A 55787-nucleotide genomic window follows, 5' to 3' on the forward strand; every position below is an offset into this window, starting at 1 on the left:
ATGGGTAGGAGTTCAGCGAACGCGGCGGCAGCACCAGCCGCATCACCAGCTCGCCCGCGGCAGTAGGCGAGGTTGTGGCGGGCAATCAGGGTGTCGGGATGTTCGGGGCCGAGCACCCGCTCCCGGATGGGCAGGAGTTCGGCGAATGCGGCGGCAGCACCAGCCGCATCACCAGCTTCTCCGCGCCAATAGGCGAGTTCGTGGCGGGTGGTGAGGGTGTCGGGATGTTCGGGGCCGAGCACCCGCTCCTGAATGGGTAGGAGTTCAGCGAACGCGGCGGCAGCACCAGCCGCATCACCAGCTCGCCCGCGGCAGTAGGCGAGATTGCTGCGGGTGGTCAGTGTGTCGGGATGTTCGGGGCCGAGCACCCGCTCCCGGATGGGTAGAAGTTCAGCGAACGCGGCGGCAGCACCAGCCGCATCACCAGCTTCCCCGCGCCAGCGGGCGAGGTTGTTGCGGGTGATCAGCGTGTCGGGATGGTCAGCACCCAACAGGTTGCTGATCGGCTCCAGATACTGCTGCCACCGATCCCGCGAAGCCGTTGGCGATACCTCGGACGACACAGCAACCAAGGCGTCGACGGCGCCTGACGCATCCCCGGCGGCCAGTTCGTGGCCTGCCCAGGCGTCCTCGGCGTAGCGGCGGGTCGGCTCGTCCCAGCCCTTCCGATGCAACGTTCTCAGCGCGGCGGCGATGATCCGGTGCGGGTTGTCGACCGGACTCATGTCTGGTTCGCCGAAGTGAGTGCTCGGGCGATTTCGAGGTGTGCGTAGCCGACGTGTTCGTCGGGGAAGCCGGCACGGCCGCGGATGATCAGCGGGCCGAGGGTGGCGATGATGGTGCCGAGGTCGGCGTCGGTGATGTCGTGGTCGAGTTCGACGAGTGCCTGTTTCAGAACCACGAGCGGGAGGACCGGACCGATGCCGGTGACGCCGAGCAGTTGGGCGATGTCTTCGGTGATCGTGCGCAGCACCGGGTTAGCAAGTCGTCCGAGACCCTGGTTGAAGAAGGCGCGGGCGGCGGTGGCGAGGTCATACGTCCCCGGATCGTCGGTCAGCTGTTCGAGCAGCCGCACCGTCAGCCAGCCGCTGTCGATGATCTCGGTCGTGTTCTGGGCGATGACGTCCGCGAGCCAGGGAGCACGGTCGGCGTCGGGCAGGTCTCCCCAGGTCGGTGGTTCGATCCGGGTGACCAAGCCATGTTCGGTGAGCCGCTCGGGCAGAGCGCGGTCGGTTTCGCGGACGCCGACGATCACCCGCAGTCGATTGAGCCGGTCGTCGGCGGTGAGTGTGGTGACCAGGTCGAGGAACGGCGATTCCTGGTCGGAGTGGACCTGGTCGAGCCCATCGAGAACGATCTGTACCGGTTCCTTGGTCGGGTCGAGGCTGCGGGCCAGCGGAAGGACCAGTTCGCGGTCGAGCAGGCTGGTGGTTCCAGGCAAGACCTTGGCTTTGATCTCCTCATCGACCTGCCGTCGGGCCTGGGCGAAGGCAGAGGCGAACGCCGGCGTCTGATCATCGCCATCGTCGCCGCCCTTTGCGAGCTGATCGGCGATCTCGACGATGACAGCGTCCGGGGTGGTGATCCGGCTCAGGAAGGCGGCCGCACTGATGTTACTGGCGATCGCCTGGCCGCGTCGGTCAAGCTGGGGGCTGATCAGCGTGGCCAGCAAGGTGGTCTTTCCTGAACCCGCAGGCCTAGTGACCACCCGCAGCCTTCTGTAGATGTGCTCCTTCACCCGTTGCAGCGCGATCTGCTGACTGCGGCTGAGCGAGACCTGTCCAGCGACCTGATCGAGCAGCCCGGCATCGGGACGGTCGAGCAGTGCATGCCAGGCCCTGGTGCGATTGCGCAACAGCCACAATGCCCGATCATGGCTGCCGACGAGATTGATGCGGCCGTTCATATACGACAGATGCGCCGGTGACTGTGCGGCACACGCGGTGGCGAGCAGCGGGTAAACATCGGCTGGGTGGATCGTTTCGCCCGCATGCGTGATCCCGGTCGTCAGGGCATCGGTGATGGTCTTGGTGAAGCAGCCGTAGTAGGCGTTCCCCTCGTCGGACGCGACCAGCACCTCGAGACGACTGCCCCGCGGGTTGCTCAAGTCGAGCGCCGCCTGGATGGGGACGCCACCGGCTGAGCAGGCATCCACCAGGAGGATCAGGCCGTTCAATCCAACGGCGTCACTGCTGCCGAGCACCTCGGACAGGAACGGCACGAGATGGAGGCTCGTCTCCGATGGCGCCTCACGCGATGAATCGCTGTACTGCAGATAGAAGGCAGGCGGTTGGTAGTGGCGCTCGCGGACGACCCCGTGACCGAGGAACGACAACAGGAGCGTCTGCTGTCCGCGTGCTGCCTCGGCCACTGCGGCGAGAATCGTGTCCTTGGCCTCTCTTGAGGTCGGGTTGAGCACCGGTCCCTCGACGGTCCATTCGTCCTTCAGTGCTTTGGCCAGGCCAGCGGCGATCTCGGGCACGAAATCGAGCCGCTCGTCTTCTGATGCTCCGTGTTCGGATGCGATGACCAGGGCCCGACGCATAATCACCACCGTTGATGCAAGGATGAACCGACAAGCGAAAGCTACCGTTTCGGCGACGGTCATGGAGGGATGATGGCGCGGGTTGTTCTGGTCCACGGGATCGCCCAGTCGTTGAAGAGCGCCGACACCCTCGAATCCACCTGGCTGCCGGCGTTGGCGGGCGGCATCCGCAATGCCGGCTACTCGGAGTTGGCGGACCGGCTGTGGCGCGACCAGCGTCCAGGCGATCTGACTGCCCGGATGGCGTTCTACGGCGACCTGTACCGCACCCCGGGCGCTCAGGGGCCGGGGGACCTCCAAGCGACCGATCCAGAAGCCATCGAACTCGAGCAGCAACTCGCTCTCGCCTGGCTGACTGCCGCCGCCGAGCGGGCTCCGGACGCCAACGATCGTCGCGCGGCGCAGCAGGCCATCGCACAGCTCACCCCGACCTCAGGGGCACAGGGGCTCGGGGCCGTCGGATCGGTAGCACTCGACCGGCTGGCGCGCATCCGCTGGCTCGCCCCGGTCGGATTCGGATTCGCCGCTGCCTTCGTAAAGCAGGCGCTGCGCGAGGTCAGCCTGTATCTCACCGATCCGACCATTCGCGTCACCGCCCAGAACCGGGTGCTGGGACAGATCGATGAGGAGACCCAACTCGTGATCGCCCATTCCCTGGGCTCGGTCGTCGCCTACGAAGCCCTGCATCGCACCGACCAGAAGGTGGCGTTGATCACCATCGGATCACCCCTGGCGTTGCGGACGATCATCTACGAACGAATCCAGCCGCAACCACCAAGCGTGCCGCCGTCGGTCATGGGCTGGTCGGACTTCGCCGACCGCGACGACCTGATCGCTGTGCACACCTCGCTTCAGGACGATTTCGCCCCGGGAGCCGGCTCGGCAACATCGGTCAATCCGACTTTCCGGGTGGACAACGGCCGCCATGCCCACGATGCCGGGCACTACCTGACGGACAAAAGCCTCGGCCACGCCGCCGCCGAAGCGCTGTCGACATGACCCTGTCCCGTCCAGACCGCACACCTCACCAGGTGCTCGCCGCAGCCCTTCGCTCGCTTCACGAGAAGGGCTGGGACGACGCCACGCGCCGTTATGCGGAGGACAGCTGGGCCGACCACGAGTTGGCCTCCGGCGATGCCTCGGGCGCTGTGAAGGCATTGGTTGCGGTGTCGTCGCCGTTGACACCTACGGCGTCTCGTGATCGCTGGCAGCAGTATGTGGAACCGATCAGCAGCCTGTTGGGTCCCGGCCATCCCGATACCCTCGCGGCACGCCACAGACTGGCCTACTGGTGCGGGGAAGCGGGTGACTGGGCTCGTGCCGCCGACTTGATCGCCGATCTGGTCCACGTCCGGATGCGTGGATTGGGTGCCGAGCACCCTGAGACCCTGCGCACCCGCCACAATCTTGCTTTCGCTCGCGGGGAAGCGGGTGATGCGACTGGTGCTGCCGATCTGCTCGCCGAAGTTCTGCCTATCTTCGGGCGGGCGCTGGGCACCGACCATCCCGAGACCCTGCGCGTCCGCAGCAATCTGGCTCGCTGGCGAGGGGAGGCGGGTGATGCGGCTCATGCCGCGGAGACGCTCGCTGAACTACTCCCAATCCAGGAACGGATCCTGGGTGTTGAGGATCCCGATGCTCTCGCTACGCGCAGCAATCTGGCTCGTTGGCGAGGGGAGGCGGGTGATGCGGCGGGTGCCGTAGAGGCGCTTGCTGAACTGCTCCCCATTCAGGAACAGGTCTTGGGTGTTGAACATCCCGGCACTCTTGTTACCCGCCATGAACTCGCTTCCTGGCGCGGGCAGGCGGGTGATGCGGACGGTGCCGTAGAGGCGCTTGCTGAACTCCTCCCTATTCAGGAGAAGGTGTTGGGTGTCGACCATCCCGCCGTACTTTCCACGCGCAACAATCTGGCTCGTTGGCGAGGGGAGGCGGGTGATGCGGCTGGCGCCAGAGCGGAGTTCGCCAAACTTGTGCTCGTCTGTGAACGGGTGCTGGGTGTCGAGCATCCCGGCACTCTCACGGCTCGCCATAACCTCGCTTCTTGGCGCGGGCGGGCGCGTGATGCGGCCGGTGCTGCTGCCGCATTCGCTGAACTTCTCCCCGTTCGGGTGCGAGTGCTCGGAGCCGACCACCCCAACACCCTGATCACCCGCGACAGTCTCGCGTACTGGCGTCACCGGGCGCGGGAGCAGGGTGACGAGTAGCAACGTCGGGCGAGCAACACACTGAGCCGCGGCGCCGTCGGCGCCACCATGTCGCCGGACTGCGACCGTATTGCGACACCCCGGCCACCCTCGGGACACGGCCGACCAATAGCGTGGACTCGTCAGTTCACGAGAGGGATCACATGACGAACCAGCGCCCCCGGCTCGCCCGCATCATCGCCGCCGGAACCGCCCTGCTGCTCACCGCCGGCTGTAGCGTCTCGGTGGGCTCCGATGCTCCGTCCGCACCTGCCGCTCCGTCCGCACCGGGATCGCCGGCCGCCACCGCGTTCGAGCCGGCCCCGGGAACGACCCAGCCGCAGCCCAGTGAGGACGCGGTGCCCGCCGGCGCCAAGCCGGTCGACGGCCTGGTCGCCGCCGCCACCCGGGAGGCCAAGCGCACCACCGCGACCATCAAGGGCGACTCCAGCGGTACCCGCTACGACTCGGCGCTGTCGCTGTGGGCCGGCTGCGACGGCGGGGTGGACGAGGTCGTCTTCGGCGTCGCCGGGCACCAGATCTTCCAGGGCAAGCTGGGGCTGCGGACGTCCGTCCCCGACGACATCGTGATCCAGGTGCTGATCCTGGCCGACGGTGAGGCGGTGCAGAACGTCCAGCTGGACGGCACCAACCCGACCCCGGCGCTGCTGCCGGTCCGCTTCCTGATCAAGGGCAAGAAGACGGTCACCACCCGCACCAAGGTGGTGCAGGGCACCTGCTCCAGCTCCGACGACTCCTACGCGGTGCTGGTGGACGGCTATGTCCACTGACCGGCCCCGGCTGCTGCTGGTCGACGACGATCCCGGGATCACCTCCGGCCTCAGCCCGATCCTGGAGCGCGACGGCTTCGCGGTGACCGTTGCCGAGGACGGCCTCGCCGCGCTGAGCACGGTCGCCGCCGGCGGTGTCGACATCGTGGTGCTGGACGTGATGATGCCCGAGCTGGACGGACGCGAGACCCTGCGCCGGATGCGCCGCACCGGCCACACCGTCCCGGTGGTGCTGCTCACCTCGGTGGGGGAGGCCGCCGAACGGGCCCGCGCCCTGGACGAAGGCGCCGACGACTACCTGAACAAGCCGTTCGACGCCGGTGAGCTGATCTCCCGGGTCCGCGCCGTGCTGCGCCGAAGCGCCGCCGGCAAACCCACCCTGACCAGCGCACCCGTGCTGGTCGCCGGTGAACTCCGGGTCGACCGGGCGGCCCGCCGGGTCTGGCTGGCCGGACGCGAGCTGGCGCTCACCCCGAAGGCGTTCGCCCTGCTCGACCATCTGATCACCCACCCCGACGAGGTCGTCTCCAAGCCGCGGCTGCTCGAAGTGGTCTGGGGTTACGACGACCCGGTCGGCACCCGCGCCATCGACCACCGCATCTCCGAGCTGCGCCGGGTGCTCGCCGACGACCCGGCCCACCCGCGCTGGATCCGCACCGTCCCCGGCGTCGGCTACGCCTTCGTCGCCCCGGTCAGTCAGGGCTCCCGATGAGTCCGGCACAGCGGACGGCCGTCGCCGTCGCAGCCATCGGCGCGATCAGCGCGCTGGTGGTCTGGTTGGTGGTGCCGCAGACCCGGGTGATGTTCGCCGTCTCACCGGCGCTGTTGCTGCTGATCGGCACCGTCCTGGTCGCCGCCGCCAGCCTGGCCGTCGGACGCCTCGCCCGCAGCCGCGACGCCCTGATCGCCGCGGGTGACCGCCGGGTCGAGCAGGCCGCCGCGGAGGTGGAGGCCCGGCTCAGCTCTGAACGCGGCCGGCTGCTGGGCCGGATCGACCACGAACTGAAGAACCCGGTGATGGCCACCAACCTGGCCCTGGACGCCCTGCGCGCGGCCCCGGCCGGCAGCCCGCAGGCGACGGACGCCGTCGAGGTCATCGCCACCCAGTCGGCCCGGCTCGGCGCGCTGCTCACCTCGCTGCGCAAGATCGCCGACGTCGAGCACCGTGACCTGGACATCGAACAGGTCGACCTCGGCGAACTGCTCACCGCCGTCCGGGACGCCTGCTCCACCACGCAGGCCGGCGTCCAGCGGCACTGGTCGCTGACCCTGCCGCAGGCGCCCTGGCCGCTGCCGCCGATCGCGGCCGACCCCGATCTGCTCTACCTGGCCCTGTACAACCTGACCGACAACGCCGTGAAGTACTCCCGTCCCGGCGACCGGATCGAGATCCGCGCCAGCGAATCCGAGGGCGGCATCGCCGTCGTGGTCGCCGACACCGGCGCCGGCATCCCGGCCGCCGAGGTGCCCGGGGTATTCGACGAACTCTCCCGGGCGTCCACCGCCCGCGGCATCCCCGGCCAGGGACTCGGCCTGGCCCTGGTCCGCTCGGTCGTCGGACGCCACGGCGGCCGCGTCCACCTCGACTCCCGGATGGGCGTCGGCACCTCGGTGTCGCTGTGGCTGCCGATCCGTCCCACCATCCCCGAAAGGAAGCCGTGATGCCCCGTCCCCTGATCGCCGCCGTCGCCGGCGCCGTCCTGCTCACCGGCTGCTCGGTCAGCGTGAGCAGCGGCGAGCCCAGCCCCAGCGCGCCCGCGACGACCACCGCGCCCGAGATCACCACCGCCGCGCCCTCGCCCAGCAGCACCGGCACGGTCGCCGCGGACGCCGTCCCGGGCTACCAGCCGGGGCAGTTCCCGCCGGTCCCGCTGTTCAGCCTGCCGGACGTCTCCCGGCTTTCCACCGCCGGCAAATCGCTGCGCGACAAGCTGCAACCCACCCTGAAGAGCATCCCCGGCGTCAAGATCACCGCGGTGCGCTGCACCAAGGACGGCGAATACTCCAACGCCGACTCGGGGCTGGTGCTGTACGGGGACGGGTCCGGCAGCTACGTCGGACCCGACGGCAGCTACTCCCGCGGCCGGGACGGCTCGGAAACCTCGGTGAGCGACCGCGAGTCGATCACCCGGGACGGCAAGGGCGGCGGCACCTACGTCAGCTCGGACGTTTCGATCACCAACTCCGGGGACGGCTCCGGCACCTACGTGGACGCCGACCTGTCGGTCACCATCGACGGCAAGGGTGGCGGCACGTACGTGAGCAAGACCGAGTCGATCACCAACTCAGGGGACGGTTCCGGCACGTACGTCAGCGGCAAGGTCTCGATCACCAACGACGGCAACGGCTCGGGCACCTACGTCGACGGCCAGGTGTCCATCGCCAACGACGGCAACGGCACCGCGAACGTGGTCGGCCCGACCTTCTCCGGCGATGTGCCGGCCGATCCGCTGCCGCCCGTCCCGCCGTTGGGCAAGTTCCCGCCGGTCGTCCAGCTGCTGCCCAAGGTGAACATCTGCGGGTTCGTGATCACCCTGGCCGACGGGGTGCTGTTCGACTTCGACAAGGACAACATCCGCGCCGACGCCGCCGACACCCTCGACAGGGTGTCCCAGGCGCTGGGCAAGGTGGGCAACAGCCAGATCCGGATCAGCGGCCACACCGACGCCATCGGCACCGACTCCTACAACCAGGGCCTGTCCGAACGCCGCGCCGCCTCGGTGGAGCAGGCGCTGCGGCAGCGCGGCGTGTCGGCGCCGATGACCGCCAAGGGCTACGGCGAGGCCAAGCCGGTGGCGCCCAACCAGCTCAACGGCAAGGACAACCCGGCCGGACGCCAACTCAACCGCCGAGTGGAGATCTTCGTCCGCACCTGATGTGAGCAATGTCGCTGGTTGAGCTTGTCGAAACCTGTTCCAGCGCGGTCTCGACAAGCTCGACCAACGTCGAGTTCCGCTGGTTGAGCTTGTCGAAACCTGTCCCAGCGCGGTCTCGACAAGCTCGACCAACGAACCGGCGCTACGACGTCGACAGATGAGCCAGCATGTCGTCTAGGCAGTGCGCCACGGTGTCGTACAGTCCCGCGGCGCGCAGGGCGTCCACCAGATGCTCGTTCAGCCCGCCCGGAGTGGCGTGCTGCCGGGCCAGGGCGGTGAAGTCCGTGCTGTGCGCGAACCCGGCGGTGGCGCCGGCGAACACCGACGCCAGCAGCCGCTGCGCGTCGTCCAGCTCGACGCCCTGGCCGGCCAGCCAGACGCTGATCGTCTCCAGGTAGGCCAGGTGGGCGGCGACCGTGGCGCTGGCCACCGAGGTGGCGTCCAGCAGGTTCTCGGACGCCAGCGGCATCGAGCCGCCCAGCCCGTCGAACAGTTGCTGCGCCGCGGAACCGGGCGGGTACAGCGGTGTCACGCTGCTTCGTTCCGCCACCGCGGCCGCCGGGATCGCCCGGGAGATCTCCGCCACCGGCCCGATCAACTGCGCCAGGTGCTCGGACGAGAAGGACGCCATCGCGCTCACCACCCGCTGCCTCTGGTCCAGCCGAATCGAGGCCAGCGCCGCCTCGGCGTCCTGGGGGCGAAGGCACAGCAGCACCGTCGCCGCGGACGAGGCGGCCTGCTGATTGTCCGCGGCCACCCGGACGGTGGGGTAGCGCTCCGCCAGCCGCGCGCTGCGCTTCCGGCTCCGCGGGGACAGCACGACTCGCGGCGGCGCGTCCACCCCGTCGCACAGCCCGGTGACGATCGCCTCCGCGATCGACCCGACGCCGAGCACCGCATAGTCGGCGCTGAACTTCTGGTCGGTCATCTCGCTCCGTTCCTGGGACGATGGGGACGGTTCTTTTCGTCCCACGCGACCTCGTCGTCGGCCGTCTCGCTCCTCGGTGGGACGATGGGGACGGTTCCTATCGTCCCACGCAACCCCGTCCTCATGTCGCTCCCGAACTCCAGCCGAGGTCGCGATCCGGTCCGGTCGGACGCTCTCGCGGTCGCGATGCTGCCGACCGTGCCGGCAGGGCTGTCGGTTGGCCGTGCCGAGGCTCCCGGACGGTGACAGGTGCCGTCCGGCCGGCAGCTTCCCGCGCCGCCGCCCTGCACGCACCTGAGCACCTTCTTCTCACTCGACGTGGTTCCGCCACGACTTCGCTCGTCGGCGGCACTCAGGCACGCACTGGAACGACGCCCAACTCGACCGCACTACCTGTGGAACCTCTTAAGCTGGCCCCATGCTGATGCAGTGTGGCTTGCCCCTGCCCGCGCCGGAGACTCCGGCCGGGATCACCCTCCGGCCCCAGGCGCCCTCGGACGCCGAGGCGCTGGGCGCGCTGTACTGGGACTCCTACCCCAAGGGTGCGGCCGCGGTCGACCTGGAGGACGCCGTCGAGGAGATGGAGGGCGTCTTCGACGGTGAGTACGGCATTCCGGTCGAGGAGGCGTCCCTGGTCGTCCAGGACGCCGACGGCAACCTGATCGGCTGCGTTCAGACGGTGACCAGCCCGCCCTGGGAGGGCATCCCGGCGGTGCCGTTCGTGATCGAGCTGTTCGTCCATCCCGACCACCGGCGCCGCGGGCTGGGCAGCCTGCTGTTGCTGTCGGCCGGGCAAGCCTGCCACGACAAGGGCTGGGAGAGCATGGCGCTGAACGTCCAAGAGGAGTCCGCGGGCGAAGCGCTGCACCTGTACCGGCGGCTCGGCTTCGCCGAGATCACCCCGGTGGGCGCCGTCGAGGGGTAGCGCCGCGCCACGCCGACGTGGCCGATTTGAGCACGACGCGATCCCTCGTGTAGTGTTTCACGCGGTCCAGGCCCCTATAGCTCAGTCGGCAGAGCGTCTCCATGGTAAGGAGAAGGTCTGCGGTTCGATTCCGCATGGGGGCTCTGCGTTTGGAGTTGGTGGAATAACCGCCCATCATGCCCGGTTGGGTACTCCGAACGGGCGGCGGGATAGCTCAGGCGGTAGAGCAAGCGGCTCATAATCGCTGTGTCGCGGGTTCGAGTCCCGCTCCCGCTACCAAGGACCGGCAACTGCAAGACGAGAGAGAGCAACCGCGATGGCCAAGAAGCAGTCGGAGATTCGTCCGAAGATCACCTTGGCGTGCACCGAGTGCAAGGAGCGCAACTACATCACCAAGAAGAACCGGCGTAACGACCCGGATCGTCTTGAGTTGAAGAAGTTCTGCCCCAAGTGCCACCTGCACACCGCGCACCGCGAGACTCGCTGAGCGTAGCCAAGAGGGCCGCCCGCACACGCGGGCGGCCCTCTTCGCGTGCCCGCACCATCGTCCGCCACCCTGCGCTCGCCTAACTATTTCGGGCTCGCTGAACTCGGCGAGCGCTGGACAGTTGGACGAGCGCTGGACAGTTGGGCCAGTGCTGGATAGTTGGGCGAGCGCTGGATAGTTGGACGAGTGCTGGACAGCTCGGCGAGTGCTGGACCGTTGGGCGAGCGGGGGTGGCGCCCCCGGTGCCGACCGAATGGGTCGGCGATGTCGAGATCGCACACCGCTGGTGGGAAGGCCCGCCGGTTTCGGGTCGCTACACGAGATCGGCGAGGTTTCCCGCGATCGAGCAGCGATCTCGACATCGCCGGTTCCCAGGGTCGACATCGCCGGTTCCCAGGGTCGACATCGCCGGTTCCCAGGGTCCGCCGTCCCCGTCGAGGAATCACCGTTCCCGAGATCGCCGGGCGACGCCACCCGACCGGGTCGGTCCCCACGCACTACCCTGTGGCCATGATCAGCGACATCCACGTCGGACGGACCTACCCGCCGACCGCGCCCTACCTGGTGAGCGCCGCCAAGGTCGCCGAGTTCGCAGCCGCTCTCGGGGACGCGGACAACCCCGCCTGCGCCGGCCCGGACGCCGTCGCACCGCCCACCTTCGCGGCGGTGCTGTCCTCGGCCGCCTGGGGCGCCATGTTCGACGATCCAGAGCTGGAACTGTCGCTGAGCAGCACCGTGCACACCGACCAGCGGTTCAGCTGGAGCCGTCCGCTGCGGGTCGGGGACGCCGTCACCGCCACCCTCACCATCGACCGGGTCCGGGCCCGCGGCACCAGCGCCTTCATCTCCATCACCGTGACCCTGGACGCCGACGGCGAGCGGGTCTGCGACGCCGCGTCCACCCTGCTGCACAGCTGGCCCGAGGAGAAGGTGGCATGACCGACGTCCAGGTCGGCACCGTGCTGCCGAGCATCACCACCGCCTTCACCCGGAGCACGCTGGTCCGCTACGCCGGCGCGTCCACCGACTTCAACCCGATCCACTACTCCGATCGTGCGGCCGCCGAGCTCGGCCTCCCGGACGTGATCGCCCACGGCATGCTCACCATGGGCAGCGCGCTGCGGGTGGTCACCGACTGGTGCGGCGACCCGGGCCGGGTGCTCAGCTACTACGTCCGCTTCGTCAAGTCGGTCCCGGTGCCGGACACCGCGGACGGCTCCACGGTGACCTTCGGGGGTACCGTGACGAAGGTGGAGGACGGCATCGCCACCGTCACCATCGAGGCACTCTTCGACGGCGCCAAGGTGCTCGGCGGCGCCAAGGCGGAGGTGCGCATTGACTGACCTGATCGCCGGCAGCACGACCCGGCTGGCCGACCACACCACGCTGCGGGTCGGCGGACCGGCCCGCCGCTGGATCGAGGCCACCACCGAGGACGAGCTGGTCGCCGCCGTCCGGGACGCCGACGCGGCCGGCGAGCCGCTGCTGATCCTCGGCGGCGGCTCCAACGTGCTGGTCGGCGACGACGGCTTCGACGGCACCGTCGTGCACGTCGCCACCAAGGGCATCGAACTGGCCGGCGGCTCCTGCACCATCGACGAGCCCGGCGCCGCGATGTGCGGGGGAGCCGTCATCCAGGTCGCCGCCGGTGAAAACTGGGACGACTTCGTCGCCCACGCCATCGCCCAGGAGTGGCGCGGCATCGAGGCCCTCTCCGGCATCCCGGGCAGCGTCGGCGCCACCCCGATCCAGAACGTCGGCGCCTACGGCCAAGAGGTGGCCGACTGGCTGTGGTCGGTGCGCACCTGGGACCGGCAGACCGGCAGCTTCCGCACCTTCGCCGTTGGCGACTGCGGCTTCGGCTACCGGACGTCGCGGTTCAAGTCCGAGCCCGGCCGTTACGTCGTGCTCAGCGTCACCTTCCAGTTCCGCCAGGGCACCCTGTCCACCCCGATCCGGTTCGGCGAACTGTCCCGCTGGCTCGAGTTGGACGGCCGGGGCCGGGCCCCGATGACGGACGTCCGCGAGGCCGTCCTGGAACTGCGCCGCGGCAAGGGCATGGTGCTGGACGCCGACGACCACGACACCTGGAGCGCCGGCTCGTTCTTCACCAACCCGATCCTGGACGCCGAGGCGGCCGCGACCCTGCCCGACCAGGCCCCGCGGTTCCCGCAGGCCGACGGACGGGTCAAGACCAGCGCCGCCTGGCTGATCGAGGCCGCCGGCTTCCACAAGGGCTTCGGCACCCCGCCGGCCACCCTGTCGACCAAGCACACCCTGGCGATCACCAACCGCGGGGGAGCCGGCAGCGGCGACCTGCTCGCCCTGGCCCGGCAGATCCGCGACGGCGTCCGGGATGCCTTCGGCGTCACGCTGGTGCCCGAGCCCGTGCTGGTCGGCGTGACCCTAGACTGAGGGCCATGTCCCTCTTCAGCGCAGTTCCGCTTGCCCCGCGCGACCCGATCCTGGGCCTCACCGAGGCCTTCGTCGCCGACACCAACCCGAAAAAGGTCAACCTCGGGGTGGGCGTCTATCAGGACGCCACCGGCAAGCTGCCGCTGCTGGAGTGCGTCCGGCGGGCCGAGCAGCGACTGGCCGAGGACCCGAAGCCGCGCGGCTACCTGCCGATCGACGGGCTGCCGGGCTACACCAAGGCGGTCCGTGAGCTGGTCTTCGGTGCCGACTCCCCGGCGGTCGCCGAGGGCCGGGTGGTCACCGTCCAGGCGCTGGGCGGAACCGGCGCGTTGAAGATCGGCGCCGACTTCCTGCGCCGCTTCGACCCGGACGCGAAGGTGCTGATCTCCGACCCGTCCTGGGAGAACCACGAGGCGTTGTTCACCCGGGCCGGCTTCACCGTCGAGACCTACCGCTACTACGACGCCGCCGCCAACGGCGTCGACATCGAGGGCATGCTGGCCGACCTGGCCGCAGCCCCGTCCGGAACCGTCGTGGTGCTGCATGCCTGCTGCCACAACCCGACCGGCTACGACCTGACCCCGCAGCAGTGGGAGCGGGTGATCGAGACCGTCACCGCCGCCGGCCTGGTGCCCTTCCTCGACATGGCTTACCAGGGCCTCTCCGAGTCGCTGGACGCCGACGGCGCCGTCGTCCGCCGCTTCGCCGAGACCGGCCTGCCGGTGCTGGTATCCACCTCGTTCTCCAAGAGCCTCAGCCTCTACGGCGAGCGGGTCGGGGCGCTGTCGGTGGTCTGCGCGGACGCCGAGGAGGCGGCCCGGCTGCTCTCCCAGGACAAGATCGTGATCCGGACCAATTTCTCCAACCCGCCCACCCACGGTGCACAGTTGGCCGCCACCGTGCTCATCGACCCCGAGCTGCGGGCCTTGTGGATCGAGGAATTGGGGGCCATGCGCGACCGGATCAAGGCGATGCGGCTGCGGCTGGTCAGCGGGCTGGAGGCGGCCGGCATCACCGACATGGGCTTCATCGCCACCCAGGTCGGCATGTTCAGCTACTCCGGCCTGACCAAGGAGCAGATGATCGCCCTGCGCGAACGGCACGGCGTCTACGGCACCGACAAGGGACGAATCTGCGTCGCCGCGCTCAACGAGGCCAACGTCGACCACGTCTGCGCGGCGATCGCGGACGTCCGGCGAGGCTGAGCCGGTCTCGGTTCGACGCGGCCCGGCAAGCCCGCTAGACTTCTTGTCTTGGTGGCCTCACCTCAGATGGCCCATGCCCACAGCGCTCAACCAGGCGGGTGGGTGCGGAGCCCACAAGGCACCGGGCGCGATCTGAGGCCGGGGCACCACGAAGGGCAATAGCTCAATTGGCAGAGCAGCGGTCTCCAAAACCGCAGGTTGGGGGTTCAAGTCCCTCTTGCCCTGCTGGGACGGGTCGAGTGCGAAGGATCGTGTGTGGCGGACAAGGACAATGCCGAAAGCGAAAGCGGCGTTCCGGCTGCCCAGGATCCGGCGCGTGAGGTAGCGCGAGCGGCGGCGAGCAGCCGTCCGGTCCGCAAATCGTCGCCGGCGGAAGAGACTTCGAGCGGCACCAAGGGCCATGCGACCCCGAAGCGGCGCGCGGGTGGAACCGCCCGGGCCAAGAAGCGCACCACACCGGTCGGCTTCGTCCGCGAGTCGGCGGGGGAGCTCCGCAAGGTGGTCTGGCCGACGGCGACCCAGCTGCGGCAGTACTTCATCGTCGTGCTGGTCTTCGTTCTGCTGATCATCCTCTACGTCAGTGCCCTGGACCTGCTGTTCGGCTGGGGCCTGCTGCAGATCTTCGGCTGAGCAGAGAAGTCAACGAGAGAAGCAACACTGTGTCTGATACGCATGCCACCAACGAGCCCGACTTCGAGATCGATCTCGGTCCGGCCGACGCTGCCGCACCCTCGGACGACTTCGAGGTCGATCTGGGCGTCGACTCCACCGACGAGCCCGACGACGACGGCCTCTCGATCGACCTCAGCGAGCCCGAGCCGGCCGCCGAGGACGACGCGGAGAGCGACGCCAGCGACGAGGCCGTCCTGGAGGCGCTGCGCGAGGAACTGCGCGGCCAGATCGGCGACTGGTACGTCATCCACACCTACTCCGGCATGGAGAACCGGGTGAAGCAGAACCTGGATTCCCGGGTGAAGACGCTCGGCATGGAGGAGTACATCTTCGAGACCGTGGTGCCCACCGAAGAGGTCGTCGAGACCCGCAGCGGCACCCGCAAGACGGTCACCCGGACGGTGCTGCCCGGCTACGTGCTGGTCCGTATGGAGCTGACCGACGCGTCCTGGGCCGCGGTGCGGCACACCCCGTCGGTGACCGGCTTCGTGGCCCACGCCAACGCTCCGGTGCCGCTGTCCCTGGACGAGGTGCACAAGATGCTGGCCCCGGCCGCGCTGGCCAAGGCCGCAGCCGCGGCGTCCGGGCCGAAGAAGCGCACCCGCAAGGTCGAGGTCGCCGACTTCAAGGTCGGAGACTCCGTCATGGTCGTCAACGGCCCCTTCTCCGGGGTGCACGCGACGATCACCGAGATCAACGCGAACAGCCAGCGGCTCAAGGCGCTGGTGGAGATCCTGGGTCGGGAGACCCCGGTCGACCTGACGTTCAACCAGATCGCCAAGGTCTAGTTCGCGAACCCGAAACACAACGAGTTAAGGACCCACACATGCCTCCCAAGAAGAAGGTAGCGGCCATCGTCAAGGTCGCCCTGAACGCGGGTGCGGCGACCCCGGCTCCGCCGGTCGGCACCGCGCTCGGCCCGCACGGCGTCAACATCATGGAGTTCTGCAAGCGGTACAACGCAGAAACCGAAGCCATGCGCGGCAACGTGATCCCGGTCGAGATCACCATCTACGAAGACCGGACCTTCACGTTCGTCACCAAGACCCCGCCGGCCGCTGAGCTGATCAAGAAGGCCGCCGGCGTGAAGAGCGGCTCCGCGCGTCCGCACACCGACAAGGTCGGCAGCATCACCGCCGCCCAGGTGCGCGAGATCGCCACCACCAAGCTGCCCGACCTGAACGCCAACGACATCGAGGCCGCCGCCAAAATCGTCGAGGGCACCGCCCGTTCCATGGGCATCACCGTCGACGGCTGACATCAGGCATCCGTTGGTCGAGCTTGTCGAGACCTCGGAACTGAACACCAAACCCCGCGGCAGGACGTCGTCCGTACCGCACCTGGCAGATCGGCCACACGGGGCCGACATCACAAGGAGACCAGAACATGAAGCGCAGCAAGGCTTACCGGGCCGCCGCAGACAACCGCGACGCGACCCAGCTCTACACCCCGGAGGAGGCCCTGGCGATCGTCAAGAACAACGCCAGCGCCAAATTCGACGAGACGGTCGAGGTCGCGATGCGGCTCGGTGTCGATCCGCGGAAGGCGGACCAGATGGTCCGCGGCACCGTGAACCTTCCCAACGGCACCGGCAAGACGGCAAGGGTCCTCGTCTTGGCCACCGGTGAGAAGGCTGCGGAGGCCGTCGCGGCCGGCGCCGACGAGGTGGGTGCCGACGACCTGATCCAGAAGATCTCCGGCGGCTACTTCGACTTCGACGCCGTCGTGGCCACCCCGGACATGATGGGCAAGGTCGGACGCATCGGCCGGGTGCTCGGCCCGCGTGGCCTGATGCCGAACCCGAAGACCGGCACCGTCACCATGGACGTGGCCAAGGCCGTCGCCGACATCAAGGGCGGCAAGATCGAGTTCCGCGTCGACCGGCACGCCAACCTGTGCTTCATCGTCGGCAAGGCGTCCTTCGCGCCCGAGAAGCTGGCGGAGAACTACTTCGCCGCCCTGGACGAGGTGCTGCGGCTCAAGCCGTCGTCCTCGAAGGGCCGGTACCTGAAGAAGGTCACCGTGGCGTCGACGATGAGCCCGGGCGTCGGCGTCGACCCGACCCGGACGAAGCCCGCCGAGGTCTGAGCCGACCGAACTCGCACGAACGTCGCGGCCCGGCGTCCCCATCGGACGCCGGGCCGTTCCACGTCCGGGCTTCTGTCGCTCCCCGTCCAAACGCTCGCCTAACTATTTGGGGCTCGCTGAACTCAGCGAGCCCCAAATAGTTAGGCGAGCGCCGGGGAGGTCAGAGGCGCTTGCGCATCGCGAAACTGACCAGGGTCACCGCGTTCACCACCGGAGCCAGCTGTTCCTCCACGACGAACCCGCGGCGCTCAAGCAGCGGACGCAGCAGCAGGCTGGCGCTGACCGTGAGGGCGTCCAGGCCCGCCGATCGCGCGCGTGATTCGACCTCGTCGAGGAGCCGGCCCGCCACGCCACGGCGTCCGAACTCGGGCGACACGAACAGCATGTCGATGTAACCCTGTGCGTCGAGGTCGGAGAAGCCGACCACGGTGTTGTCGATCACTGCGATGATCGTCGCCGGAGCCGATCGCGCCGCATGCCAGGCCGGCAGGTTGTCCTCCGGCGGCCCTGCCCAGGCGACCACCTGCTCGGCGGTGTAGCGCTGCGCACCGGTGACCGTCACCGCGTCCCGGAACACCTTCAGGGTCGGCGCGGCGTCGTCCTCGGTGTAGTCACGCAGCTGTATTCCGCTCATCCGAGAATGGTCGCAGACCGCACAACCGACCGTCCGTCCACCGAACGCTCGCCTAACTACTTCGGGCTCGCTGAGTTCAGCGAGCGCTAAGTAGTTAGGCGAGCGCGAGGGAGGCCCCCGATCCTGATGCCTCATGTCAAGATGCCCGCGTAGCGGGAGTCGTTGACTCATCTGAAGTTGCCCGTGTGCGGGTGCCCATTTTGGTGCGGCTGAGGTAGACGTGGTTGGTCTTGGCGCGGCGTTGGACTTGGCCGCGGCGGCGGGCGAGTTCGAGCAGGTTGCCTTGGATGTCGCTGATCTGGTGTTTGAGTCCGAGCAGGTCGGTGTCGTGGTGCAGGGCGCCGAGCCGGGCCCGGTCGTGGGGGTCGAGCAGGTCGTGGTGGTGGCCGAGGAGCCGGTCCAGGGGTGTGGTGGCGGTGTCGTAGCGTTTCGACACTTTCGCGCCGGTGTGATGTGTTTCCGAATTTTCGGACGGTGACTTTTTGTGTTTTACGCTGCTTTGGTTGATGTTTGCCGGTGTTCCTGCGCGGTTTCGGCGGGCGTCTTGTAGCCGAGCGCGGAATGGATCCTGATCCGATTGTAGAACACTTCGATATATTCCGCAATGGCGCGGCGGGCGTGTTGCTGGGTGGGAAACGAGGTGCGGTAGACGAGTTCGTTCTTCAACGCGGCGAAGAACGACTCGGCGAGGGCGTTGTCCCAGCATTGCCCGCGGCGACCCATCGAGGACCGCATATCCAGCGTTTTCAGATGGCTGGCGAACTGGCTGCTGGTGTATTGGGTGCCACGGTCGGAATGGAAGATCGCGCCGGGTGAGGTTCCCCCCGGACCGTAGAGGCATCAGCTATAAGGAGTAGCGATGTCAGAGAAGCGGAAGAAGTACGACCAGGAGTTCCGTGAGGGAGCTGTCCGGATCGTCGAGGAGACTGGGAAGCCGATCGCGCAGATCGCTCGCGACCTGGGTGTGAACGAGGGCACCCTGGGCAACTGGGTGGCTCGGGCCCGGCAGGCCGGTGAGGGTCGCGGCGAGTTGTCCACGGATGACTTCGAGGAGTTGAAGCGGCTGCGGGCGGAGAACGCCGAGTTGCGGATGGAGCGTGATGTCCTCAAGCGATCCGTGGTCCTGTGGGTGAAGGAGGCGACGAAGTGAGCGTGGCACGCTTCATCGCTGACCAGAGGACCAACTACCGGGTGCCGCACACGATCGTTTGTGCCCTGCTCGGGGTGTCTGTGGCCTGGTTCTACAAGTGGATCACCCGAGCCATGGGACCGTCCGCAGCCAGTGGCCTGCACACGCCGCGGGATCGTCGCCGCGACACCATCGACCGCGCCGTGGCGGTCGCATTCAAGAAGGCTCGGGGGCTGCACGGCTCCCCGCGGTTGCATGCCGACCTGATCGATGACGGTTGGAAGGTGAGCGAGAAGACCGTCGCGGACTCGATGCACCGGCTGGGCTTGGTGGCACGGCGAATCCGTCGTCGCAACGGTCTGACAAGGCAGGACAAGACTGCACCCACGTTTCCCGACCTGCTCAGGAGGGACTTCACAGCGGATCGGCCCAACACCAAGTGGGTGGGTGACATGACCGAGATCCCCACCGTCGATGAGCACGGTCGCCCCGGCCCGAAGCTGTATTTGGCGACCGTGATCGACCTGTACTCGCGGCGTCTGCTCGGTGCCGCGACCGGGCTGCATCCCGATGCCGAGCTGGCCTGTTCAGCGATCAAGATGGCCGTCGCGGCTCGCGGCGGCGTCGACGCGGTGAACCAGCCCGGTTGGCGTGACGACGACTCCAAGCGGGTCATCTTCCATACCGACCGGGGCTCCACCTACACGGCGAAGGTGTTCACCAAGCTGTGTCGCAAGCTCGGCATCCGTCAGTCGATGGGTCGGGTCGGCTCCTGCTTCGACAACGCCGCTGCCGAGGCGTTCTTCAGCAGCCTGGAATGGGAAGTCCTCTCACGACACGAGTTCGCCAACCCCCGCCAGGCCCAGGCCGTTGTGCTGGACTGGTGCTACGGGTTCTACAACCACGACCGCCGACACAGCACCATCGGCATGATGAGCCCGATCACCTACGAGACCACCACGGCCCCCGCCCGGGAAGCCGCATAGAGAAGTCCTCCACGATTCGGGGGGAACCACAGGGTTCGACGGCGCCTTTGTCGTGGGCCATCGTGACAGCGTCACAGACCAGGTCGGCGCGCATGTGGCTGGCCATCGACCAGCCGATGACCTCGCGGGTGCAGCAGTCGATCACGGTGGCCAGATACAGCCAGCCGGCCCAGGTACGAATGTAGGTGATGTCCCCGACGAGCTTGACGCCGGGCTGGGTGGCGGTGAAGTCGCGGCCGAGCAGGTCCGGCGGCGTGGTGTCCGGGTCCGGGTCGGCCTGGGTGGTGGTGCGGTAGGCGCGCGGCTGGCAGCCGGCCAAGCCGAGCTCGGCCATGATCGCCCGGACCAGGTTGAGCGAGCAGCCAGCCACCACAGGGTCGGTGCTGGCGGTCACCAGGGCGTGCACCCGGCGGACCCCGTAGGTGCCGCGGCCACGCTGGAACGCGGCCCGGACGTAATCGGCGACCACGGCCCGCCGGCGGGCCCGCGCCGACGGCACCGCACGCTCGTGGTCGTAGAAGCCCGACGGCGATACGCCCAGCCAACGGCACATCGACCGCACCGGGAACGGGCTATTCACGGTTGCCTTCTCCGCAGCGATGAACTCGTACCGCTGAGTCACTGTTGCTCCCTCGCGAAGAAGGCTGCCGCTTTTTTTAAGAAATCCCGCTCCAGCCGGAGCTCGCGATTCTCCCGCTCCAACTCCTTCAACCGGGCCCGCTCATCCACACTGAGTTCCTCACTGGCCGGGTTATCGGCACGATACCTCGCCACCCAGTTCCCCAGCGTGCCCTCGTTGATACCCAGATCACGAGCCACCTGCGCGATCGGCCGGCTCGTGTCAACCACCATCCGCACCGCCTCTAACCGATACTCGGCAGTAAACTTCCGATACTTCCCCACAATGACCTACCTCCCTGGAACCAAATGTCCCATTCAAGGCCACCGTCCGAACGGAAGGACACACCTCAGTGTGGAGTTGTTCCAGGCCGGCGGCGACGATCCGTTCGCCCTTGGAGTGCACGGTGATGGTTTCGGTCCAGCCGGTGGCGATGTCGGTGGCGTCGAGGCTGTAGTGGAACGGGCCGTTGTTGTCGCCGCCTTCATGACCGACCAGGTCGATCTGCAGGAAGCCGGGGATGGTGTCGTTCCACTCGGCCCAGGTCTTCAACGGGATCGAGGTCTTCAACAACGATCCGGGCCGGGTATGGGACAAGCCCTTCTGGGCGACCAGCCCGGTGCGGGCCGGGGCGAGGCGGCGGTCGATGGTGGCTGCGGACATGGCCCGGACCTGGTCGACGACCTCGGCTGGCACGGTGTCGAGGTGGCCGTGTCGGGCCAGGTTGGCCAGTGTCTGGTCGAGTGCGGGTCGGAGCCGTTTCCCGCAGGGCCCGTCCAGCACAGCCCAGCACTGGGTGAGCAACTCCACCGCTGTTTGGTCGTAACGCTGGACCGGCACCCGGGGTTGGCGTGGGCCAGGCTCGGGTCGGGTGAGCATGGTCCGGATCGCCTTGCGGGCATGGTCACGATGCCACCCGGTCACCTCACACACCGCGTCCAGGATCGCCCCCTTCTCGGTCTTGGTCGCCTTCGGCCACTTCGCCAACTGGGCCTTCGTGATCGCCTTCCGTGCCGCCAACGTGAGCTCCATCCGTCACCGATCCCACGCGGGCAACTTCCGATGAGTCAACGACTCGCGCTACGCGGGCATCTTGGATGAGTCAACGCGCCGATTTGGCCGCCTCGGACGCCGTGTCATAGACTGAGCGGAGCCGAAGACCGCTGGTGGCACCACTCGGTGCCCTAAGGATCAACGATCGCCCGCGCAGGTACTCCAGAACAGCTCGTCACGAGTTCGCCCCGGGTAGCCCTGCGCGCCGGGGTTTTTCCATGTCCGAGGCAGATCAACGGAAGTGGGAAGGAGACTCATGGCGAGGGCCGATAAGGCCGCAGCCGTTGCGGAGCTGAAGGACAGCTTCACCAACGCGGCTGCCGCTGTACTGACCGAGTACCGCGGTCTCACCGTGAAGAGCCTGCAGGAATTGCGCAGGTCCTTGGGTGAGGACGCCACCTATGCCGTTGCGAAGAACACGCTGACCACGATCGCCGCCCGCGAGGCGGGCATCGACGGCCTGGAGGATCACCTCGCCGGCCCGACGGCGATCGCGTTCATCTCCGGTGACGTTGCTACCGTCGCCAAGGGACTGCGTGACTTCGCGAAGGCGAACCCGCATCTGGTCATCAAGGCTGGCGTCATGGACGGTCGTGTCCTGGACGCCGACGGGGTTAAGAAGCTGGCCGATCTGGAGTCTCGCGAGGTTCTGCTCGCGAAGCTGGCCGGTGCCATGAATGGCAATCTGGCGAAGGCCGCTGGCCTGTTCGCCGCCCCGCTCAGCCAGGCCGCTCGCGCCCTGGCAGCCCTGTCCGAGCAGAAGCAGGCCGGGGACGCCCCGGCAACCGATGCAGCGCCCGCTGCGGAGGCCACCGAAGACGCGGCTGACGCTGCATCGAAGTAAAACGAAAGGAACACATCATGGCGAAGCTCAGCACCGACGAACTCCTTGACGCCTTCAAGGAGATGACCCTGATCGAGCTCTCCGAGTTCGTGAAGCAGTTCGAGGACACCTTCGGCGTGACCGCTGCCGCTCCGGTGGCCGTTGCCGCCGCCGCGCCCGCCGGTGGCGGCGTCGAGGTCGTCGAGGCCGAGGAGGAGAGCTCCGAGGTCGACGTGATCCTCGAGTCCGTCGGCGACAAGAAGATCCAGGTCATCAAGGAGGTGCGCGCGCTCACCGGCCTGGGCCTCAAGGAGGCCAAGGATCTGGTCGAGGGTGCCCCGAAGACCGTCCTGGAGAAGGTCGCCCGCGACGCCGCGGCGAAGGCGAAGGAGGCCCTGGAGGCCGCCGGCGCTGCCGTCTCGGTCAAGTGAGCTGACTCACTCGTACCACCCACTCGGCGGTGGAACCCCTCAGGGGGTTCCACCGCCGAGTCGTTTCCGGCGGACGCGAGCCGGCCGGCGGACCGGCGGAGTCCCGAGCGGGCATGCAGAAATCGGCGGCGGACACGGTGGTCCGCCGCCGATCTGTCTTGCGGGGGTGGGTGGGCTAGCTAGTGGGTCAGCGGTACGACCGGCTGACGGGCCAATCGCCGAAGCCGCCCGCCTGGTTCGACGCATGCGAAGCAACGGGGACGGTGGAGATGGCGAGGAGCACCGCGGTGGCAATGAGCGCCTTACGGATTGTCTTGTTCATTTTCCCCCCTGGGAGGATGTCTTGGGTCTCGGTGTTGACAAAAACTACCGGGACTTGACGAAGCTGTCAACTAGTAGTCAGACTAGGGTCAACTGGTAGTCAGACTAGGTTGGAAAAAGCCCCGAGGAGGTGTGTCTTGACCGCTTCGCTGACCCAAGACGGGTTTGGCGCTCGGTTGCGGGCGACTCGCAAACGGCTCGGTATGTCGCAGGCCGAACTCGGCGGGGATCGCTACACCGGTAGCTATATCTCGCATCTGGAGAGCGGGCGTCGAGCGGCCCCGCCCGATGTCGTCGAGTTCCTGGCCATGCGGCTGGGAGTGACTGCGGACGAACTCGGCATGGAGCCGTCCTTGCCCGAACCGATCGACAGCTACGACAACACGCTGGCGCTGGAGCACCTGCTGGTCGCCGAGCGTGCCTGGTACGACCGCGACTGGACGACCGCGGGGGAGTTGGCCACCCGGGCCGCGACCGCGGCGCTGGAGGCCGGGCAGCCGGAGCGGCATTGGCAGGCGCTGTACGTCCGCGCCCAGGCCGCCCTGGCCGAGGGTGAGTTCGTGGACGCCATCCACTTCGCCGAGTCGCTGGCGCGGCACCAGGTGGCGGCGGCATCGCCCACCCTGCGGGCCCAGGCGCTGTGCCTGTCGGCCACCGCGCACCGGGTGGGCGACGAGTTGCCGATGGCCCTGGTGCATGCCGGGCAGGCCGTCGAATTGGCCCGTGGGGCCCCGCCGATCGTGCTGGCCGACGCACTGATGTGCCTGATCAGCGCCGCATTGGAGGCTGGCCGGGCGACCGCGGAGACCGATCGGCTGTGCACCTGGCTGGAGGACGTCTCGCTGCAGGTGGAGTCCTCGCACGCGCGGGGCGCCATCTACTGGGCGCTGGGCACCGCCGCGTTCAAGTCGGGCAACGTGGCCAAGGGCGTCGAATGGCACGACCTGGCGCTGGAGGTGCTGAATCCGCGGCGGGACCTGCGGCTGTGGTTGCGGCTGAATCGATCGGCGGCCAACTGTCGGCTGGACGCCGGCATCACCGACGGCGTCCCCGAGATGCTCGAAGTGGCCCGCGGCGGGTTGACCCTGATCGGAACCACTTTCGACGTCTTCGAACTGCGCGAGGCCGAGGCCAAGCTGGCCCTGCTGGAGGGCCGGCCGACCGAGGCCGCGGAAATGGTCACCGCGCTGCTGGCCGATCCGGCGATGCGCCCGGCGGTGGTGAGCAATGGCAGCGGTGAGGAATTACTGGCCGAGATCGAACTCGATCTGGGCCATTCCGAGCAGGCTCGGGCGGCATTCGTCAGGGCCGCCGGGGCCTACGCGAAGCAGGAGAAATTCCGCAAAGCCAGCCAGTGCTGGCAGCGTGCCGCTGACCTCCAAGACCTGCATGTCCAAGATATGGACAGCCCAAATGGAGAAGTTGACAGGGCTGTCAAGTAAGTGGTGTCATTGAGATGTCGACGACACAACCCCCCGATAGTGTCGTTGATGGGCACTGCTGGTCGGTGTTCGCCTGGTGAGGTTCCTCCCGTTGCCCCAGGCGGACACCGATTCAGTGTTTCCGGGCCATTCTCGTTCCCGGGCCGGACCAGCGCAATTGCTAACCTGGGCCGGCGCCCGCTGCCCTGCCGGAGGCCGGGTCGCGCGCGGTCCTCTCGATCCGGCCGATCCGAGGCGCTCCGCGGCCGGGTCGCGGGCGATCGGAGGCCGTGCGGCGCCGCCCCGGACGCGCCGACGAGGAGGTCGACGAGGACAGGGGTTGGCAAGCGGCGTCCGATGGACTATAGTGTTTGTTTGCCCATCGCTCACCTACGACCCGTGATTTGACGCGGGCCGTTCTGCGTGCAAAGAACCGGTTCACACCGGGTTTCTTGGAAGGACCATCACCTTGGCCGTCTCGCGCTCTGCGTCGAAGAACACCAACGTCGTCTCCGCCTCCGGGCGGATCTCGTTCGCCAAGATCGCCGAACCCCTCGAAGTGCCGAATCTGCTCGACCTGCAGATCGAGTCCTTCGACTGGCTGGTCGGCAACGAGGCCTGGCGGGCCCGGGTCGCCGCGGCACTCGCCGAGGGACGTACCGACATCAACACCAAGTCGGGGCTGGAGGAGATCTTCGAGGAGATCTCCCCGATCGAAGACCTGTCGCAGACCATGTCGCTGTCTTTCCGCGACAACCGCTTCGAGGATCCCAAGCACTCGGTCGAGGAGTGCAAGGACCGCGACGTCACCTATGCGGCCCCGCTGTTCGTGACCGCCGAGTTCATGAACAACGACACCGGCGAGATCAAGAGCCAGACCGTGTTCATGGGCGACTTCCCGCTGATGACCGACAAGGGCACCTTCGTCATCAACGGCACCGAGCGGGTGGTGGTCTCGCAGTTGGTCCGTTCGCCCGGCGTCTACTTCGAGCAGACCCCGGACAAGACCTCCGACAAGGACATCTTCACCTGCAAGATGATCCCGAGCCGGGGCGCCTGGCTGGAGTTCGAGGTCGACAAGCGCGACATGGTCGGCGTCCGGCTGGACCGCAAGCGCAAGCAGAACGTCACCGTGCTGCTCAAGGCCCTGGGCTGGACCAATGAGCAGATCCTGGAGGAGTTCGGCGAGTACGAGTCGATCCGGCTCACCCTGGAGAAGGACCACACCGCCAACACCGACGAGGCGCTGCTGGACATCTACCGCAAGCTGCGTCCGGGCGAGCCGCCGACCCGCGAGGCCGCGCAGGCGATGTTGGAGAATTACTACTTCAACCCGAAGCGCTACGACCTGGCCAAGGTGGGCCGCTACAAGATCAACAAGAAGCTGGGCCTGTCGCTGCCGTTCGACACCCAGGTGCTGACCGTCGAGGACATCGTCTCGGCGATCCGCTACGTGGTGGCGCTGCACGAGGGTCGCGAGCAGCTCGGCGACCTGATCGTCGAGACCGACGACATCGACCACTTCGGCAATCGCCGGCTGCGCACCGTGGGCGAGCTGATCCAGAACCAGCTCCGGATCGGCCTGGGCCGGCTGGAGCGCACCGTCCGCGACCGGATGACCACCCAGGATATCGAGGCGATCACGCCGCAGACCCTGATCAACATCCGTCCGGTGTCGGCGGCGCTGAAGGAGTTCTTCGGAACCTCGCAGCTGTCGCAGTTCATGGACCAGACCAACCCGGTCGCGGGCCTGACCCACAAGCGCCGGCTCTCCGCGCTCGGCCCGGGCGGTCTGTCCCGCGACCGCGCCGGCATGGAGGTCCGTGACGTCCACCCGTCGCACTACGGCCGGATGTGCCCGATCGAGACTCCTGAGGGTCCGAACATCGGCCTGATCGGCTCGCTGGCCTCCTTCGCCCGGGTGAACGCCTTCGGCTTCATCGAGACCCCGTACCGCAAGGTCGTCGACGGCCGGGTCACCGACCAGGTCGACTACCTGACCGCGGACGAGGAGGATCGCTACGTCATCGCCCAGGCGAACGCCACCCTGGACGCCGACGGCGCCTTCGCCGAGGACCGGGTGCTGGTCCGCAAGAAGCACGGCGACGCCGACGAGGTGGCGCCGGCCGACGTGCAGTACATGGACGTCTCACCGCGCCAGATGGTCTCGGTGGCCACCGCGCTGATCCCGTTCCTCGAGCACGACGACGCGTCCCGCGCCCTGATGGGTGCCAACATGCAGCGTCAGGCCGTCCCGCTGATCCGCAACGAGGCGCCGTTCGTCGGCACCGGCATGGAGTACCGCGGTGCGGTCGACGCCGGTGACGTGACGGTGGCCGAGAAGCCGGGCGTGGTGACCTCGGTGAGCGCCGACATCATCGACGTGGCCAACGACGACGGCAGCTACCGCAGCTACCGGCTGGCCAAGTTCACCCGGTCCAACCAGGCCACCTGCATCAACCAGCGTCCGCTGGTCGCCGCCGGTGACCGGGTCGAGGTGGGCTCGCCGCTGGCCGACGGTGCCTGCACCGACAACGGCGAGATGGCGCTGGGCCGCAACCTGCTGGTCGCCTTCATGCCGTGGGAGGGTCACAACTACGAGGACGCGATCATCCTCTCCCAGCGGCTGGTGCAGGACGACGTGCTCACCTCGATCCACATCGAAGAGCACGAGATCGACGCCCGCGACACCAAGCTGGGTGCCGAGGAGATCACCCGCGACATCCCGAACATCGGCGATGACATGCTGGCCAACCTCGACGAGCGCGGCATCATCCGGATCGGTGCCGAGGTCGGCACCGGCGACATCCTGGTCGGCAAGGTCACCCCGAAGGGCGAGACCGAGCTCACCCCGGAGGAGCGGCTGCTGCGCGCCATCTTCGGCGAGAAGGCCCGCGAGGTCCGCGACACCTCGATGAAGGTGCCGCACGGCGAGACCGGAACGGTGATCGGCGTCCGGGTGTTCGACCGCGAAGAGGGTGACGAACTGCCCCCCGGCGTGAACCAGCTGGTCCGGGTCTACGTGGCCCAGAAGCGGAAGATCTCCGACGGCGACAAGCTGGCCGGCCGGCACGGCAACAAGGGCGTCATCTCGAAGATCCTGCCGGTCGAGGACATGCCGTTCCTGGAGGACGGCACCCCGGTCGACATCGTGCTGAACCCGCTGGGCGTCCCGTCCCGGATGAACGTCGGTCAGGTGCTGGAGACCCACCTCGGGTGGGTCGCCAAGACCGGCTGGGACGTCGCGGACGTCGACGAGCCCTGGGCCGACCGGCTCAAGGAGGTCGGTCTGGGCCGGGTCGAGGGCGATGCCCGGCTGGCCACCCCGGTGTTCGACGGTGCCAACGAGCACGAGATCGCCGGTCTGCTGGAGCACGGCCTGCCGCAGCGCGACGGGATGAACCTGGTGGACGCCGGCGGCAAGGCCCAGCTCTTCGACGGCCGCTCCGGCGAGCCGTACCCGGAGCGGGTCGGCGTCGGCTACATCTACATGCTGAAGCTGCACCACCTGGTCGACGACAAGATCCACGCCCGGTCGACCGGTCCGTACTCGATGATCACCCAGCAGCCGCTGGGCGGCAAGGCGCAGTTCGGCGGTCAGCGTTTCGGTGAGATGGAGGTGTGGGCGCTGGAGGCCTACGGCGCCGCCTGGGCGCTGCAGGAGCTGCTCACCATCAAGTCCGACGACGTCCCCGGCCGGGTCAAGGTCTACGAGGCGATCGTGAAGGGCGAGAACATCCCCGAGCCGGGCATCCCGGAGTCGTTCAAGGTTCTGGTCAAGGAGATGAAGTCGCTGTGCCTGAACGTCGAGGTGTTGTCCTCCGACGGCCAGGTCGTCGAACTTCGTGACTCCGAGGACGATTTCCGCTCCGCCGAGGAGTTCGGGATCGATCTGTCCCGCCGCCCGGGCGCCGATTCGTTCGCCGCCCTCGACGAGGTCTGAGTCAACCGCTCAGTCGCCAACAACTCAGACTCAAGTCCTTCCAGGAGAGAGAGAACAACACGTGCTGGACGTGAACTTCTACGACGAGCTGCGCATCGGGCTGGCCACCGCGGACCAGATCCGCGAGTGGAGCCACGGCGAGGTCAAGAAGCCCGAGACGATCAACTACCGCACGCTCAAGCCGGAGCGCGACGGCCTGTTCTGCGAGAAGATCTTCGGTCCCACCCGGGACTGGGAGTGCTACTGCGGCAAGTACAAGCGGGTCCGCTTCAAGGGCATCATCTGCGAGCGCTGTGGCGTCGAGGTGACCCGCTCCAACGTCCGCCGCGAGCGGATGGGGCACATCGAGCTGGCCGCGCCGGTCACCCACATCTGGTACTTCAAGGGCGTCCCGAGCCGGCTGGGCTACCTGCTGGACATCGCCCCGAAGGACCTGGAGAAGGTCATCTACTTCGCCGCGTACATGATCACCGCGGTGGACGTGGACGCCCGGCACCGCGACCAGCAGTCGCTGGAGGCCAAGGTCGAGGTCGAGCGCAAGCAGCTGGAGCAGCGTCGTGACAACGACGTGAACACCCGGATGGCGAAGCTCGAGGAAGACCTCGCGCAGCTGGAGGCCGAGGGCGCCAAGGCGGACATCAAGAAGAAGGTCCGCGACGGTGCCGAGCGCGAGCTGCGCATGGTCCGCGACCGCGCGCAGCGCGAGATCGACCGGCTGGATGCGGTCTGGACCCGGTTCAAGAACCTCAAGGTCCAAGACCTCGAGGGCGACGAGATCCTCTACCGCGAGATGAAGACGCGCTTCGGCAAGTACTTCGAGGGCTACATGGGTGCCGAGGCGATCAAGAACCGCCTGGCCACCTTCGACCTGCAGGCCGAGTCCGATTCGCTGCGCGAGATCATCGCCACCGGCAAGGGCCAGCGCAAGACCCGGGCGCTGAAGCGGCTCAAGGTCGTCTCGGCGTTCCTGAACACGGTGAACAGCCCGTCCGGCATGGTGCTGGACGCCGTCCCGGTGATCCCGCCGGACCTGCGTCCGATGGTGCAGCTGGACGGCGGCCGGTTCGCGACATCCGACCTCAACGACCTGTACCGCCGGGTGATCAACCGGAACAACCGGTTGAAGCGACTGCTCGACCTGGGCGCGCCCGAGATCATCGTGAACAACGAGAAGCGGATGCTGCAGGAGGCCGTCGACTCGCTGTTCGACAACGGACGCCGCGGCCGTCCGGTGACCGGGCCGGGCAACCGTCCGCTGAAGTCGATCTCCGACATGCTGAAGGGCAAGCAGGGCCGGTTCCGGCAGAACCTGCTGGGCAAGCGCGTCGACTACTCGGGCCGTTCGGTCATCGTGGTCGGCCCGCAGCTCAAACTGCACCAGTGCGGCCTGCCCAAGGCGATGGCGCTGGAGCTGTTCAAGCCGTTCGTGATGAAGCGGCTGGACGACCTGAACCTGGCGCAGAACATCAAGAGCGCCAAGCGGATGGTCGACCGGCAGCGTCCGGTGGTGTGGGACGTCCTCGAAGAGGTCATCTCCGAGCACCCGGTGCTGCTGAACCGTGCACCCACCCTGCACCGGCTGGGCATCCAGGCGTTCGAGCCGCAGCTGATCGAGGGCAAGGCGATCCAGATCCACCCGCTGGTCTGCACCGCCTTCAACGCCGACTTCGACGGCGACCAGATGGCCGTGCACCTGCCGCTGAGCGCGGAGGCGCAGGCCGAGGCCCGGATCCTGATGCTGTCCACCAACAACATCCTGAAGCCGGCGGACGGTCGTCCGGTGACCATGCCCACCCAGGACATGGTGATCGGCCACTACTTCCTGACCATGGAGCAGCCGAAGGCGATCGGCGCGGGCCGGGTGTTCGCGTCGGTGTCCGAGGCGATCATGGCCTTCGACCGCAACGAGCTGGCGATCGGTGCCCCGTGCACCATCCGGTTCCGCGACATCGTGCCGCCGGAGGGCGTCGAGGCGCGTGCAGACGGCAGCTTCCTGCTGGAGACCACGCTGGGCCGTGCGCTGTTCAACGAGGCGCTGCCGACCGACTACGCGTTCGTGAACGTCGAGGTGGGCAAGAAGAAGCTGGGCCAGATCGTCAACGACCTGGCCGAGCGCTACCCGAAGATCGAGGTGGCGGCGACCCTGGACCGGTTGAAGGACCTGGGCTTCCGCTGGGCCACCCGTTCCGGCGTCACGGTGTCCATCTCGGACGTCCAGACCCCGCCGAGCAAGCCGGAGATCCTGGCGTCCTACGAGTCGCGGGCGTCCAAGATCACCCGGCAGTACGAGCGCGGCAAGGTCACCGACGAAGAGCGGCACCAGGAACTGATCCAGCTGTGGACCGACGCCACCGCCGAACTCACCGCGGCGATGGAGGCCAACTTCACCCGGGACAACCCGATCTTCATGATGGTGCACTCCGGCGCGCGAGGGAACATGACCCAGATGCGCCAGATCGCCGCCATGCGAGGCCTGGTGGCCAACCCGAAGGGCGAGATCATCGCCCGGCCGATCAAGTCCAACTTCCGTGAGGGCCTGTCCGTTCTGGAGTACTTCATCTCCACCCACGGCGGCCGGAAGGGCCAGGCGGACACCGCGCTGCGGACCGCCGACTCCGGTTACCTCACCCGGCGGCTGGTGGACGTCTCGCAGGACGTCATCATCCGCGAGGAGGACTGTGGCACCGAGCGCGGCCTGACCAAGGTGATCTCCGCCGAGGGACGCAACGGCAAGCCGACTGCGGCCCGCAACGTGGAGACCGCGGTCTACGCCCGTACCCTCGCCTCCGACATCACCAACGCCGAGGGCAAGGTGCTGCTGAAGGCCGGTGTCGACCTGGGCGACGTGAACATCCGCAAGCTGATCAAGCACGGCATCACCGAGGTCAAGGTGCGTTCCGTGCTGACCTGTGAGGCTGCGTCCGGCACCTGCGCGATGTGCTACGGCCGTTCGCTGGCCACCGGCAAGCTGGTCGACGTCGGCGAGGCGGTGGGCATCGTCGCGGCGCAGTCGATCGGTGAGCCCGGCACCCAGCTGACCATGCGTACCTTCCACACCGGTGGTGTGGCCGGCGACGACATCACCCAGGGTCTGCCCCGCGTGGTCGAGTTGTTCGAGGCCCGGCAGCCCAAGGGCAAGGCCCCGATCGCCGAGGCCGCCGGCCGGATCCGGATCGAGGACGGCGAGCGGAACCGCAAGCTGGTCATCGTCCGCGACGACGGCGAGGAGGACCTGGAGTACCTGCTGCCGCGCCGCGTCCGGCTGGAGTGGGAGGACAACAACGGCGTCCGGCACGCCACCAACGACGGCGACCACATCGCCGCCGGGGTGCAGCTCTACGCCGGTACGCCCGATCCTCAGGACGTGCTGCGGGTGAGCGGCCTGCGCAAGGTGCAGGAGCACCTGGTCGAAGAGGTGCAGGCGGTGTACCGCACGCAGGGCGCGCCGATCCACGACAAGCACATCGAGATCATCATCCGGCAGATGCTGCGCCGGATCACGGTGATCGAGTCGGGTGACACCTCGATGCTGCCCGGTGAGCTGGTCGACCGGAACATGTTCGAGACCCAGAACCGCCAGATGGTCACCGAAGGCCGGATGCCGGCTCAGGGCCGTCCGGTGCTGATGGGTATCACCAAGGCGTCGCTGGCCACCGAATCGTGGCTGTCGGCGGCGTCCTTCCAGGAGACCACCAAGGTGCTCACCGACGCGGCGATCCACGCCAAGTCGGACAGCCTGGTCGGCCTCAAGGAGAACGTCATCCTGGGCAAGCTGATCCCGGCCGGCACCGGCCTGGAGCGCTACCGGAACATCCGGGTCGAACCGACCGCGGAGGCCCGGGCGGCGGCCTACGAGCTCAGCTACGACCCGTACGACTACGACATCGCCAGCACCGGCATGTCGGTGTCGCTGGACGAGTTCGACATCGGCGACCTGCGCTGAGCGATCGCTGACGGACGGCCCCGGGGTATTCCCCCGGGGCCGTTCCCGTTTCTGGGCGATGGTGCCGCCTCCCGTTGACGGGGATGGTGACCCACTCTAAGGTTACGATTATCCCTACCGCCACCCCGGGAGATCCCATGAAGTATAGCTGGATGGGCCGATTTGGACCTATTGTTGGATTGGTCGTGATTTCTGGTTCCGGTTTATCGCTAGCACCTGCCCATGCTCAAACCTTGCCTAGCGCTGCGTGTGCTGAGGCGATTCCGGCGGGCGTGAGCGTGGACCGGATGTCGCCGCGAGCTTTGCCGGCTGCCTGCTGCGTCCAGAAGACGGAGTATTCACTCACGGCCGCCAACACGTACATACCATTCCCGGGTGTTGCCACGGCCACCAACGGCCGAGGGCCCGTCAAGAGTACGTTCAGTCGCTCGATTAATTCGACCGCGTCCATCAAGGTGGTCGCTGGAGTCGAGGCGGAGGCGGGTGTCGTCCTAGCCAAGGCCAAGACCTCGCTCGGCCTCGAACTTTTGTACAGCAATTCTACGACGATTACCAACTCCGTCACTCTGGATGCCCCGAAGGGCAAGTATGCGCACGGACAGTATGTTGCTTGGGCGAAGCAGGTCAAGTATCGGAAGTACCGTGTCAATGCGAATTGTTCGACGACGACCCTTCGAACCGGAACAATCAAGTATCCGCAAGCCAATGAAGGATGGCGGACGTGGGTCGACTCGTCGTCTTCAGTCTGATTCTGCTGGTGGGTGCGGGGTGCGCATCATCGCCCCCGACGCCGTCGGAGACCCCTCGCGCGCCGTACTCCGTCCCGACCCCATTTGTTGTTCCTTCTCCGATCGCCGAAGAGATCGCACGAGACGTCTGGAATGACGGCTCACGAACCACAACGGGGGGGAAGGTGGATCTACAGGGGGAGCGGTGGGTGGCGAGCGGCCAATGCGTGGGCGGTGGTGACTTGGCGGCTACCTATCGATTATCCGTCGATGGGAAGGAGGTCAGCTCGGGTACCATCATCTGCTCGACCGGCATTACGTACACGAACTCGGCGATCCAGCCCACTCGTGGCAAGCACGATGTGCGCGTCGTGTTCGGGCCGGAAGTGGAGAATGCTCTTTCAGCCTACGTTCGGGTGATACCTGAGCGTCTGGCCGGTCAGTGAGTACCGGCTGTGTGGGGTCGACCTCAACCACCCCGGGCGTCCGATCCAGCATGCCCGGTTGAGGCCCCGTCGATGTCAGCTCTGGAGGGTCTGGACCATCTCGCTCGGTAGGGTGCCTGTGTGTTTCCTGTGATCCTGCTGCGGCGGAGTTGGCTGATCGCGGCGCCGCTGTGGCTGCTGGTCGGTGCCGTGCTGCTGTGGGCGGCGTTCCAATGGGAGTGGTGGAGCTGGCTGCGCTCCGTGGTGATCGTGGTCGTCGCGGCGGTCGTCCTGATTTCGATCGGCACCTTCGTGGGCGGCCTGGCCGTGCTGACCCGGGACGGCTTCTGGCTGCCCGGGCAGGGCCGCGGACGATGGAGCGATGTCATCGACCGCGACGAGTACGAGTTGACGATGCGAGTCAGCGACCTGGACGGCAGCCCCGGTGAGGTGTCGTTCGAGCGGGTGGAGCGGTGGCCGGCGACGGCGCGGTGGCTTGATGCGCTGGTTCCCAAGGACCTGCCCAGGCTGGGGGAGGCCGAGCCGCATCCGGAGTTCGTGCGTGACCTCGACGAGTGGACCGATCGGCTGCTGGCCCGGCTACGCGAACGCTGCCAGCCGCCCGAGTGCCGCCGGCGGTGGGTGCTGCCGGATCAGCAGGACGGGCACCGGGTCGTGCTGAGCTTCGCGCCGACGGCGGCGGGCAGCCGCGTCGAGTTGTCGATCACCGGGTCCGAGGAGCTGCCCGAGATCAGCGTCGACGGCTGCTTCGCCGTGGAAGAGCTCAGCGGGGTCGAACTCGACGATTTCGGCGACCCGGACGCGATCGCGCGGGCCGCGGTCGAGAGGACTGCCGCCGTCCTGACGGCTGTATTCCAGGACGCGCCGCGGGCATCCATCGCCTCCTGGCAGATCGTCGATGCCGACGGCGAGACCGTCCAGTTCTACCCGGACAAACTGATGAAGTGAGTGGGTGCCGTCCCCTTAAGGTGGGCACATGAGGATCGTCGCGCACAGTGACCACGCCGGGGTCGAACTCCGGCTCGAGATGATCGCGCAGGCGCGGGAGCTGGGGCACGACGTGGACGACCTGGGCCCGGCGCTGGGCGAGAAGGTCGACTACCCGTATGCGGGCGCCGTGGTCGGGCACAAGGTGGCCTCCGGCGAGTACGACCTGGGCATGCTGGTCTGCGGTACCGGGGTGGGCATCTCGCTGGCCGCCAACAAGGTGGCCGGGGCGCGGGCCGTGGTCTGCTCCGAGCCCTACACGGCCCGGCTGTCGCGGCAGCACAACGCGTCCAACATCGTCGCGGTGGGCGAGCGGGTGGTCGGTCCGGGGGAGGCCCGGATGATCGTCGAGGCCTTCCTCACCGCCGAACCGGCGGGCGGACGACACGCCCAGCGGGCGGCGATGCTGACCGCGCTGGACGATCCGTCCCTCGACCTGGACGAACTCCGCCGGATGGGGCCCGCCTGCGGCGGCTGAAGCCCCGTCCGGCCGGAGCCGGGGAGACCTTGCGACACAACTGCCCGCCGGAGTGCTCTCCGGCTGATCGCCCGACCCCGTGATTCTTCCGAAAATGCCGTGTCTACGGTGCTATCGTCCTGCTCGTGACGCAACTACGGATCTCGGAGGCCGCGTCCCTGTTGGGGGTCAGCGACGACACCGTCCGCCGCTGGGCCGACCAGGGACGCCTCAGCCTGTCCCAGGACGCCTCGGGGCGCCAAGTCGTCGCCGGTGCGGAATTGGCCGTGCTGGCCCAGGAACTGGCCGGGAACACCGACGCCCTCGATCCGGCGGTCGGTCACCGTTCGGCCCGCAACCATTTCACCGGTCTGGTGACGAACATCGTCTCCGACACCGTCATGTCCCAGGTCGATCTGCAGTGCGGCCCGTTCCGGGTGGTCTCGCTGATCTCGACCGAGGCCGTCCGCGAACTCGGGCTCGAGGTGGGCTCGCTCGCCACGGCCGTCGTCAAGGCAACCAACGTAGGAGTAGAGGCTTTCCGATGAAGAGAATGAAGTGGCTTGTCGTTGGCCTCGCGCTGGCGCTGGGCTTCAGCGGATGCTCCTCCGCCGCTGCCGGCGAGAAGAAGGTGACCGTCTTCGCCGCGGCGTCGCTGACCAAGGTGTTCACCGATCTGGGGGCGTCCTTCGAGAAGTCCCACCCGGGCACCAAGGTGGTGTTCACCTTCGACGGATCCTCGGGTCTGGTCGATCAGCTCAAGGGCGGCGCCAAGGCCGACGTCTTCGCCTCGGCGGACGAGAAGAACATGAACAACGCGGTGGCCGCGAAGCTGACCACGGGCGAACAGACCATCTTTGCGCGCAACGTGCTGACCCTGGTCGTGCCGCCGGGCAACCCGGCCAAGATCACCGGGCTGAACGCCTCGCTGAACGGCAAGAAGCTGGTGGTCTGCGCGCCCGAGGTGCCCTGCGGCAGTGCCACCAACACGCTCGCCGGAAAGCTGGGGGTGAACCTGAAGCCGGTGTCCCAGGAGAGCAAGGTGACCGACGTGCTGGGCAAGGTGACCTCCGGTGAGGCGGACGCCGGCATCGTCTACGTCACCGACGCCAAGGGGGCCGGGGACAAGGTCCAGACGGTCGCCATCGAGGGTTCCGACCAGGTCGTGAACAACTACCCGATCTCGGTGGTCGCCGGAGCGCCCGAGCCGGCGCTGGCCGCCGAGTTCGTGTCCCTGGTCACCTCGCAGACCGGCAAGGACGCCCTGGCTGCGGCGGGCTTCGTCACGCCGTGACCCGTCCCGTGCCCCGCTGGGTCGGGGCACTCGCCGTTCTCGGCGCCCTGCTGATGGGGCTGCCGCTGCTGGGACTGCTGCTCCGGGCGCCCTGGCCGCGGGTGCCGGCGCTGCTGGCCAGCCCGGCCGCTCTGGACGCGCTCGGCCTCAGCCTGCGCACCTGCCTGGCCAGCACCGTGCTGTGCCTGGTGCTCGGGCTGCCGGTGGCGCTGGTGCTGTCCCGGCTGCGGGGCCGCTGGGTGGCGCTCGGACGGGTCGTGGCCACGGTCCCGATGGTGCTGCCGCCGGTGGTCGCCGGCCTGGCCCTGCTGGTCACCCTGGGACGCCGTGGTCTGATCGGCCAGGTGCTCAGCCTGGGCGGCATTGAGATCGGCTTCACCACCGCGGCGGTGGTGATCGCGCAGACCTTCGTGGCGATGCCCTTCCTGGTCGTCGCGGTCGAGGGGGCGCTGCGCAGCATCGACCCGGACGCCGAACTGGTGGCCGCGACCCTGGGCGCCGGACCGTCCCGGGTGCTCTGGCAGGTGACCCTGCCGGCGCTGCGTCCGGCGATCGCGTCCGGTGCCAGCCTGGCCGCGGCCCGGGCGCTGGGGGAGTTCGGCGCCACCATCACCTTCGCCGGCTCGCTGCAGGGCACCACCCGGACGCTGCCGCTGGAGATCTACCTGCAGCGCGAGGTGGACACCGACACCTCGCTGGCGCTGGCCGCGGTGCTGATCGGGCTGGCCGCGCTGCTGGTGCTGGCCACCACTTTGGTGGGCCGGGAGCGGACGGCATGACCGGGCTGGAACTCGACATCGACCTGCCGGCCCGCGGCGTCCGGGTGGCGCTGAGCGTGGCGCCGGGAGAGACCTGCGCGCTGATCGGACCCAACGGTGCCGGGAAGTCATCGGTGCTGGAGGCGGTGATCGGGGTGCTCACCCCGGCGTCCGGGGAGATCCGGCTGGACGGACGGCTGCTCAGCGGCCCCGGCGTCCGGGTGCCGGTGCATCACCGCCGGGTCGGTTGGCTGGCCCAGCGTCCGCTGCTGTTCGATCACCTCGACGTCCGCGACAACGTCGCCTTCGGGCTGGTCGCCAACGGGCAGCCGCGCGCGGCGGCGCGGCGCCGGGCGGCGCAGGAGCTGGAGCTGGTCGGCGCCGGCGAGCTGGCCGTACGGCGTCCGGGCAAGCTCTCCGGTGGTCAGGCGCAGCGGGTGGCGATCGCCCGCGCGCTGGCCGCCGAGCCGGACGCCCTGCTGCTCGACGAGCCGCTGGCCGCGATCGACGTCCAGGGTGCCGCGGAGATCCGGCAGGTGCTCACCGAGCGCCTCGCCCAGGCGCAGCAACCGGTGCTGCTGGTCACCCACGACCTGATCGACCTGTGGCGGCTCGCCGACCGGGTGCTGGTGCTGTCCGAGGGCCGGATCGTCGAGTCCGGCACGGTGGCGGACGTGCTGCGCCGGCCCCGCAACCAGTTCCTGGCGCACCTCGGCGGACGCAACCTGATCGCCGGCGTGGCGCTGGGACCGGACGCCCTGCAGGCCGGCGAGCTGGTCGTGCACGGGGTCGGCGACACCGCCCTGACCAGGGACGGGGCTACTCTGGCGCTGCTCGACCCGGCCGCGATCGCCGTCCATCTGACCTGTCCGGAGGGCAGCCCGCGCAACGTCTGGCCGGCCGTGGTCGCCGGGGTCGAGCAGCGCGGCGACGCCGCCCGGCTGAACTGCCGGGCCGAGGGCCACCCGCTGGCCGTCGACCTGACCCTGGCCGCGGTCGCCGAGCTCGGGCTCAGCCCGGGCTTGCCGGTGTGGCTCTCGGTCAAGGCCAGCCAGGTGCTGCTCTACCCGCGCTGACCTCGGTCCCGCACCCACCGCTCGCCTAACTATTTCGGGCTCGCCGAACTCGGCGAGCCCGAAATAGTTAGGCGAGCGGTGGGAAGGCGCGGCGTCCGGAGCGGTGCCGGGCCGGGGGCGCCCGCGTTTTTGCGCTCTCGGACGGCAGCCGGTAACCTTGGTGGTTGTGTTCGGGCGACCGAACCATCGTGTGTGCCCGTCGCGGCGACAGCTCGCCAGCGACGACGCGACACCCACAGCGAATCACGTTCGCCAGGACGTGCCTTCAACCACGACGGAAAGTGATACCAGCCGGTGCCCACCATCCAGCAGTTGGTCCGTAAGGGCCGCACTGACAAGGTCAGCAAGAACAAGACGCCCGCGCTCAAGGGCTCCCCGCAGCGCCGTGGCGTGTGCACGCGTGTGTACACCACCACCCCGAAGAAGCCGAACTCGGCGCTCCGCAAGGTCGCCCGCGTCCGGCTCTCCTCCGGCGTCGAGGTGACCGCGTACATCCCGGGTGTCGGGCACAACTTGCAGGAGCACTCGATGGTGCTGGTGCGCGGCGGCCGGGTGAAGGACCTGCCCGGCGTCCGCTACAAGATCATTCGCGGCTCGCTCGACACCCAGGGTGTCAAGAACCGCAAGCAGGCTCGCAGCCGTTACGGCGCGAAGAAGGAGAAGTAATGCCGCGCAAGGGCCCCGCACCGAAGCGCCCGGTCGTCGTCGACCCGGTCTACGGCTCGCCGCTGGTTTCCCAGCTGGTCAGCAAGATCCTGCTCGACGGCAAGAAGACCGTCGCGCAGAACATCGTCTACTCCGCTCTTGAGGGCACCCGGGCCAAGACCGGCGTTGACCCCGTGCAGACCCTCAAGAAGGCCCTGGACAACATCCGCCCCGCCGTCGAGGTGAAGAGCCGCCGGGTCGGTGGCGCCACCTACCAGGTGCCCGTCGAGGTGAAGCCCGCCCGGGCCACCACCCTGGCGATGCGCTGGCTGGTCAGCTTCTCCCGCGCCCGTCGCGAGAAGACCATGACCGAGCGCCTGATGAACGAGCTGCTGGACGCCTCCAACGGCCTCGGCGCCTCCGTCAAGCGCCGCGAGGACACGCACAAGATGGCCGAGGCGAACCGCGCCTTCGCCCACTACCGCTGGTGATCTGAGGCTCTCCCACCCCGCGGCACACGCCGTCGGCGGGGGAGAGCTTCTCGCCTGCCCGCCCAGATCAAGAACCAAGATTCGAGGAAATTTCAATCGTGGCCATCAACGTGAACACCGACCTGGCCAAGGTGCGCAATATCGGCATCATGGCCCACATCGACGCGGGCAAGACCACCACCACCGAGCGCATCCTGTTCTACACCGGCATCAACTACAAGATCGGTGAGGTGCACGACGGCGCCGCCACGATGGACTGGATGGAGCAGGAGCAGGAGCGCGGCATCACCATCACGTCCGCCGCGACGACCTGTTTCTGGAAGAACTACCAGATCAACATCATCGACACCCCCGGGCACGTCGACTTCACCGTCGAGGTGGAGCGTTCGCTGCGCGTCCTGGACGGTGCCGTCGCCGTGTTCGACGGCGTCGCCGGAGTCGAGCCGCAGTCCCAGACGGTGTGGCGGCAGGCGACCAAGTACGGCGTCCCGCGGATCTGCTACGTGAACAAGCTGGACCGTACCGGCGCGTCCTTCGACTTCTGCGTGAAGACGATCCGCGAGCGGCTGAACGCCACCGCGGCCGTGCTGCAGCTGCCGATCGGTGCCGAGGCCGACTTCATCGGCGTCGTCGACCTGGTCGAGCAGCGCGCCCTGACCTGGCGCGGCGAGACCAAGATCGGCGAGGACTACGAGATCGAGGAGATCCCGGCCGAGCTGGCCGACGCCGCCGCCGAGGCCCGCGAGGAACTGATCCAGGTTCTCGCCGACCACGACGACGACTTCGCCGAGCAGTGGCTGGAGGCCGAGGAGGGTGGCGAGGAGCTGACCGCCGCCCAGATCAAGGGCGCCATCCGGCGCGCCGTGATCGGCAACAAGATCACCGCCGTGATCTGTGGCACCTCGTTCAAGAACAAGGGCGTGCAGCCGATGCTGGACGCGGTGGTCGACTACCTGCCGTCGCCGCTGGACGTCCCCGCCATCGACGGCTTCAAGCCCGGCGACGAGGAGACCAAGGTCGAGCGCCACCCCTCCAACGAGGATCCGCTGAGCGTGCTGGCGTTCAAGATCGCCGCCGACCCGCACCTGGGCAAGCTGACCTTCGTCCGAATCTACTCCGGCGTGCTGAAGGCCGGCATGCAGGTGCTGAACAGCACCAAGGGCCGCAAGGAGCGGATCGGCAAGATCTACCAGATGCACGCCAACAAGCGTGAGGAGATCGAGTCGGTCGGTGCGGGCATGATCGTGGCCGTGATGGGTCTGAAGGACACCACCACCGGCGACACCCTGTGCGACCCGGCCAACCCGGTGGTGCTGGAGTCGATGGACTTCCCGAACCCGGTCATCGAGCAGGCCATCGAGCCGAAGTCGAAGTCCGACCAGGAGAAGCTGTCGGTCGCCATCCAGCGGCTCGCCGAGGAGGACCCGACCTTCCGCGTCCACACCGACGAGGAGACCGGGCAGACGATCATCGCCGGCATGGGCGAGCTGCACCTGGAGATCCTGATCGACCGGATGAAGCGCGAGTTCCGGGTCGAGGCCAACATCGGCAAGCCGCAGGTCGCCTACCGCGAGACCCTGCGCCGTGCGGTGGAGAAGATCGAGTACACCCACAAGAAGCAGTCCGGTGGCTCCGGTCAGTACGCCAAGGTGCTGATCAACCTGGAGCCGCAGGAGGCCGGTGCCGGCTACGCGTTCGAGAACGGCATCACCGGCGGACGCATCCCGCGGGAGTACATCCCGGCTGTCGACAAGGGCATCCAGGAGGCGATGGCCTTCGGTCCGCTGGCCGGCTACCCGGTCGAGGACATCAAGGTCACCCTGGTGGACGGCGCCTACCACGACGTCGACTCCTCGGAACTGGCCTTCAAGATCGCCGGTTCGATGGTCTTCAAGGAGGCCGCCCGGAAGGCCGATCCGGCCCTGCTCGAGCCGCTGATGGCGGTCGAGGTGACCACTCCGGACGACTACCTGGGCACCGTGATCGGTGACCTGAACAGCCGCCGCGGCCAGGTCCAGGGCATGGAGGAGCAGCACGGCAACCAGGTCGTGCGGGCGCTGGTGCCGCTGAGCGAGATGTTCGGCTACGTCGGCGACCTGCGGTCCAAGACCTCCGGCCAGGCGTCCTACTCGATGGAGTTCAGCCAGTACGGCGAAACTCCGAAGACCGTCGCCGACGAGATCATCGCGAAGGGCCGCGGCGGAGCCTGAGTTTGACTCTCCCGCGACCGTAGACAAGACTTGGTGGGTCCGCGCCCAGGTGCGGACAGTGACCAGGGACATACACCCAACCCAGACGACGCCGCGCGAACCACGCGTGGTGACACCCAGAAGGAGCCTCAGTGGCAAAGGCCAAGTTCGAGCGGACCAAGCCGCACTGCAACATCGGCACCATCGGACACATCGACCACGGCAAGACCACTCTGACCGCGGCGATCACCAAGGTGCTGCACGACAAGTACCCCGAGCTGAACGCGGTTTCGGCCTTCGATCAGATCGACAAGGCGCCCGAGGAGCGTCAGCGCGGTATCACCATCTCGATCGCGCACGTCGAGTACCAGACCGAGGCTCGTCACTACGCGCACGTCGACTGCCCGGGTCACGCTGACTACGTCAAGAACATGATCACCGGTGCCGCTCAGATGGACGGCGCGATCCTGGTCGTGGCGGCCACCGACGGCCCCATGCCGCAGACCCGCGAGCACGTCCTGCTGGCTCGCCAGGTCGGCGTCCCGGCGATCGTCGTCGCGCTGAACAAGTGCGACATGGTCGACGACGAGGAGCTCATCGAGCTGGTCGAGATGGAGGTCCGCGAGCTGCTGGACGCCCAGGAGTTCGACGGTGACAACGCTCCGGTCGTCCGGGTCGCCGCCTTCCCGGCGATGCAGGGCGACGAGAAGTGGGCCGAGTCGATCCTCGAGCTGATGAACGCTGTGGACGAGTACATCCCGCAGCCGGAGCGCGAGACCGACAAGCCGTTCCTGATGCCGATCGAGGACGTCTTCACCATCACCGGTCGTGGCACCGTGGTGACCGGCCGGATCGAGCGCGGCATCGTCAAGACCGGCGAGACCGTCGACATCATCGGCATCGCCGACAAGAAGCAGACCACCACCATCACCGGTGTGGAGATGTTCCGCAAGATCCTCGACGAGGGTCGCGCGGGCGAGAACGTCGGCCTGCTGCTGCGTGGCACCAAGAAGGATGACGTCGAGCGCGGCATGGTCGTGATCAAGCCGGGTTCGACCACCCCGCACACCGACTTCGACGCCAACGTCTACGTGCTGACCAAGGAGGAGGGTGGCCGTCACAAGCCGTTCTTCTCCAACTACAGCCCGCAGTTCTACTTCCGCACCACCGACGTGACCGGTGTGGTTCAGCTGCCCGAGGGCACCGACATGGTGATGCCCGGTGACAACACCGACATGACCGTGCACCTGAACAAGCCGATCGCCATGGAGGACGGCCTCAAGTTCGCCATCCGCGAGGGTGGCCGCACCGTCGGCGCCGGCCGCGTCACCAAGATCATCAAGTGATCTGACGCAGTTCGCTGCTGCAGACCCCTCGCCCTTCGGGGCGGGGGGTCTGTGCTTTCTCCGGGCCGCGGACGAGCCCCTCACGGCGCGGGAAGTCGAACCCTCAACCACCTGTCCGGCGCGACGGGAGGCGGGGTCAAGGCGTCGAGGATGTGGGGACGGGGAGCCGGTCGGGGCGGCGGATCGGGTCGTCGATCGCGACCTGCCGAGCAGGTTTACTTGGCCCGAGGTTTCTACTACGCTATGTCGTAGATGATCGATCAACGATCACTCGTGGCAGCTGTGGATGGCCGTCCATGTATCTCGGGAATGACTGTAGACAAGGGAGACCACAATGACCAAGGCGTCAGGTCCAGCCAGATTCATCGCGATTCTCAGCATCATCTTCGGCCTGATCGCGATCGGCGGCGGCGTCGCCACCTGGGCGACGGTGACCAGCCAGCTGGCGGCCGAGAACATCACCGTTCCGAAAGACTCACCGCTGGTTCCGGGAGCCAAGGTGCAGGATCCGATCTCCGCCTACGCGCAGGCCGAGATCATCAATCACCACGCCCTCGCGATGAGCGGCGGCAAGACCTACGCCGAGCTCGGAACGATGATCACCGAGGCGAAGAACGCCGGTGACACCGCCAAGGCGGACGAGCTGACGGCGACCCGGACCACCCTGATGAACGCGTCGTTCCTGCGGGCCTCGCTGTTCACCTCGGTGCTGGCCTACGGCGTGTCGCTGCTGGTCGTCGGGCTGGGTCTGATGTTCCTGCTGACGGGATGGGCGCTGGCTTCGCTGGCCCGTCCGCGGGTAGTGCAGGGCGGTTCCGATCGGAGTTGATCGGGGTCGTCTGAGCCGGGCTTGAGTTGGACCGTCATTCAGGTCCGGACGTGGAACGGCCACCGGGGAGTTTGTCTCCTCGGTGGCCGTTCCGGTGTTTGGGGCGAGCTCGGGGCCGGCGCTCAGGCGAGCCGGACGGCGTCCTGGTCCGGCGCCGAGGTGGCAGGAGCGGCGGGTTGCCGGGACCGCCGGCCGAGGATCATGCTGGCCAGCACCGGGAGCACGACCAGAAGGGTGTGCAGCTGGCCGAGCAAAGGTGTGGGCGCCCAGCCGAGGTAGCCGACGGTGCGCCTGAGTTCGGCGATCACGATCGCGACCGGGGCGAGGGCGACCTGCTGCAGGAAGTGGATGCCGCAGCCGGCGGAGGCCAGCAGGATCAGTGAGACTCGCACTCGATAGCGGGTGTAGGTCATCACCACGCCGGGCTTCGGTGCCCGCTCGGCGCCAGCAGTCAGGGCGGGGTCCATCCCGGAGGTCCAGAGCAAGGCGAGCGTACACAGCAGGGCGAGGTCGACGCCCAGCGCGGCGGCCATGCTCCACCCGATCCTGGACGCCGGGTTCAGCGGCTGGACGGTGGCGGCCAGGCCGGTGGCCACGGTGAGGGCTCCGCTGAGCAGCGCCCAGCGCCGCGTCGGGCGGAGCCAGGGTTGGCGTCCGGCGAACTGCACGACGGCGACCGCCATCGCGATGGCGGCGACCAGGAACAGCAGAGTCGCGGATGCGGTGTTCAGGCCGGCCAGGCCGAGCGGCAGCGGCGGGAAGAAGGGGGCCAGTTCCCAGTCCTCCCCGCGGCCCAGGCACTCGTGAAGGGTGCCCGCGCTCATGCCGTCGACCTCGCCGGCGCCGACACGATCGCACGGCAGATCGTGCAGCAGGGTGGCCACGGCGTAGGCGAGCGCCGCCAGGATCAGCAGCAGCTCGGCGATCAGGAACGGGCGGCGCGCCACGATCACCAGGTCGCGGCCGCGCAGCCAGCCCCGCTCGACCCGGACGCTCCGGGCGACGGTGCGGGCGTTGCCCAGGCGTCCGATCGCCACCGCGTCGGCCTGTGCGGGGTTCATGCCGTGCCGGGTGAGCGTTTCCGTGGACTCCCGCAGGTGGTCGTCGAGTTCGGCGACCACGTCGTCCGCCCCGGGAACTCCGGTGAGCTGCCGGCGCAGGTCGGCGCGGTACTCGTTGATCGGGTCACTCATCGGAGTCCTCCATCGATCGGGCTCAGGGTGAGCGTTTCGGGGTATGCGGCTGCGCTTCGCGTCCGTGGGCCGAACCGTGCCACCAGCAGGCTGCTCACAGCGGCGACGGTAATGATGCCGGAGGACAGGTAGCCGGCGCCCGGCCCGGTGTCCCAGTTCAGCCCCGTGAGCCCGCCGGCGAACGCGTAGTCCGCGAAGGCCCAGAAGAGGCCCGAGGTGGTGATCGCGATCAGCATCAGCGCGGCGCTCCAGCGGAACGTGGTGTAGGTCATGGTCGTCGCGGCCGCCGTACGCGGTTCGCGTCCGAGGCCGGGATGCAGGGGAGCCGTCATGGCGCCAAGTGCCACGAAGGCGAAGATGTCCACGGCGTGCAGCGCGATCCTGGTCCACTCCTGGGGTTCGGCGGCCGGATCGAGAGCCAGCACCAGGGTGTGGACGGCGAGCGCCGCGACGGGGACGGCGGGGAGCGCGACGAACCACCGGACGATCGGACGCCACGGCTGGCCGGTCGCGAACAGCGTCCAGGCCAGGGCGATCAGGGTCAGGGCGGCGAGCCGGAAGCCGTCGGCCGCCGGGCTGCGTTCGGCCGCCTCAGGGGCCAGCGGGAAGGCCGCCGAGGTGTCCATCCGTGCCAGGCAGGCGGGATCGATCCAGTCCGGGGTGACCGCGCCGCCGCCGCACGGCAGCCAGTGCAGGTAGGTGGCAGACGCCGCCGCCGCGCTGGCGAGCAGCAGCAGGAGCGCGGTGATCCCGAAGGTCAGCCGGGACGCCGGTGCCGGATCGGAAGGCAGCGGGCGTCCGTGCTCGGCGCGCAGCCGGCGTCCGATCAGCGCCGGGGTACCGAAGCGCTGCACGGCCTGCCGGGCCGCCGCGTCCGGATCGGTGCCCTGCCGGGTCAGCGCGTCCGCCGCCTCGCGGAGGTGGTCCTCGACCTCGGTGAGGGTGTCGTCGGTGCCGGACGCGCCGTTGAGCTCGGCGCGCAGCGCGTCGCAGTAGTCGTCGATCGGGTCGTTCATCTGCGGTGTCCGGTGATCGAGGCGACTGCGGTGGTGAAGCTGGTCCAGGCTTCCCGTTCGTCCGCCAGCTGCCGGGTGCCGCCCTGGGTGAGCCGGTACGACTTGCGCCGGCGTCCCTTCACCTCGCTCCAGCTGGCGGTGATCAGCCCGGCCTTCTCCAGCCGGTGCAGGGCCGGGTACAGGGTGCCTTCGGGGACGTCGATGACCTCGTCGCTGCGCCGGCGGAGCTCCTCGATCACCGCGTAGCCGTGCATCGGGTTGTCGGCCAGCACCGACAGGATCAGGTAGTCCAGATGGCCCTTGAGCGCGTCACCCTTCATACCCAGTGAACCTAGGCATAGGAAGTCTAAGTGTCAAGGGGTGGGGTGGGACGAAAAGAACCGTCCCCGCATCGTTCAGTCGCGCGGGAAGCTGACGCCGAGAAGCTCCTCGGTGGCCTCCCACAACGCGGTGAGGGCCTTGGCGGAGCGGGCCTGGCGCGGCAGTGGGGCCTTGCCGACCGGTCCGGCGGTGCCGAACACGCCGATCGGGCCGTAGTACCCGCCGGCGGCGGCCTGCCGGCTGGCGGCGCAGAACACCACCGGCTGGGCGCCGTCCCCGGCCGACTGCATCAACCGGGTGGTTCCGCCGATGAACTCGCCGAGCCGGTTCATCGGGCCGCCCGAAAGCAGCCCGGTGGCGGCCCAGCCGGGGTGTGCGGCATGCGCGTTCAGCCCCCACTCGCCGGCGGTGCTGTGCCGCTGCAGCTCGCGGGCGAACATCACCATGGCCAGCTTGCTGGTGGCGTAGGCGCGTCCGCCCGACCAGCGTCGCTCCAGGTCGAGGTCCTCGGGCCTGATCCGGCCGTTCTTGGCGACCAGCGAACCCAGCGCAACCACCCGGGCCCGGCTGGCCCGGCGCAACGGCTCCAGCAGCTGTGCGGTCAGCGCGAAGTGCCCCAGGTAGTTGGTCGCCATCACCCGCTCGTGGCCGTCGACGCTCAGCTCGCGCCGCCGGGTCGCACCGATGCCGGCGTTCAGCACCAGGATGTCCACCCGGCGATCGGTGTAGTCGGCGGCGAAGCTCTGCACCGAGCTCAGGTCGGACACGTCCAGGTGGGCGACGGTGTGGCTGCCCTCCGGACGCTCGGCGCGCAGCTTCTCGGCCACCGCCTCACCCTTGGCGACGTCGCGGACGGCGAGCACCACGTCCGCCCCGGCCATGCCCAGGGCCCGGGCGGTGGCCTTGCCGATCCCGCTGCTGGCGCCGGTGACGATCGCCAGCCGGCCCTTGCGCGAGGGGATGGTGAGCGGGGTCAGTCGGTCCCTCATCGGGCATCTCCTGGTCTGCGGGGGTCATGACGTTTCGAAGCCGTCGTGTCGGAGCCTATGGGGCGATCCGCCGCAGACCCGGCGACGACACGGAACGCGGACGCCAAGACTCGCCGGCGCGGACCGGTCTCGACAAGCTCGACCGACGATGATCGGCGCTTCCTCGGGTCAGTGACCGACCGGCACGGGCGGCACCACCGAGCGGAAGTTGTTCGCCGGGTTCGGGTCGGGGCAGTCGGAGTAGACGAAGGCGGCGATCGGCACCTGCGCGTAGCTGATCTGGACGCTGGCCGAGAGGTGCAGGGCGACGTGCTGGCCGACCCCGAGGGGGCTCGGCAGCTCGAAGACCACGAAACCGGTGGACGGCGCGGACTGCACCGCGGCGCCCGGGTCGCCGACCGCGGGGAAGGTAGGCCCGACCGACGCGGGCGGGTCGGTGTCGAGCAGATTGGCGGTCGGCGGCAGGACCACGACGCAACGGACGTTGCGTGCGTCGTCGTCGTTGTCGGATGCCACCTCGACGGCGATCTCGTGCCGCACCCGCATCGCGCCGTCGCGGTGGCTGTGAACCTGCAGATCCTCGATCCGGACGTCCGCGGCGGACACCTCCGGGGCGAGGATGACCGGCGGGTGGGGCCTGGGCTCGGGCACCGTCAGCGAACGGTCGAACGGGAATCGGGTGTCGGACATGTCTCCTCCTGGGCGACGGACTGGGATGTGCGGACTCAAGAGCGCTGGAGCGAAGAAGAAAATACTAGATACTATGTAAGATGACAGTAGGATCGGCAGGTGTCAACAGATCGAACGCCCGTGGCCGACACCACTCCCCGGCGCACCCGGCGGCGACGATCGCCGGAAGACACCCGACGGGCGCTGCTGGCCGCCGGGCTGGACATCCTCGTCGACGACCCTGCAGAGCATGCCTTCGACCATCTCAAGGCAACCCGGGTGGCTGCTGCCGCCGGGCGGACCACCGGCGCGTTCTTCCATCACTGGCCGTCGCAGGACGACTACGTCCTGGACCTGATCGACTTCGCCTTTCAGCCCGAGCAGTCGACCACCCTCCCGCTCGTCGAGCGTTTCGTGGCCGAGGAGTTGATGGCCGGCCATCCGCTGGGGGACGTGCTGGCCCGGGCGTGCGAACTGACCTTGGAGCATCTCCCTGGAGATCCGCAGACGATCATCGAGTATCTGCTCTGGAAGCGGGCGGTCACCGACCGTGAGTTCGGGCGCTGGCTGATGGAGCGATTCCACCGGCTGGACGGAGAGGGTGCGCAGACCTTCGCCCGGTTGCTCGAACTCGCGGACCGGCGACCGCGTCCGCCGTTCACCGCCGAGACCGTCTCGGTGATGCTGCCGGCCCTGATCCAGAGCGTTGCCCTGCGGCACCTGGTGGACCGCGAGGACCTGCCCGAGGGCGTCACGCGCTGGATCGTGCTGTCGGTGATCCCGTTGCTGACCGCGGGGCCGGGCGATGACCTGGACGCCGACGAGTACACGGTCGAACTGCTGCGCCGGACAGGCCTGGATCGACCGGTCCGCTGAGGGTTCAGCGGCCCCCGGAGGCCTGCCGCTTCTGGATGGCCGCCCATTCGTCGCGCAGCCCCACCGTGCGGTGGAACAGCAGCGGCTGCCCGGCGTCGTGGGCGAAGTAGCCGAGCCGCTCGAACTGCACCACCGCGCCCGGCTCGGTGTCGGCCAGCGCGGCCTCCAGGCGGCATTCGGTGAGCAGTTCCCGGGACGCCGGGTTCAGGTCGTCCAGCGGCTCGCCGGTGCGCTCCCCGGGCACCGCGGCGGAGAACAGCCGGTCGTAGAGGGCGACGGTTCCAGGGACGGCGTGCGCGGCCGACACCCAGTGCATGGTCGACTTCACCTTCCGTCCGTCCGGTGCGTTGCCGCCCCGGGACGCCGGGTCGTAGCTGGCGTTGACCTGGACGATCGCGCCGGAGGCGTCCTTGACGACGTCGGTGGCGGTGACCAGGTAGGCGCCGCGCAGCCGCACCTCGCGTCCGGGGGAGAGCCGGAAGAATTTCGGCGGCGGCACCTCGGCGAAGTCGTCCGCCTCGATCCACAACTCCCCGCTAAAGGCGACCTCACGGACGCCGTCCGCCGGGTTCTCCGGGTTGTTGGCCACCTCGAAATGCTCCACCTGACCCTCGGGCCAGTTGGTCAGCACCAGCTTGAGCGGCTTCAGCACCGCCATCCGGCGCTGCGCGGTGGCGTTCAGCTCGCGTCGCACGTACGACTCGAGCGCCTCGATCGACTGCCGGCTGTTGGTCCGGGTGGTGCCGATGTCGCGGCAGAAGGTGCGAATCGCGGCCGCCGGGTAGCCGCGCCGGCGCAGCGCCCGCAGGGTCGGCATCCGGGGGTCGTCCCAGCCGTCCACGACTCCGGTGTCGACCAGGGTCTTCAGCCGGCGCTTCGACGTCACCGTGTGGGTGAACTCGAGCCGCGCGAACTCGATCTGCTTCGGCTGGTCGGACGGCAGCGGCAGCTGCTCCAGGTACCAGTCGTAGAGCGCCCGGTGGGTGTCGAACTCCAGGGTGCAGATCGAGTGCGTGACGCCCTCGATCGCGTCGGACTGGCCGTGCGCCCAGTCGTAGGTGGGGTAGATGTCCCAGGTGTCGCCGGTGCGGTGGTGGTCGGCGTGCCGGATCCGGTACATCACCGGGTCGCGCAGCTGCATGTTCTCGTGCTGCATGTCGATCTTGGCGCGCAGCACCCGGGAGCCGTCCGGGAACTCGCCGGCCCGCATCCGGCGCAGCAGATCGAGGTTCTCCTCGACGCTGCGGCCGCGGTACTCGCTCTCGACACCGGGCTTGCCGAAGCCGCCGCGCTGCGCCGAGATGGTCTCGATGTCGGAGTCGTCGACGTAGGCCTTGCCCTGCTCGACCAGGTACTCGGCCCAGGCGTACAGCTGCTCGAAGTAGTCGGACGCGTGCAGCACGCTCTTCGGCGTGTAGCCCAGCCACTCGATGTCGGCGACGATCGAGTCGACGTACTCGGTCTCCTCGGTGTCCGGGTTGGTGTCGTCCAGCCGCAGGTTGCAGACGCCGCCGAAGTCGTCGGCGATGCCGAAGTCGACCACGATCGCCTTGGCGTGGCCGATGTGCAGGTAGCCGTTCGGCTCCGGTGGGAACCGGGTCTGGACGCGTCCGCCGTAGACGCCCTGCTCGTTGTCCCGCCGGACGATGTCGCGGATGAAATCGCTGGCGGCAACAGGCTCGGTCATGGACGTCAACCTATCAATCGGACGTCCGGCGTCGGCGCTCGGAGGGAACGCCGAGATCGGGCTCGGCCCGAGGCGGCCGGTGGTCAGCGGGCTGGTTGGTAGCTGGGTCGGACGGCGATGGCGAGGACTTGTTGGCCGGTGGGGGTGACGTCGGCGAGGCCGGGGAGGTTGCGGGTTTCGAGGAGTTGCATGGTGTGGGCGGAGTAGATCTGTAGGTGTGCGGTGTCGCGGTTGGGGGAGTACTCGAAGCCGATCAGGTAGTCGCCAGCCAGTGTCCAGTGGTCGATCGGGCCTCGGTACGCGATCATGCCGTCGCGTATTTTTCGGGTGATCCCGGTGGTGAGGTTGGTGCGTCGGCCGATGCCGGTGGCGTCGACCCAGAGCAGGTCATTGCCGTCCAGCCAGCGCGGCATTGATGACGCAAGGGTGGGGAGTTGCAACCCGAAGGTGCCCTGGGGTGTTTTCAGTGGTGCGCGTTGGATCGTTCCGTTGGCGGTGTTCCATTGCCAGATCTCCATTGGGATGCTGCTGATCGGGCCGTTCAGGAAGGGGTGCCATAGCCCGATTACCTTGCCGTCGCGACAGGGGGAGCCCATGACGTCATCGACAAACTCGCCGGGGACGGCATCGCCCACTCGTTGAGGTGGCTGGCGGGCTGGTGGGTCGAGCCGGACCAGTTCGGAGGTAGAGACGACCTCGATCGTCGGCCCGGCGAGGTAGAAACCGTTGTGGCAGGAGGCGATGGCGAAGGCGGTGCTGTCGATCAGGTCGTGGTTTGATTCTTCGTTGATGCCGTTGTAGACGATGACGCCGGTGTGGTTTTGGCCGTTGGCGAGTCCGTCGTTGAAGAGGACGACGCGGCGGCCGTTGCCGTCGCCGCGCATGCCGAGGACGGTGCCTGCGTCGCGGCTTCGTCGTCGGCGTTCCATGGTGGTGTCGGTGATGTGGAAGTCGTCGGTCTGGTCGATGAAGAACAGGCCTTTGTTGTCCCAGATCAGTCCGTTGCCTTCGATTCCGTGGTGGGTGACCATGGAGACCGGTCCGTTGCGGTCGTAGAGCACGACTCTGCCGCTGGGGGTGCGGCCGTTGACCCATTCGGTGATGTAGACCGCGACGTCAGCGTTTCCCAGGCCGGTCGATGCTGGTGGCGATACTCGGGATTCCGGTGCGGTGCAGCCGGTCAGGGTGAGTGTGATCCCGAGAGTGATCGCGAACGCTCGCCGAACGAACCGACTCATGGATTGTAGGTGTAGGTGTTGGCGCTCTTCTCGATGTCCCAGGGGAAGACCGCGAGGAACTCGGCCGTGTTGAGCGTTTCCCCGTCGAGGTCGATGCCGCCCTTGCGCTTGTAGGCGCCCCAGACCAACTCCGAGCAGTTCACCAGCAGGATAGGGTTGAGTGACGTGCCGCTGAATGAGAACCCGTCGGGCACCTTGTTCGTGAACACCAGCGGATTGTAGAACTGGCCCTCGTAAGTCTTTCTCGCGTACTTCGCCACGTCGACCTGAGCGTCGATGGTGAGCGAGGTCGTCATGTATACCGTGCCCGGTCCCATCATGACCTGGCTTCGGTGCTGTACCTGGGCGCGATACTATACCCCTGGAGCATGAAGGATCTGTTCCTGCGCAACATACAACCCGGTGTGGCCGAAGTTCCGTGCGCCGACCGTCAGGCCGTTCGTGGTCACGAAGATATCGCCGACATAGCGGGCAGCCATCGCGGGGTGCCGCCACCACCGCTGTCGGACATGGGGGTGGAGTGACCGGCTGGAACGGAGTCGGTGCCTATGCCGAGCGACCCTTTGAGCGACGACTCGCATTCGCTTCCTTCTTCGCCTTGAGCATGGAGATCGTCGATTTCAACGCCTTGGTCTTGGTGATCTTCCGCTTCTTGGCGATGTAGGCGACCGCGTCCTTCAGCTTGGACTTGCTGACACCCGGCACCAGCTTCGCCAGGGTCTTCCAGTCATCGGCGGCGACTGCAGAGGGACTGGAGGCCAATGTGCTGACGGGGAGGAACAAGAGCACCACCAACGCGACTATCCAACGCTTCATTGCGACTTCTCCTTCGACATTCGACACCCAGGGGTTACCTCACCGTAGGCGATCGGACTGCCGTCCGTTGCGTGATCCGGCAGAACTCATGGCTGAGAATCCGCTGAGGGCTCGTCGGTCCGGCGAGGATCGACTCGTTCGAACGGCGATGCGGCAGCATGAGCGGGTGAACGAGATCGCACGGGCACTCGGCTTCAACCTGCTCAGCTCGCTGACCGCCGGGCGCCAGCGGCGGCTGGTTCGCGGTGATCCCGACCGCATTGGCGATGCTGCTGGCGAACGTGTGGTCGCTGGCCGTCGCCTCGTACCGGCTGACCGGATAGTCAGCTGGTCGTCGGCAGGGTCAGCCTGACCAGGCCGCCGCCGGCCTCCAGCCGCCCGCCGACCGCCTCGGCCCGTTCGCGCATCGAGTTCATGCCCACCCCGGGCGCCCAGACCCCACCGATCCCAGGATCGCGGACCTCCATGCGCCACGTCCGATCCGTCGTGGCGAAGCTGACCGTGGCCTGGTGCGCGCCGGAATGACGCGCCACATTGGTCAGCGCTTCGACCGCGATCCGGTAGGCGGCGGCCTCGCCGGCGGCCGACAGCCCGCTGACCCGGTCCTCACCCTCGAATCGGACCGTGAGTGGCGCCCCGCCCACGGCACGCAACCCGTTGCACCAGGTGCGCAGCGCCCCGATCAGGCCGAGTTCGTCCAGCGCCGGCGGACGGAGGCCGTCCACCAGCTGCCGCACCTCGACGATCGCGGCGGCGGCGTCGGCCCGCAGCTGGGCCAGCAGTTCCGCGGCGGCCGCCGGGTCGCGATCGAGGAGGTTGCCGGCGGCGTCCGCGGTGAAGACCACCCCGGAGAGCAACGGGCCCACGCCGTCGTGCAGGTCGCGGCGGAGCCGGCGGCGCTCGTCCTCGATCGCCGCCACCGCCTGGCCTCGGGACGCGCTCACCTGTTCGGCGAGCAGCTGGGCGTGGACGGTGCTCGCCACCAGCGGGGCGATCAGGCCGATCACCTCCAGGTCGGATTTCGTCCAGTTGCGTTCTCCGGTCCGCAACCCGGCGATCAGGGTGGCCGTCCGATCCGGGCCGACGTCGAGGGTGAATCCGGTGCTGTCGGGCACCTCGGTGCCGCTGGTCACCGGCGGCCGTCCGGCCACGTCCAGCCGCAGGTAGGGCAGCGCCAGGGCCTCGCGAACGCCGTGCAGTGCGTCGGTCAGATCACTGCCGACCATGCCGGCGAACGACGTCAGGACCCGGATCGGGTCGGGGCGGACGCCGAACAGCATGCGTTCGAAGGTCCCGTACAGCCAACGGCGGGTGGGGGCGACGCCCAGTGCCAGCACGGCGCAGACGGTGACCACGGTGGACGTGCCCAACGGCTGCCCGGTGAACGCCTCGACCCCGAACACCAGGGTCGAGGCGGCGGCCAGGAAGCACAGCACCACGGCCAGGGTGACCGCGATCGTGGTGATCATCCAGCGCACGTCGACCAACTCGGGCTCGACCACCCCGATGGTCATCGCCACCGGAATCAGCAGCGCCATCAAGTAGCCGACCATCACCACTGCGACCTCGTCGCCGGTCGGGGCCACCGCCTGGTAGCCGAAGCCGAACAGTGCGGCGGCGAGCACGGCGAAGGCGGACACCGCCACCGTCCACTGCATGGCGGAGCGGTCGGCCGGTGTCCCACGCTCCAGCACCCACCAGGCGTGGCCGATCAGCAGGATCGCGACGACGATGCCGAGCCCGTCGGCCGAGGCGGGCCTGATCAGCCCGGCCGCCGCGCAGCCTGCCACCGCCAGCACGGTGACCCAGGCGACCGGCCGTGACCGTCCGGCCGCGAACCGGGGGTAGCCGGCCAGGGCGATCGGACCGGACGCCAACCCGGCCACCGCCGCCAGGTCGACCGGGACGCCGGCCGAGCGCAGCACCGAGTCGGCCAGCAGCAACGCCCCGGACGCGGCCGTCGCCAGTGCCGTCAGCCGTCCCGCGCCGACCCGCCACAACGCCCAGCCCGCCGCCAGCCAGGTGACCGCGCACAGCACGACCGCGGTCTGCGCGGCGATGCTCACGGCCGGCCCAGACCCTCGTCGCGGGCCCGGATGATCGCCTGATGGCGTCCGTCGACCGACAGCTTGGCGAAGATCGACGACAGGTGGTTGGCGACCGTCTTCTGGGACAGGAAGAGCCGCTCGGCGATGGCGGCATTGCGCAGCCCGGCGGCCACCAGATCGAGCACCTCGCGTTCCCGCACGGTGAGTTCCGGGAACGGCTCGGACGGGGCTGCCGGTGCGGCGGCGGTGCCGTTGAAGTGGCTGATCACCCGCAGCGCGACGCCCGGGCTGAAGATCGCCTCGCCGGCGGCGACGGCGCGGATGGCCCGGTCGATCTCCTGCTGCTCGGCGCCTTTGAGTAGGTAGCCGCGGGCGCCGGCCCGCATCGCCGCGAACACCGCGTCGTCCTCGTCGAGCATGGTCAGCATCAGTACCGCGACGTCCGGGGTGGCGGTCCGGATCGCCCGGGTTGCCTCCAGCCCGTCCTGGCCGGGCATCCGAATGTCCATCAGCACGACGTCCGGCCTGGTCAACTGCACTTCGCGGACCGCAGCGACGCCGTCCGCCGCCTCGCCGACCACGGTGTAGCCGGGCAGCGACTCCAGCAACGCACGCAACCCCCGGCGGACGACCGGATGGTCGTCGACCAGCACCACACGGATCGGGTCCACAGCGGAAGTCTGGCACCGCGGGCGCCGAATGGAACGGGAAGAATCTCCTATGCCGGCCGGGAGCATCGTCGGCCACGATGAGGAACGACGACCGATTCGCCGGGACGCCACGCCGCCGAACGATGGAGGTGCCGGCAATCGGGCCGGCATTGACAGCGGAGGTTCGACATGACCACCACCAGTTCCCCCACGTCGACCAAGTGGTCGACCGCCAACCGGGTCGGTCTCGTGCTGACCCTGATCCTGGGCGTGAGCAACGCCACCAGTGCCTTCTTCCCGACCCCGGACGGCCAGGTCGGCCCGCCGTTCGAGATCCTGCTCGCCGACACCGTGCTCGCCGTCGTCGTGGTGGTCGCCGTCGTCGTGGCCTGGATGCGGGGCAGCCGGATCGCCGCCCGGATCGCCGCCGGCTGCGTGATCCTGATCGCGATCTCGGCGATGCCGGCGTTCTTCGTCGACGTCCCCCCGGCGGTCAAAGCGCTGGTCGGGGCGATCACCCTGGTCACCGTGCTGGCCTGCGGCCTGATGCTGGCACCCGCGCAGCGCAAGGCTTGAGCGGCCGACGACCGAGGCGGCCGGCGTCCCTGGGCGTGGAG

General features: G+C 68.3%; 60 protein-coding genes and 3 tRNA genes. 42 read left to right on the plus strand and 21 right to left on the minus strand.

Translation table 11 applies throughout. The annotated features are described in order from the left end of the window. Positions 1 to 725, minus strand: a 725-nt coding sequence (locus QM582_RS01620; protein WP_415081162.1) for a tetratricopeptide repeat protein, incomplete at its 3' end; no start/stop codon positions are given. After that, positions 722 to 2608, minus strand: coding sequence for a hypothetical protein (locus tag QM582_RS01625; RefSeq protein WP_415081163.1), 1887 nt, complete (start codon positions 2606 to 2608; stop codon positions 722 to 724). The genes QM582_RS01625 and QM582_RS01620, both read right to left, overlap by 4 nt. A 9-nt stretch (positions 2609 to 2617) precedes the next feature. Between QM582_RS01625 and QM582_RS01630 the strand changes: the two genes are divergently transcribed. The 6 genes from QM582_RS01630 (at position 2618) to QM582_RS01655 (ending at position 8398) form a co-directional block, all read left to right on the plus strand. Next, positions 2618 to 3544: a hypothetical protein gene (locus QM582_RS01630; RefSeq protein WP_415081164.1), complete on the plus strand. Its 927-nt coding sequence runs from the start codon at positions 2618 to 2620 to the stop codon at positions 3542 to 3544. 32 nt (positions 3545 to 3576) lie between these two features. After that, complete coding sequence (locus QM582_RS01635; protein WP_415081165.1) at positions 3577 to 4752, plus strand: tetratricopeptide repeat protein; 1176 nt, start codon at positions 3577 to 3579, stop codon at positions 4750 to 4752. A gap of 143 nt (positions 4753 to 4895) precedes the next feature. After that, on the plus strand, positions 4896 to 5522 hold the full coding sequence (locus QM582_RS01640) for a hypothetical protein (RefSeq protein ID WP_415081166.1): 627 nt from the start codon (positions 4896 to 4898) through the stop codon (positions 5520 to 5522). Beyond that, a complete protein-coding gene (locus QM582_RS01645) occupies positions 5512 to 6234 on the plus strand; it encodes a response regulator transcription factor (protein WP_415081168.1) in 723 nt (240 codons plus the stop codon). The genes QM582_RS01640 and QM582_RS01645 overlap by 11 nt, the downstream gene beginning before the upstream one ends. Next, positions 6231 to 7184, plus strand: coding sequence for a sensor histidine kinase (locus tag QM582_RS01650; protein ID WP_415081170.1), 954 nt, complete (start codon positions 6231 to 6233; stop codon positions 7182 to 7184). The genes QM582_RS01645 and QM582_RS01650 overlap by 4 nt, the downstream gene beginning before the upstream one ends. After that, positions 7184 to 8398: an OmpA family protein gene (locus tag QM582_RS01655; protein WP_415081171.1), complete on the plus strand. Its 1215-nt coding sequence runs from the start codon at positions 7184 to 7186 to the stop codon at positions 8396 to 8398. Before QM582_RS01650 ends, QM582_RS01655 begins: the two co-directional genes overlap by 1 nt. Positions 8399 to 8540: 142 nt before the next feature. On the opposite strand, the gene QM582_RS01660 is transcribed toward QM582_RS01655, so the two are convergent. Further along, on the minus strand, positions 8541 to 9326 hold the full coding sequence (locus tag QM582_RS01660) for an NAD(P)-binding domain-containing protein (protein WP_415081172.1): 786 nt from the start codon (positions 9324 to 9326) through the stop codon (positions 8541 to 8543). A 418-nt stretch (positions 9327 to 9744) separates the two neighbouring features. Between QM582_RS01660 and QM582_RS01665 the strand changes: the two genes are divergently transcribed. The 13 genes from QM582_RS01665 (at position 9745) to rplA (ending at position 17118) form a co-directional block, all read left to right on the plus strand. Then, positions 9745 to 10251, plus strand: coding sequence for a GNAT family N-acetyltransferase (locus tag QM582_RS01665; RefSeq protein WP_415081174.1), 507 nt, complete (start codon positions 9745 to 9747; stop codon positions 10249 to 10251). 70 nt (positions 10252 to 10321) lie between these two features. Next, a tRNA-Thr gene (locus QM582_RS01670) sits at positions 10322 to 10394 on the plus strand. A 60-nt stretch (positions 10395 to 10454) separates the two neighbouring features. Beyond that, positions 10455 to 10530: transfer RNA gene (locus tag QM582_RS01675), tRNA-Met, on the plus strand. Positions 10531 to 10567: 37 nt separating this feature from the next. Next, a complete protein-coding gene (gene rpmG / locus QM582_RS01680; protein WP_105184661.1) occupies positions 10568 to 10738 on the plus strand; it encodes a 50S ribosomal protein L33 in 171 nt (56 codons plus the stop codon). Positions 10739 to 11248: 510 nt separating this feature from the next. Next, positions 11249 to 11677 carry a MaoC family dehydratase N-terminal domain-containing protein gene (locus tag QM582_RS01685; RefSeq protein WP_415081176.1) on the plus strand — a complete coding sequence of 143 codons (429 nt, stop codon included), beginning with the start codon at positions 11249 to 11251 and terminating at the stop codon, positions 11675 to 11677. Continuing rightward, complete coding sequence (locus tag QM582_RS01690; RefSeq protein ID WP_415081178.1) at positions 11674 to 12081, plus strand: MaoC/PaaZ C-terminal domain-containing protein; 408 nt, start codon at positions 11674 to 11676, stop codon at positions 12079 to 12081. The genes QM582_RS01685 and QM582_RS01690 overlap by 4 nt, the downstream gene beginning before the upstream one ends. Beyond that, on the plus strand, positions 12074 to 13153 hold the full coding sequence (locus QM582_RS01695) for a UDP-N-acetylmuramate dehydrogenase (protein WP_415081180.1): 1080 nt from the start codon (positions 12074 to 12076) through the stop codon (positions 13151 to 13153). Before QM582_RS01690 ends, QM582_RS01695 begins: the two co-directional genes overlap by 8 nt. A gap of 5 nt (positions 13154 to 13158) precedes the next feature. Continuing rightward, on the plus strand, positions 13159 to 14358 hold the full coding sequence (locus tag QM582_RS01700) for an aromatic amino acid transaminase (RefSeq protein WP_415081181.1): 1200 nt from the start codon (positions 13159 to 13161) through the stop codon (positions 14356 to 14358). 152 nt (positions 14359 to 14510) lie between these two features. Beyond that, a tRNA-Trp gene (locus QM582_RS01705) sits at positions 14511 to 14583 on the plus strand. A 30-nt stretch (positions 14584 to 14613) separates the two neighbouring features. Continuing rightward, positions 14614 to 14988: a preprotein translocase subunit SecE gene (secE, locus tag QM582_RS01710; RefSeq protein ID WP_415081183.1), complete on the plus strand. Its 375-nt coding sequence runs from the start codon at positions 14614 to 14616 to the stop codon at positions 14986 to 14988. Between the two features lie 29 nt (positions 14989 to 15017). Further along, entirely contained in the window at positions 15018 to 15818 is an 801-nt protein-coding gene (gene nusG / locus QM582_RS01715; protein WP_415081185.1) for a transcription termination/antitermination protein NusG, read from the plus strand. A gap of 38 nt (positions 15819 to 15856) precedes the next feature. Next, positions 15857 to 16288, plus strand: coding sequence for a 50S ribosomal protein L11 (gene rplK / locus QM582_RS01720; protein WP_415081187.1), 432 nt, complete (start codon positions 15857 to 15859; stop codon positions 16286 to 16288). A gap of 128 nt (positions 16289 to 16416) precedes the next feature. Then, positions 16417 to 17118 carry a 50S ribosomal protein L1 gene (gene rplA, locus QM582_RS01725; RefSeq protein WP_415081188.1) on the plus strand — a complete coding sequence of 234 codons (702 nt, stop codon included), beginning with the start codon at positions 16417 to 16419 and terminating at the stop codon, positions 17116 to 17118. Positions 17119 to 17278: 160 nt separating this feature from the next. On the opposite strand, the gene QM582_RS01730 is transcribed toward rplA, so the two are convergent. The 3 genes from QM582_RS01730 to QM582_RS01740 form a co-directional block, all read right to left on the minus strand. Further along, positions 17279 to 17752, minus strand: coding sequence for a GNAT family N-acetyltransferase (locus QM582_RS01730; RefSeq protein WP_415081189.1), 474 nt, complete (start codon positions 17750 to 17752; stop codon positions 17279 to 17281). 136 nt (positions 17753 to 17888) lie between these two features. Continuing rightward, positions 17889 to 18188 carry a hypothetical protein gene (locus tag QM582_RS01735; protein WP_415081190.1) on the minus strand — a complete coding sequence of 100 codons (300 nt, stop codon included), beginning with the start codon at positions 18186 to 18188 and terminating at the stop codon, positions 17889 to 17891. A gap of 53 nt (positions 18189 to 18241) precedes the next feature. Beyond that, positions 18242 to 18487 carry an integrase core domain-containing protein gene (locus QM582_RS01740; protein ID WP_415081191.1) on the minus strand — a complete coding sequence of 82 codons (246 nt, stop codon included), beginning with the start codon at positions 18485 to 18487 and terminating at the stop codon, positions 18242 to 18244. Positions 18488 to 18611: 124 nt separating this feature from the next. Between QM582_RS01740 and QM582_RS01745 the strand changes: the two genes are divergently transcribed. Both QM582_RS01745 and QM582_RS01750 read left to right on the plus strand, forming a co-directional pair. Further along, a complete protein-coding gene (locus QM582_RS01745) occupies positions 18612 to 18902 on the plus strand; it encodes a transposase (RefSeq protein WP_415081192.1) in 291 nt (96 codons plus the stop codon). Beyond that, positions 18899 to 19867: an IS3 family transposase gene (locus QM582_RS01750; protein ID WP_415081194.1), complete on the plus strand. Its 969-nt coding sequence runs from the start codon at positions 18899 to 18901 to the stop codon at positions 19865 to 19867. Before QM582_RS01745 ends, QM582_RS01750 begins: the two co-directional genes overlap by 4 nt. Here the strand turns inward: QM582_RS01750 and QM582_RS01755 are convergent. Genes QM582_RS01755 through QM582_RS01765 form a run of 3 tightly spaced genes read right to left on the minus strand, consistent with a single transcriptional unit; the run spans position 19824 to position 21518 of the window. Next, a complete protein-coding gene (locus tag QM582_RS01755; RefSeq protein ID WP_415081195.1) occupies positions 19824 to 20489 on the minus strand; it encodes an IS3 family transposase in 666 nt (221 codons plus the stop codon). The genes QM582_RS01750 and QM582_RS01755 overlap by 44 nt on opposite strands. Next, positions 20486 to 20719, minus strand: a complete 234-nt coding sequence (locus QM582_RS01760; protein ID WP_415081197.1) for a transposase — start codon at positions 20717 to 20719, stop codon at positions 20486 to 20488. The genes QM582_RS01755 and QM582_RS01760 overlap by 4 nt, the downstream gene beginning before the upstream one ends. Next, positions 20709 to 21518 (minus strand): hypothetical protein, encoded by an 810-nt coding sequence (locus QM582_RS01765; protein WP_415081199.1) that lies wholly within the window; start codon positions 21516 to 21518, stop codon positions 20709 to 20711. The genes QM582_RS01760 and QM582_RS01765 overlap by 11 nt, the downstream gene beginning before the upstream one ends. Positions 21519 to 21795: 277 nt before the next feature. On the opposite strand from QM582_RS01765, the gene rplJ reads away from it, so the two are divergent. Together rplJ and rplL are read left to right on the plus strand one after the other, a co-directional pair. Further along, the gene (rplJ, locus tag QM582_RS01770) at positions 21796 to 22383 is read left to right on the plus strand and encodes a 50S ribosomal protein L10 (protein ID WP_415081201.1); all 588 of its coding nucleotides are present in this window, start codon (positions 21796 to 21798) and stop codon (positions 22381 to 22383) included. Positions 22384 to 22400: 17 nt separating this feature from the next. After that, positions 22401 to 22793, plus strand: a complete 393-nt coding sequence (rplL, locus tag QM582_RS01775) for a 50S ribosomal protein L7/L12 (RefSeq protein ID WP_415081202.1) — start codon at positions 22401 to 22403, stop codon at positions 22791 to 22793. Between the two features lie 187 nt (positions 22794 to 22980). On the opposite strand, the gene QM582_RS01780 is transcribed toward rplL, so the two are convergent. Beyond that, positions 22981 to 23115, minus strand: coding sequence for a hypothetical protein (locus QM582_RS01780; protein WP_415081204.1), 135 nt, complete (start codon positions 23113 to 23115; stop codon positions 22981 to 22983). Positions 23116 to 23290: 175 nt separating this feature from the next. Here QM582_RS01780 and QM582_RS01785 point away from each other — a divergent pair, with 175 nt between their 5' ends. The 15 genes from QM582_RS01785 (at position 23291) to QM582_RS01855 (ending at position 43667) form a co-directional block, all read left to right on the plus strand. After that, positions 23291 to 24556, plus strand: a complete 1266-nt coding sequence (locus tag QM582_RS01785; RefSeq protein WP_415081270.1) for a helix-turn-helix domain-containing protein — start codon at positions 23291 to 23293, stop codon at positions 24554 to 24556. Positions 24557 to 25004: 448 nt separating this feature from the next. After that, positions 25005 to 28478: a DNA-directed RNA polymerase subunit beta gene (gene rpoB, locus QM582_RS01790; RefSeq protein WP_415081206.1), complete on the plus strand. Its 3474-nt coding sequence runs from the start codon at positions 25005 to 25007 to the stop codon at positions 28476 to 28478. 61 nt (positions 28479 to 28539) lie between these two features. Next, positions 28540 to 32421: a DNA-directed RNA polymerase subunit beta' gene (locus QM582_RS01795; protein ID WP_415081208.1), complete on the plus strand. Its 3882-nt coding sequence runs from the start codon at positions 28540 to 28542 to the stop codon at positions 32419 to 32421. 721 nt (positions 32422 to 33142) lie between these two features. Next, on the plus strand, positions 33143 to 33595 hold the full coding sequence (locus QM582_RS01800) for a hypothetical protein (RefSeq protein ID WP_415081210.1): 453 nt from the start codon (positions 33143 to 33145) through the stop codon (positions 33593 to 33595). 120 nt (positions 33596 to 33715) lie between these two features. Further along, positions 33716 to 34543 carry a hypothetical protein gene (locus QM582_RS01805; RefSeq protein ID WP_415081212.1) on the plus strand — a complete coding sequence of 276 codons (828 nt, stop codon included), beginning with the start codon at positions 33716 to 33718 and terminating at the stop codon, positions 34541 to 34543. A 28-nt stretch (positions 34544 to 34571) separates the two neighbouring features. After that, positions 34572 to 35060, plus strand: a complete 489-nt coding sequence (gene rpiB / locus QM582_RS01810) for a ribose 5-phosphate isomerase B (protein ID WP_415081214.1) — start codon at positions 34572 to 34574, stop codon at positions 35058 to 35060. Positions 35061 to 35185: 125 nt separating this feature from the next. Then, entirely contained in the window at positions 35186 to 35587 is a 402-nt protein-coding gene (locus tag QM582_RS01815) for a TOBE domain-containing protein (protein WP_415081216.1), read from the plus strand. Continuing rightward, the gene (gene modA, locus QM582_RS01820; protein WP_415081218.1) at positions 35584 to 36333 is read left to right on the plus strand and encodes a molybdate ABC transporter substrate-binding protein; all 750 of its coding nucleotides are present in this window, start codon (positions 35584 to 35586) and stop codon (positions 36331 to 36333) included. Before QM582_RS01815 ends, modA begins: the two co-directional genes overlap by 4 nt. After that, complete coding sequence (locus QM582_RS01825; protein ID WP_415081220.1) at positions 36330 to 37112, plus strand: ABC transporter permease; 783 nt, start codon at positions 36330 to 36332, stop codon at positions 37110 to 37112. The genes modA and QM582_RS01825 overlap by 4 nt, the downstream gene beginning before the upstream one ends. Further along, positions 37109 to 38167 (plus strand): sulfate/molybdate ABC transporter ATP-binding protein, encoded by a 1059-nt coding sequence (locus tag QM582_RS01830; protein ID WP_415081222.1) that lies wholly within the window; start codon positions 37109 to 37111, stop codon positions 38165 to 38167. The genes QM582_RS01825 and QM582_RS01830 overlap by 4 nt, the downstream gene beginning before the upstream one ends. A 294-nt stretch (positions 38168 to 38461) precedes the next feature. Then, a complete protein-coding gene (gene rpsL, locus QM582_RS01835; protein ID WP_020488528.1) occupies positions 38462 to 38833 on the plus strand; it encodes a 30S ribosomal protein S12 in 372 nt (123 codons plus the stop codon). Then, positions 38833 to 39303, plus strand: a complete 471-nt coding sequence (gene rpsG, locus QM582_RS01840; RefSeq protein WP_298133051.1) for a 30S ribosomal protein S7 — start codon at positions 38833 to 38835, stop codon at positions 39301 to 39303. The genes rpsL and rpsG overlap by 1 nt, the downstream gene beginning before the upstream one ends. A gap of 149 nt (positions 39304 to 39452) precedes the next feature. After that, a complete protein-coding gene (fusA, locus tag QM582_RS01845) occupies positions 39453 to 41513 on the plus strand; it encodes an elongation factor G (RefSeq protein WP_415081271.1) in 2061 nt (686 codons plus the stop codon). Positions 41514 to 41644: 131 nt separating this feature from the next. Further along, the gene (gene tuf / locus QM582_RS01850; protein ID WP_415081225.1) at positions 41645 to 42838 is read left to right on the plus strand and encodes an elongation factor Tu; all 1194 of its coding nucleotides are present in this window, start codon (positions 41645 to 41647) and stop codon (positions 42836 to 42838) included. 334 nt (positions 42839 to 43172) lie between these two features. Then, the gene (locus tag QM582_RS01855; RefSeq protein WP_415081227.1) at positions 43173 to 43667 is read left to right on the plus strand and encodes an aromatic ring-opening dioxygenase LigA; all 495 of its coding nucleotides are present in this window, start codon (positions 43173 to 43175) and stop codon (positions 43665 to 43667) included. 122 nt (positions 43668 to 43789) lie between these two features. On the opposite strand, the gene QM582_RS01860 is transcribed toward QM582_RS01855, so the two are convergent. The 5 genes from QM582_RS01860 to QM582_RS01880 form a co-directional block, all read right to left on the minus strand. Further along, entirely contained in the window at positions 43790 to 44860 is a 1071-nt protein-coding gene (locus tag QM582_RS01860; protein ID WP_415081229.1) for a permease prefix domain 1-containing protein, read from the minus strand. Beyond that, the gene (locus QM582_RS01865; RefSeq protein WP_415081231.1) at positions 44857 to 45876 is read right to left on the minus strand and encodes a permease prefix domain 1-containing protein; all 1020 of its coding nucleotides are present in this window, start codon (positions 45874 to 45876) and stop codon (positions 44857 to 44859) included. The genes QM582_RS01860 and QM582_RS01865 overlap by 4 nt, the downstream gene beginning before the upstream one ends. Then, positions 45873 to 46196, minus strand: a complete 324-nt coding sequence (locus QM582_RS01870; protein WP_415081233.1) for a PadR family transcriptional regulator — start codon at positions 46194 to 46196, stop codon at positions 45873 to 45875. The genes QM582_RS01865 and QM582_RS01870 overlap by 4 nt, the downstream gene beginning before the upstream one ends. Positions 46197 to 46271: 75 nt before the next feature. Next, the gene (locus QM582_RS01875; protein ID WP_415081235.1) at positions 46272 to 47186 is read right to left on the minus strand and encodes an SDR family NAD(P)-dependent oxidoreductase; all 915 of its coding nucleotides are present in this window, start codon (positions 47184 to 47186) and stop codon (positions 46272 to 46274) included. Between the two features lie 168 nt (positions 47187 to 47354). Then, the gene (locus tag QM582_RS01880) at positions 47355 to 47876 is read right to left on the minus strand and encodes a hypothetical protein (protein WP_415081237.1); all 522 of its coding nucleotides are present in this window, start codon (positions 47874 to 47876) and stop codon (positions 47355 to 47357) included. A 99-nt stretch (positions 47877 to 47975) separates the two neighbouring features. Here QM582_RS01880 and QM582_RS01885 point away from each other — a divergent pair, with 99 nt between their 5' ends. Beyond that, positions 47976 to 48731 carry a hypothetical protein gene (locus tag QM582_RS01885; protein WP_415081239.1) on the plus strand — a complete coding sequence of 252 codons (756 nt, stop codon included), beginning with the start codon at positions 47976 to 47978 and terminating at the stop codon, positions 48729 to 48731. A gap of 4 nt (positions 48732 to 48735) precedes the next feature. On the opposite strand, the gene QM582_RS01890 is transcribed toward QM582_RS01885, so the two are convergent. From QM582_RS01890 to QM582_RS01900, 3 genes are all read right to left on the minus strand, one after another. Further along, complete coding sequence (locus QM582_RS01890; RefSeq protein ID WP_415081241.1) at positions 48736 to 50418, minus strand: glutamine--tRNA ligase/YqeY domain fusion protein; 1683 nt, start codon at positions 50416 to 50418, stop codon at positions 48736 to 48738. 83 nt (positions 50419 to 50501) lie between these two features. Further along, on the minus strand, positions 50502 to 51656 hold the full coding sequence (locus QM582_RS01895; protein WP_415081243.1) for a hypothetical protein: 1155 nt from the start codon (positions 51654 to 51656) through the stop codon (positions 50502 to 50504). Further along, positions 51653 to 51952 (minus strand): hypothetical protein, encoded by a 300-nt coding sequence (locus QM582_RS01900; protein ID WP_415081244.1) that lies wholly within the window; start codon positions 51950 to 51952, stop codon positions 51653 to 51655. Before QM582_RS01900 ends, QM582_RS01895 begins: the two co-directional genes overlap by 4 nt. Before the next feature lie 72 nt (positions 51953 to 52024). On the opposite strand from QM582_RS01900, the gene QM582_RS01905 reads away from it, so the two are divergent. Further along, a complete protein-coding gene (locus QM582_RS01905) occupies positions 52025 to 52180 on the plus strand; it encodes a hypothetical protein (RefSeq protein WP_415081245.1) in 156 nt (51 codons plus the stop codon). A gap of 22 nt (positions 52181 to 52202) precedes the next feature. On the opposite strand, the gene QM582_RS01910 is transcribed toward QM582_RS01905, so the two are convergent. Further along, the gene (locus QM582_RS01910) at positions 52203 to 52499 is read right to left on the minus strand and encodes a hypothetical protein (RefSeq protein WP_415081247.1); all 297 of its coding nucleotides are present in this window, start codon (positions 52497 to 52499) and stop codon (positions 52203 to 52205) included. A 139-nt stretch (positions 52500 to 52638) separates the two neighbouring features. Here QM582_RS01910 and QM582_RS01915 point away from each other — a divergent pair, with 139 nt between their 5' ends. Beyond that, on the plus strand, positions 52639 to 52824 hold the full coding sequence (locus QM582_RS01915) for a hypothetical protein (RefSeq protein ID WP_415081249.1): 186 nt from the start codon (positions 52639 to 52641) through the stop codon (positions 52822 to 52824). On the opposite strand, the gene QM582_RS01920 is transcribed toward QM582_RS01915, so the two are convergent. Both QM582_RS01920 and QM582_RS01925 read right to left on the minus strand, forming a co-directional pair. Next, complete coding sequence (locus QM582_RS01920; protein ID WP_415081251.1) at positions 52796 to 54538, minus strand: sensor histidine kinase; 1743 nt, start codon at positions 54536 to 54538, stop codon at positions 52796 to 52798. The genes QM582_RS01915 and QM582_RS01920 overlap by 29 nt on opposite strands. Continuing rightward, positions 54535 to 55191 carry a response regulator gene (locus QM582_RS01925; protein ID WP_415081253.1) on the minus strand — a complete coding sequence of 219 codons (657 nt, stop codon included), beginning with the start codon at positions 55189 to 55191 and terminating at the stop codon, positions 54535 to 54537. Before QM582_RS01925 ends, QM582_RS01920 begins: the two co-directional genes overlap by 4 nt. Positions 55192 to 55359: 168 nt before the next feature. Between QM582_RS01925 and QM582_RS01930 the strand changes: the two genes are divergently transcribed. Further along, positions 55360 to 55746, plus strand: coding sequence for a hypothetical protein (locus QM582_RS01930; protein WP_415081254.1), 387 nt, complete (start codon positions 55360 to 55362; stop codon positions 55744 to 55746). Positions 55747 to 55787 lie beyond the last annotated feature (41 nt).

It is taken from the genome of Micropruina sp. (genome assembly GCF_047607385.1).
Classification (GTDB): domain Bacteria; phylum Actinomycetota; class Actinomycetes; order Propionibacteriales; family Propionibacteriaceae; genus Micropruina.

Bases quoted from the DNA above. Each gene is read 5' to 3' on its own strand.
- QM582_RS01890 (WP_415081241.1), bottom strand. From the start codon at position 50,418: ATGACCGAGCCTGTTGCCGCCAGCGATTTCATCCGCGACATCGTCCGG.
- fusA (WP_415081271.1), top strand. From the start codon at position 39,453: ATGGCCCACATCGACGCGGGCAAGACCACCACCACCGAGCGCATCCTG.
- QM582_RS01905 (WP_415081245.1), top strand. From the start codon at position 52,025: ATGAAGGATCTGTTCCTGCGCAACATACAACCCGGTGTGGCCGAAGTT.
- QM582_RS01665 (WP_415081174.1), top strand. From the start codon at position 9,745: ATGCTGATGCAGTGTGGCTTGCCCCTGCCCGCGCCGGAGACTCCGGCC.
- QM582_RS01865 (WP_415081231.1), bottom strand. From the start codon at position 45,876: ATGAACGACCCGATCGACGACTACTGCGACGCGCTGCGCGCCGAGCTC.
- QM582_RS01900 (WP_415081244.1), bottom strand. From the start codon at position 51,952: ATGACGACCTCGCTCACCATCGACGCTCAGGTCGACGTGGCGAAGTAC.
- rpmG (WP_105184661.1), top strand. From the start codon at position 10,568: ATGGCCAAGAAGCAGTCGGAGATTCGTCCGAAGATCACCTTGGCGTGC.
- QM582_RS01760 (WP_415081197.1), bottom strand. From the start codon at position 20,719: ATGGTGGTTGACACGAGCCGGCCGATCGCGCAGGTGGCTCGTGATCTG.
- QM582_RS01655 (WP_415081171.1), top strand. From the start codon at position 7,184: ATGCCCCGTCCCCTGATCGCCGCCGTCGCCGGCGCCGTCCTGCTCACC.
- rplA (WP_415081188.1), top strand. From the start codon at position 16,417: ATGAAGCGCAGCAAGGCTTACCGGGCCGCCGCAGACAACCGCGACGCG.
- QM582_RS01830 (WP_415081222.1), top strand. From the start codon at position 37,109: ATGACCGGGCTGGAACTCGACATCGACCTGCCGGCCCGCGGCGTCCGG.
- QM582_RS01780 (WP_415081204.1), bottom strand. From the start codon at position 23,115: ATGAACAAGACAATCCGTAAGGCGCTCATTGCCACCGCGGTGCTCCTC.
- rplJ (WP_415081201.1), top strand. From the start codon at position 21,796: ATGGCGAGGGCCGATAAGGCCGCAGCCGTTGCGGAGCTGAAGGACAGC.
- QM582_RS01650 (WP_415081170.1), top strand. From the start codon at position 6,231: ATGAGTCCGGCACAGCGGACGGCCGTCGCCGTCGCAGCCATCGGCGCG.
- QM582_RS01895 (WP_415081243.1), bottom strand. From the start codon at position 51,656: ATGAGTCGGTTCGTTCGGCGAGCGTTCGCGATCACTCTCGGGATCACA.
- rplL (WP_415081202.1), top strand. From the start codon at position 22,401: ATGGCGAAGCTCAGCACCGACGAACTCCTTGACGCCTTCAAGGAGATG.
- QM582_RS01765 (WP_415081199.1), bottom strand. From the start codon at position 21,518: ATGGAGCTCACGTTGGCGGCACGGAAGGCGATCACGAAGGCCCAGTTG.
- QM582_RS01740 (WP_415081191.1), bottom strand. From the start codon at position 18,487: ATGCGGTCCTCGATGGGTCGCCGCGGGCAATGCTGGGACAACGCCCTC.
- rplK (WP_415081187.1), top strand. From the start codon at position 15,857: ATGCCTCCCAAGAAGAAGGTAGCGGCCATCGTCAAGGTCGCCCTGAAC.
- QM582_RS01640 (WP_415081166.1), top strand. From the start codon at position 4,896: ATGACGAACCAGCGCCCCCGGCTCGCCCGCATCATCGCCGCCGGAACC.
- QM582_RS01860 (WP_415081229.1), bottom strand. From the start codon at position 44,860: ATGAGTGACCCGATCAACGAGTACCGCGCCGACCTGCGCCGGCAGCTC.
- QM582_RS01930 (WP_415081254.1), top strand. From the start codon at position 55,360: ATGACCACCACCAGTTCCCCCACGTCGACCAAGTGGTCGACCGCCAAC.
- QM582_RS01870 (WP_415081233.1), bottom strand. From the start codon at position 46,196: ATGAAGGGTGACGCGCTCAAGGGCCATCTGGACTACCTGATCCTGTCG.
- QM582_RS01855 (WP_415081227.1), top strand. From the start codon at position 43,173: ATGACCAAGGCGTCAGGTCCAGCCAGATTCATCGCGATTCTCAGCATC.
- modA (WP_415081218.1), top strand. From the start codon at position 35,584: ATGAAGAGAATGAAGTGGCTTGTCGTTGGCCTCGCGCTGGCGCTGGGC.
- QM582_RS01875 (WP_415081235.1), bottom strand. From the start codon at position 47,186: ATGAGGGACCGACTGACCCCGCTCACCATCCCCTCGCGCAAGGGCCGG.
- QM582_RS01730 (WP_415081189.1), bottom strand. From the start codon at position 17,752: ATGAGCGGAATACAGCTGCGTGACTACACCGAGGACGACGCCGCGCCG.
- QM582_RS01625 (WP_415081163.1), bottom strand. From the start codon at position 2,608: ATGACCGTCGCCGAAACGGTAGCTTTCGCTTGTCGGTTCATCCTTGCA.
- QM582_RS01645 (WP_415081168.1), top strand. From the start codon at position 5,512: ATGTCCACTGACCGGCCCCGGCTGCTGCTGGTCGACGACGATCCCGGG.
- QM582_RS01700 (WP_415081181.1), top strand. From the start codon at position 13,159: ATGTCCCTCTTCAGCGCAGTTCCGCTTGCCCCGCGCGACCCGATCCTG.
- QM582_RS01660 (WP_415081172.1), bottom strand. From the start codon at position 9,326: ATGACCGACCAGAAGTTCAGCGCCGACTATGCGGTGCTCGGCGTCGGG.
- QM582_RS01630 (WP_415081164.1), top strand. From the start codon at position 2,618: ATGGCGCGGGTTGTTCTGGTCCACGGGATCGCCCAGTCGTTGAAGAGC.
- QM582_RS01690 (WP_415081178.1), top strand. From the start codon at position 11,674: ATGACCGACGTCCAGGTCGGCACCGTGCTGCCGAGCATCACCACCGCC.
- QM582_RS01745 (WP_415081192.1), top strand. From the start codon at position 18,612: ATGTCAGAGAAGCGGAAGAAGTACGACCAGGAGTTCCGTGAGGGAGCT.
- QM582_RS01685 (WP_415081176.1), top strand. From the start codon at position 11,249: ATGATCAGCGACATCCACGTCGGACGGACCTACCCGCCGACCGCGCCC.
- QM582_RS01880 (WP_415081237.1), bottom strand. From the start codon at position 47,876: ATGTCCGACACCCGATTCCCGTTCGACCGTTCGCTGACGGTGCCCGAG.
- rpsG (WP_298133051.1), top strand. From the start codon at position 38,833: ATGCCGCGCAAGGGCCCCGCACCGAAGCGCCCGGTCGTCGTCGACCCG.
- rpiB (WP_415081214.1), top strand. From the start codon at position 34,572: ATGAGGATCGTCGCGCACAGTGACCACGCCGGGGTCGAACTCCGGCTC.